Genomic DNA, 57,671 nt, shown 5'->3' on the forward strand with positions numbered 1-57,671 from the left:
CTGCCGTATTCCTGATGGGGACCGGTCTGGCGTCCGCGCAGAGCAACGTCGTGATCATGCAGGACCCTGGCGGCGGCTACGGCGACGCGCTGCGCAAGTTGATGTACGATCCGTTCGAAAAGGCGACCGGCATCAAGGTCGTGACGGTCCAGGAAGCGCGCAGCGGCCCGCGCATCAAAGCGCAGGGCGAGGCCGGAAAGGCGCAGTGGGACCTGACCTTTATCTTCGATCAGGAGACCAAGCTGCTCGGCGACTGCTGCCTGGCCGACATCGACTACACCAAGCTATCCGAGCCGGCGCAGAAGACGCTCGCTGCCATGCCTGACAATCTGAAGCGGAAAAAGGGTGTTGCGCTTCAGGTGATCGGCGTCGGCATCGTTTATAATAAGGACAAATTCAAAGGCGCCAACGTACCGACGAGCTGGGCCGATTTCTGGGATGTGAAGAAATTTCCCGGCCGCCGCTGCATGCCGGCCTGGCCACGCTTCGTGTTCGAGGCGGCGCTGATGGCAGACGGCGTCGACAAGAGCCAGATCTATCCGATCGACATGGAGCGAGCGCTCAAGAAGATCAAGGAAATCAAACCTCACATTGCCAAGTGGTGGACGACATCTGCACAGCCGCCGCAGCTGCTGCTTGATGGCGAGGCGGACATGTGCATGGCCTACACCGGATCGATGAGCAAGCTAGCGCTCGAAGGCGCTCCGATCGATCTGACCTTCAATCAAGGCTTCGTCTATTACGATTTCTTCTCCATTCCGAAGGGCGCTCCGAACTACGACAATGCGCTCAAGCTGCTGTCCTGGCGTCTCGACCCGACGCGCGCCGCACAGCTCACGTCGACCTTCCCGGTCGCACTTCCGTCTTCCGTTGTGTTCGAAGCGGCAACAGATAAAAAGGTATCTCGCTATTGGGCAAACAATCCGGATAACGTAAGCAAGGCGATCGAGTGGAGCCCGACCTACTGGGGCGCGCCGTCGCCGGCGGGCAACTCGACCAACGAGGAATATGGGCAGGAGAAGTTGAACGCGCTTCTCGCCCAATAGGCGACCCGGTGACGTCGGCGCCCAGCACGGAGCTGGGCGCCGAGGTCCTGCGCTGAAAACCGATCAGGCGAGGCGGAGATCAATCATGCAGCAGTGGTCATTGGATGGATAAGGCCTTTATCAAGGGACTTCGTCTTCTCGAAACCCTCGCGTTGAGCGACGGACCTCGCGGCATTACCGAACTCGCGAACGAGCTAAAGTTCACCAAGAGCAACGTTCATCGGTTGCTCATGACGCTGCAGTCTCAAGGCTACGTACGTCAGAACCCCCCGCACAGCACGTACGAGTTGACGACGAAGATCTGGGCTCTCGGCAGCCATGTCATTCATCGGATGGATTTGATCAAGATTGCTCGTCCGATGATGGCGAAACTGATGCAGGTGACGGGTGAAACGATACACCTTTCGATACTGGAAGATACCGACGTGGTGTATGTCGACAAGATCGAAAGTGAACATCACATCCGGGCTCACACGAGCGTCGGCATGCGGGCGCCCGCATTCACGATGGCAACCGGCAAGGCCATGCTCGCTCAATTACCCGACAATTACCTTGAGCGGTTCAAGCCACATTTCAAACGCTACACGGCGTCGACGCGCATGACGATCGAGGAGCTTCGCGAGGATATCGAGGTGGCGAGGTCGCAGGGCTATTCCTATGTGCTGCACGGCGAATGGCGAGAGGGTATCGCTGCCTGCGCATGTGCGATCATCGGTCGATCCGGTGAACTGGTCGGCGCCATTGGAATGTCCGGGCCCGACACGCGCGTCAAGCGCAAGCAGATCAAGGAGTATTCCGTTCACGTGATGGAAGCGGCGCGCGCCATCGGCGCCGCGCTTGGCAATTCCCGGTGAGCGTCGCGTGCAACAGGCAGAAAAGGACGATCCTTATCCGAAAAGCGACCAATGTCTTACGGTGCGGGCGGACTGTTTGCGCCGCTTCGTTGTACCGCTGGACATGCCATACAGGTTCATAACCGGCACGCGACCAATCAAAAGCCGACACGGTTCGAAGTTTGCAACTGGCCGCTCGTGGCGCGGAGCGGGCATTTGGTGAAGGGCAAGTGCCATTTCGGACATTGCGGCTGATGCGGAGTACGGGAGTTAGGCGCCATTTCTAATGCGAATTCCTTATTGGCGGCGAATTCCAGCGGCCATCAGTAATCTGAGGCATCGGGATAAATAGCCGACGGTCGGGTCTCATCCCGTTACTCCCATTCCAATCCGTCAGGCCAAAATGGATTTCACCAACTCGCGTTCTGCAAGAATGAAATCGAAGAACGCCGCAATACGCGGGACCTGTCGGAGGTCAGGATGCGCCAGCAGGCGCCAGCTTCGCGACAGCTCCGGAATTGGGCCGAGCACGCGTACGAGATCGGGTTCGGCGTCGCCCAGGGACGCGGGGAGGGGCCCAAGGCCCAATCCCGACTTCACGGCATAGATAAGACCCAACACGCTGTTCGTGCGTGCCGACATCTTGACGTCCGGCGCCACGTTTCGCAGCCATACCGATGCGCGGTGCATGCTGAGCGTTTCATCGAAGCCGACAAGCTGATGATTTGGCAGGTCATTCACCGTCGCAGGCTGGCCGTGCTGTTCGACGTAACCCCGGCTCGCATAGACCGCCCAGATCGAATCCGCGACCTTGCGGCCGACAAGTTCGTCGTCGGTATCGCCGGACCGGAAGGCGACATCGGCCTCGCCCTTCGACAGATCAAGGTATCGGTCGCTCGTTACAAATTCAATCCGAAGCTTGGGATGTCGGGTCTGGAAGCGCTCGATTAGGGCGGATTTAGTCATGCGGCCGATGATCGGTTCTGGGCAAGTCACCCGGATCACACCGGTCAGGTCGTTGGCCTCATCGTTGACCCGCCGTTCGAAGTCGGTTACCGCGGCTTCGATGCGCTCGGCGTGGGGTAACAACTCCTCGCCGAATTTTGTCAGGCGATAGCCTGACGGGTGACGCTTCACCAGTGGCTGCCCGATCGCGCGCTCCAGTTCGGCTAAGCGCCGCTGTACCGTCGATTGACTAAGCCCCAACGATTTCCCGGCGGCGATCGTGCTGTGGTGTCGGGCCACGGCGAGAAAATACTTCAAATCGTTCCAATCGAACATGGTGCGATTATGCACTTCTGCGGCGGGGTACCGCAATCCTGCGGCTTACGACCGTGGCATTGGGCGTCTAGGCTTTTTATGAGGACGCCAACAGGCGTTCCCTGGCGGCCGAGACATCCGGGAGATCGCGATGAAGAGCCTTGTACACCCGCTGATATTGGGGGTGGTGACGACCGCCCTCGTATCGTCGGCCCTCGCGCAGCCAGCAAGGGCTGAATGCTCGCAGCCCGTCAAAATGATCGTGTCGTACCCGCCGGGGTCGCCGGACGATGTGATCGCGCGAATCCTGGCGCAGAAGCTCTCCGAGGCGGGCGGGCGGTTCTATGTCGAGAATCTCCCCGGCGCCGGCGGGATGATCGGCACCGCGACGGCCGCCAAGGCGTTGCCGGACGGCTGCACCATGGTCATCGTCAATCAGAATTTCGTCGTTCAGCCCGCGATCGGCGAAAAGCTTGCCTACAAGGTTCCCGACAGTTTTACGCCGATCACACTATTGGTCGCGGCGCCCGAAACGATTTCGGTCAACCCGTCCGTGCCCGCTACCACCATCCTGGAACTTGTTGCGCTGGTGCATGCGAGCCCCGCCAAGTACAATTACGCTTCGCCCGGTTATGGTTCTTCGCCGCATCTCGCAAGCGAGCGGCTATTCAAACACACGCTCGGGCTCGACGTCGTGCACGTCCCGTTCCAGGGCGGGCATCCGGCCGTGACCTCAACGGTTGCCGGTCACACCCAGATTCTGCACCTCACCCTTCCGATCGTTGCTCCGCTGGTGCGCGACGGCAAACTTCGGTTGCTCGCAATTGCCGACAAGACGCGTGCTCCGGAATTTCCCAGCATTTCCACGCTGGAGGAGGCAGGCATACCGAACCACGAGGTCGGATTCTGGGACGGGATATTGCTGCCGAAGGGAACGCCTGACGACATCGTCGAACTCAGGCATCGGCAAATTGGTGAGATCATGGCGTTGCCGGACGTGCGGGATCGCTTGGCAGGGCTTGGATATACGCCGATCAATGGCTCGCCGAACGCGTTCGCGGCGCATCTGCAGACCGAGCTAAGCAAATGGGAAGCTATCGTCCGCGACGGCAACATCAAACCTGAATAATCCGACCTGAAACGAGTTCGAAAGCGCGTGCCATGAACAAAGAGTTTTCCGTCGACCCTGATGTTGCCACGGCGGCGATGCGCGCGCAGTGGGACCAGGCGGCCCGGGGCTGGCGCGAGTCCGGCGCCGTCATTCGGCCGTGGCTGCAGCAGGCGACGCAGGCCATGCTTGGAATGGCCGGCGTTAAACCCGGCGCCCATGTCCTCGATGTGGCCGCTGGCGCCGGCGACCAGACCCTTGATATCGCCAAGCGGGTTGGCCCCGACGGCTACGTGCTGGCCACGGATTTGTCGCCCGAGATTCTTCAATTCGCAGCGCAGCAGGCTGCCGCCGCGGGTCATCGCAACGTCGAGACGCGCGCGTCGGACGGACAGAACTTGCAGGTCGAGGACACCCGGTTCGACGCGGTGGTCTGTCGGCTCGGCCTGATGTTTTTCGGCGACCCGTTACAGGGATTGCGTGAAATGGCGCGGGTGCTCAAACCCGGTGGCGGCATCTGTACCATGGTGTTCGGGTCGCCCCAGGCCAATCCCTGTGTGACGACGCTGATGTCGACGGCGCTCGGGCACGCCGGCCTGCCGCCGCGCGATCCGTTTCAGCCCGGCGGGCTGCTCAGTCTCGGCAAGCTCGGCCTGATCGATGACCTGTTCAAGGGGGCGGGATTCCGCGAGATCGCGACCACCAGCGTTGCAGCGCCGTTTCACCTCCCGACCGTCAAGGACTACATGAAATTCATACGAACATCGGCGGGGCCGATCGTCGAGATATTGAAGAGCCTTGACGGCGTTAAAGCTGAAGCCGCATGGGCGGATATGGAGCAAGTTCTCAGTCGATATGAAACGGCCACCGGGTGGGAAGGTCCAAATCAACTGTTATTGACGGCCGCAAGAAAATCGTAGACCCCTCCATGAGGGCCAACGGTCGGTCGTTTCATACGGCCGCCTCGGGCGCGAAGCGGCCGTTTGACGCTCTCAGATTGCTCGACATCGGCACAATAGGTCGGTACAAAGGCGACAGTAGCAGGTCCGCTAAGTCATTGAATCTGCTGGCTCTATAGCTCTGGACCAACAATCCTTTCGTGGCATCATCCCCCTTTTAAACCATTGGTTTAAAAGGGACTAAGCAAGATCAGAGGCTTGGCACTACCCGCCTCGTACAAAAGGCTGGTACAATGCCTCTTGCACTGGCACGTCCCTGGAAGCATCCCAACATCGGTTTCTACTGCTCCGGAAAGGTGTCCCGGAAGACCTGCGTGTGCTCATTGGCAGGAAATGCAGCCTGCTTTCCGGCAGCACTCGATTGCGTGAAAGCGAGCGGCTTCTGGGTGGGCGCGTTCGCTTGCGAGCGGGCATATCTCTGGCCGGTGAAATCTCCCCGTAAGTTGTCCAATTCCCGAAAGTCTCTGGCTAACACCGGAGAAATTTCCGTTTTTGGGAGACGGCGGGCGGAGACTTGGTTCGATCTCCTATGAGTGGCCCGGCCGGAGTGGGTCTCTCGGCGGTCTCCGGAACGGCGGTTCTGGCTGTCGGGTTCGAGTTGAGATATCGCCGATCCTCGTTGGCCTACCTGACATTCAGGAATGCGCGCTCGATGCGAATGTCGGTTCGGTAAGGACCAGTGAATAAAGGTCGATATCAACCGAAAATATCAACGTTTGAAAACGATAATAATTGCGGCGTATGGCCTCGGTCGGACATACTCGCGTAAAGGGCGATATCGAATGGCCGCCCGTGGCGCAATGCGGAATCCATTGGGATCTGTCAAGATGCCTTTATCCCATCAATATCGGCACGTCCCCCGCATGGATCTACCTGGCGCCTCGCTAGGCACTGTCATCAAATTCGGCACGCTCTCATAGGCAAGGTCGCGGCAATCTCTTGAACTGTTGCGCCGGCCGCGCGAGTTAACAACGGCTTCGGAATCCGTTTTGACCGCCTCCCGTTCGATGCGGAAGCGCACGCATCTGTCCGATTTGGACAGGAGTGTGCAATTTGGCATCAACTGCACACTCGGCTGCCATGATTCAGCTCGCCAATTGCGCTCTCACTGCATCGCCGTGCGGGCCATCATATACATTTCGTTGAATTTCTTCAGAAGCGCCTCCGCGCTCTGGCGCTCCTTCACGCCCCAATCAAAAGCTTCTTTGGATTCGCTATCCATCTTGTTCATGACGCTGCGCGCATCGCTCGGGAATGCCATCCAGCCGCTGCTTTCGCCGAGCTGCTTGAGCGCTGCGCGGGTGCCATAAGCGGCCTCAGTGACCTTCCTTGCGTAGTCGATCGTGCGTTGAGCTTCGCTAGTTGCCTGCTCCAGCGTTTCGAATTTGAAACTGTTGCCGCTCTTCTGTCCTTGTGCGATCTTGTCATATCCCTCTTCGGCTGCGCCGCGTGCATCACGCACCAAAGACTCGTATGCGGGCAGTTTCGATTGGAGCTCACTGAGCTGTTGCTTCAGTGAGGTCATATAAACCTTAGCTGCCGCAAACTTCTTTTCGGCATTGGCCATGCCCATCTTTTGCGCCCTTGCCTCCAGTTTTGCGGCCTCTTCCAGCCAGGGATTGCTGCCGAAGACATCGAAGACCTTCTGGATGTTTGCGACCGCGGAATTGACCTTGCTCCCGGGATCGGTGACCGGCATGACGACGATCGCGGTGTCGGCTGCAGTGTTGATGAGGTTGAAAATAACGTTGAAGCCGGTCTGGGCCTTGTCGGCGTCGGCGCGCAGTTCGCGGGCCCTCTCCATATCGCGCGCGCCCCGGAGGTCATCCTCGGTGATCTTGAGATTCGACGCGGCATATGACGCGTTCGTTCCCGCCAATTTGAGCGTCGATTTAAAGTGGCTCAGCTGCAATTCGGCGCCCTGTGCGATGTGGGCCTGGTCCTTAACTCTGCCGCCGTCCTTGTTTCTCAGCATGGCAATCTCGCGTTCGATATCCTTGACAGTGCCAAGTTTGTCGGACAACTCGTGCATCTTATCGGCGTGACGTTGGCCGTCGAGGTAGTTGTCATCGACGGTCTTGAAAAAGTCGGTCGCCTTTTTCAGCAAGGGCTGCGCGACGTCTTTTTTCGCGGCGAGATACACCACCTTTCCGCGTGGAGTATCGAACGCGATCGCTGAAGCGCCTGCGTTACCGGCGCCAGACGACGCGCTTTGGGCCGGAAATTCCGCGGTGACGACATCGACCGCATGGATTTGGGGAGGCTTGGTGCCCTTGAACGGGACATCCCGGGTGATCGTTTCGCGCGGTGCGAGCGTCGCCTCGAATCCGTTGCAGTGATAATCGACATTGACGCAAAATTTGAGCTTCACGGGGTTGGAGGCGTCCTTGTTCGTCACGGTAGCCCTGACCCGCTTGTCGGGGGCGCTGTAATTCGAGGTGCTCGAAAGCGCTTGGCAGCCGGTGCCGTTGCACCCGGCCCATGCGACATGCGGGATAAAGACAATAGCGGCTGCGGATATCAGAAGGGACAGGTTGCGGGTCATCGGACGGCCTCCTCTGTTAGGTTGTGATGATCCGTTGGTCGCAATGGCTTTGCGGCGCGTTCAATTGAAGCAGTCGATCGCCTGTAGATTTACCCGGGTTTCGCGACGTCAATCCCTGAATGCGACCGTGCAGGGATCGTTCGGTGCTTTGGCGAGACATGAGCTACAGGTGCCGGGCTTGGAGCCGGGGACGCAGGTCCCGCTCTGCGTGACCTGCCTATTCGAAACAGTAATGACAGGTGTGCATCTCTTCTCGTCCGCCGAGAGCGAGCCCGATGCAGGCGCCGTGCAGCGGAATGTCTGCGAACATGATTTCTTGTCGGTCGCCGCCTTGATCGACGCCGCATCGGCTGTCCAGGCGCCACTGACCGATTTCAAGGTTGAACACATAGGATCCGGCATTTTTGGCGATCGAGTTGCGATTCCCTTGCTGTCGCGCGGCGCCACCAGCGCGCTTTCGCATCCTCCCCATCCGGAATCCCCGAGCCTAATGCAACACTCCACCTTGTCGCCTTGGCAGCGCAGCACGTGGATGTTCTTGTAACCCTTGAGGAGGTCGCTATCGAGCTTCCGCATGCAGGCATCCGCTCGCGCCGCCTGGATCTGCGTGGCGGTGCAGCCATACACCCTCTGCGGCGACTGCGCGTCGGCTGGTGTCGCTGCCAAGATCCAGGAAAAAATAGATGCAAGTGACGCGTATCGAATGCCAGGTTTCGAAGATAACGTCATGATCGATCACCTTTTTGCCAACAAAGATGTCAAACGTTCTGCGAGGTCCACCAGCAAGTGTCAGCGCTTCGTGGCGTCCGATGTACCGGCTGCGCCGCCCATCGCAGCGCCACTGCAGATTTTGGTCTTCTCGCTGCAGTCGTAGATGCAGGTACTCTTCTTGTCGGCGCAGGGTTTGGTGCAGCCAAAATGGCCTGGGCTCGACTTGAGATCCTTTCCGCAGACGTTGCGGACCTGGCTTTCGGTCAGGTTGCTGATGGCTGACGCAGAAGAAATCGCTAGGCCCAGAGCCAGACACATCGCCAGAAGTCCGGTAACAAGACGTGAACCTGAGGCGGTCGGTGGCCTGTTGCGAGGAAAGGGCCGTGACATCTTTGACCTCACTTCGGTTGCCGTTGCTTCTTTTCGTGCGGTGCCATCATTTTCGTTCGACATGAATATTTCTCGCGATTGAAGAGGGAGTGCGTGAGCGTTCCTTGGCAGTGGCGAACGGCTCTGTCAGCTTTCGACCCGAAAAAGGGAGGATTGCCATGAGCGGATTGAAATATGTGCTGGCGATGTCGTTGCTGCTGTCCACGACTGTCGTCGGGCGCGCAGAACCCGCCTGCGTGCCGTCGAAGCAGGGCATCTCGAAAGTTATCGGCGGGAAGAATTTCGTCTGCGAGGAATGTATCAAGAGTAGCTGCGATACCTCCGGCAAAGAGATCAAGGGCTGCAAGAAAGAGACCGTTTCGACCTGCACTGAAGTCCTGCCGTCGAAGAAGCCTGCGCCCGACAAGCCGGCGTCGGATAAAGCTGCAGGGGACAAGGGCGCTGCCAAGAACCCGGACGACAAGAAGCCGGCAGAGAAGAAAAAGTAGGTCTGGCCGGGATCGGCGTGGCCCGATGTGTCTTGCGGGGATATTGCCTGATGCGTATTCGCGTTCCGTCGCCCGAACGATCCGGTATACGTGCTCCGTCGTACAACGGCGACAGACGACATGCCTCGATCCGATCTGGTCACCTGCCGCATGGAAGAGCCCTCGCCGCCTTCATGGTTCCGTCTGGGCTTCCGATACTGTTTTGTGACGTCGACCGGCCAATCGGTTCACGGTGCTTGGTCACGAATCCCAGAAATCTTGCCATGCGATTGAACCAGCGGCGCGGGGGCGGCGACACATGAGGTATTTCCAGTGCAGAGATGGGGCTCGTGACCAACGGCTCTGTCTATTCAAGAGCGGTTAACATGGCTGACATGTTTCTGATGCTGGACGGGATCAAGGGTGAATCGATCGATGCCCTCTATCGTGATCATATCGAGATCCACGGATGGGAATGGCACATCGAAAACAATGCGTCGATATCGCTCACCCCCGGCGACGCCGTGAAGCATACATCGTTCAGAAGCATCAAGCTTGACAAGTTATATGATGTTTCGTCCGTGACATTGATGAACTTTTGCGCACTTGGAAAGCACATCCCAAAGGGGACACTGGCTTGCCGCAAGAATATCGGAAGCCGCAGTGTGGATAATCAAAGCGGCGAAGTCGCAAAAATGGAGTATCTCATCCTCGAGTTGAAAAACATCAAGGTCGATAAGATCGAATGGCCGGGAAGGTGCGAGCCTCAGATCGTTGCGGAGAGCGTTACCCTGACTTTCAATGAGTTCGCGATGACGTATCAACTTCAGAACGAACGGGGAGACCCCGTGGGGGCGGTCGAGTTTGGGTTCAACGTGTCCTCGCACACAGAGGTCCAAAGGTAGAAATGAGTGAGGCCCACGGTGCGGTTACATTCGTGCCGGTAGCGCGCGGCTGGACCGGGTCTCGTCGCAGTAGGAACATGTGTCATGGCTGAGCTGTTCGACAAGAGGCACGTCAGTCCGCCGTTGATGCACGTGTTTCGCGCCGCGCATGAGATGGCAGATGCCAAAAAGCCCATCGATATTCGCAATGAAGCCGGCGAACGGATGCTGGCCGACCGGCGAATGCGCCCACGCCAGGTAATCACGGAAACCGTATTGCGGCGCGAAGTCGCCCGCGATCTCGATGCGCTCTTGAATGCTATCTCGATGGAGGCCTCTGTCGATATGTCGGAGGTGCCGCATGTGCGTCGCTCCATTTTGAATTTTGGTCTTGCGGATGTGTCGAGCCGCACGATCGACGGCGCCGAGATCAAGAAAATTCCGGATGAAATCAGGACGGCGGTAATAAATTATGAACCGCGGCTCGCGCCGGGGTCGCTTCATATAGAGCGCGACAAGAGCGTCGATCCCGAGGAGTTGAAAATCCGCTTTATCGTGCGGGGAGATCTGACCTGCCATCCAGTGCATGTCCCGGTTGAGTTCGTGGCGGATATTGTCGAAAGCGGCAAGATCCTTGTGAACCGGCTATCGTTACGATGAACCGCGAATTCCTCGACATCTATAATCAGGAGCTGCAACTACTTAACGAGCAGGCGAGGGAATTCGCCGAGGAATATCCCGGCATTGCGGAGAGGCTTGGCGGCATACTGGAAGACCGGGTCGATCCGCTCGTCGGCGGTCTACTCGAAGGTGCTGCGTTTCTCGCAGCGCGGGTCCAGTTGAAGCTCAAGCATGAATTTCCGGAATTTACCAATAACCTGCTCGAACAACTGGTACCGCATTATCTGGCGCCGACGCCGTCAGCGATGCTGGTCAAGGTCACGCCACGCTACGGTGACCGCGCGCTCAATGAAGGGAATGTGGTTGCGCGCGGGTCGTATCTCGACGCAACATTCCGCGAGCAGGACAAGCAAATCGCCTGCCGCTACCGGTTGAGCAGCAATATTACGGTTTGGCCGTTCGAGCTCGTTGGTGCCGAGTATTTTTCGTCGCCCGCGCCGCTCGAATCGCATGGCCTTCGGGTCGATGGCGACGTTCTGGCCGGGTTGCGCTTGACGTTGACCGTGCGAACCACGGCGCGGTTCGAGGACGAGCCGCCGGATGCGGAATCCTTAGCAAAGCCGGAAATGCTATTCTCATCGTCGCGCCTCGCTAATCTGCCGATACATCTGGTTGGGCCGGAGGCGGATGCGATCGCCATCTATGAACAGATGTTCGCCCGCTGCCAAAGCGTCCATGTCCGCTATCTCAATGAATTCGGCGACCCCGTGGTTCTTGCAATGCCGGTCGGCTGCCTGCAGCAGATTGGAATCGACCGCGACGATGCGCTGTTTCCAAACGACCACAGGGTTTTCGAGGGCTTCGATCTGCTGCGGGAATTCTTCGTGTTCCCGCGCAAGTTTCTCGGCTTCGAACTGACCGGACTGGATCAGGTCACGCCATCGCTCAGGGCCAAGACAATCGACGTGCTGTTCACCTTTGACGAAGTCAATATGCGTCTGGCCTCTGCCGTTCAGCCGTCGATGTTTGCGCTTTTCGCAGCGCCGGCGGTCAATCTTTTCGAGAAAACGGCCGATCGCGTGCCGCTGAAATCGAACCAGCATGAGTATCACGTCGTGCCCGATCGCAGTCATTATCTGGACTACGAACCGCACCGGCTGCTTGATGTCTTCGCGCACTATCCAGGTGGCGGCGCCAAGGTTCCGGTCCGGCCGCTTTATGCAGCATCGCTCGAAGCGCCACAGAATTCGTCGGGTCCGCTCTACACGGTGCGCCGTCAGCAGCGCCGACGCGCTGTTGAGGAGAAACGCGGCGGCATGCCGTCGAGCTATATCGGGACCGACATGTTCATCTCCCTCAGCGAGTTCGGCGGTCATGGCAGCGATAAGGGTATCGCTGAGCTGAGCGTGCGCACGCTCTGCTCGAACCGGCATCTGACCGAACTGTTGCCCGTCGGCATGGGCGGTGCCGACTTCCGCATGATCGATGATGTCGCGCTCGAACTGCAATGTGTGGCGGGGCCGACGCCGCCGCGCGAGCCCGTCGTCAGCCAGCTGCGTAGCCGTAGTGAGGTCGCCCATACTGGTACGGTGAGTTGGCGCCTGATCAATATGCTCAGCACCAATCACCTCGGTCTTGTCGACCGCGGCGCTGGCCGCAGCGCGCAAGCATTGCGCGAGACGCTGTCCATGTTCGCCGATCTTTCGGATGGAGCTGTCGAGCGCCGCATTCGCGGCATCCGCAGCGTCGATAGCCGGCCCATCGTGCGCCGTATCCGCCAGCGCTACGGCATCGGCACCGCCCGCGGTATCGAAGTGACTGTGACCATCGACGAGAAGACGTTCGAGGGATCGGGGATGTTCCTGCTCGGGGCGATACTCGACCGGTTCTTTGCTGAATATTCCGCGCTCAATCATTTCACCCAGACGGTGATCCGCTCCGCCGATCGCGGTGAGGTCATGCGATGGCCGCCGCGGATGGGCACACGCAAGCCGTTGTAATCAAGCGATTGGGGCCGCTATGACGCTTCTCGAGAATCTCGAAGCCGAGCCTTGGCGTTTCGACTATTTTGCCCTGCTGCGTGAGCTCGAGCGGACCTTCAAGGATCATCCGCGGATCGGCGAAGGCGTCTCATTGCGGGAAGAACTGGTCCGATTCGGTCAGGACCCGTTCGTGGACTTTCCAGCATCGACTATCGCTCGCGCGGCGTATGGCGACGGTAAGGTGCTGAAGGTGTTCGTGAAGCATCTGGGAATGCTCGGGCCGCAGGGCGCGCTTCCGCTGGCGACCACGGAGGAGGCTTATCATTACACTTTGGCCGGCGACGACGCCTTTCCGCGCTTCCTCGACTTATTCAATCATCGTTTCATTGAACTGTTCTTCCGTGCCTGGGCCGATGCACGGCCGATCGCACAGCATGACCGGCCGGACGCCGATCGCTTCATTGCCTATCTCGGCTCGGCCATCGGTGTCGGTTCGGCGCCCTATCGCAATCTCGACAGCGTGCCCGACACCGCGAAGCTGGGTTTCGCCGGGCTTCTCGGACCTCAAGCCAAATCGGCGTCGCGCCTCGCTGCGGCGATCAGCGGCCTGTTCAACGTGAAAGCCGAGATCGACGAATTCGTCGGCGTGCGGCTGGTCATTGAGGAGGTCGAGTGGACGACGCTCGGCCGCGCGTATAACGGGCTAGGCAAGGACGCCTTGCTCGGGCGCAGCGTATACAGCGTTCAGGACAAGGTCAGAGTCCGCATCTACACACGCGATCTGGCGCAATATCTCCGCTTCCTGCCGTCTGGCGATCTTTGCGAACCGCTGACGGATATGTTGTTTTTCTACAATGGCGAACAAGTTGATTGCGACGCCGAACTCGCCATCCCCTCAGGCGCGGCGGAACCGGTCCGACTTGGCCGCTTCGGCGCACTGGGCTGGACTACGTGGATGGCACCGAATTGGACCAGTGCCGAGGCTTATCGTTGCGATGCGCGATTCCATCCAGCCGAACGGGCCAATCATCGACGCCAAAGCACGTTCGCAGCTGCCGTGAAGGAGGGGTAGATCATGACTGAGATCAGTCTTGAAACGGTGGCCGGGAAGCTCAACCGCATCGGTTACGAGGCGTTCTTCAAGGCGCTCCGCCAGGCCAAAGGGGCCGGCAATCGACACGTCGAGCTGGCGCATTGGTTCGCCCAGATACTCCAAAGCGAGAACACCGACATCGGCGCAACCGCCGATTATTTCAAACTCGATCGCAATGCGCTGACCACGGATATCAATGCCGTCATCGGCCGTTTGCGTACCAATGAGACGGAGATGCCGGCGGTATCGAACACGGTCATCGATCTGTTCGATCGTGGCTGGCACTATGCGACGCTGTTCTTCGGAGAGACGCAGATCCGTACCGGGCATCTGCTGGTCGGCGCGTTGCAGTCGCGCGAACTCGCGCGTGCGTTGCATGCGACGTCGAGGGAGTTTGCGAAAATCCCGATCGACGTGTTGACCGGCGAATATAGGAAGATATGGGCCGGATCCGAAGAAGAGCGGTTGCGTCCGATGGACGGTGCGGGCGCTGTCGCTGCGGATACGCCGGCCGCGCAAACGGCGAGAGGGACGTCTGCGCTCGATCGGTTCTCGCAGGATCTCACCGCGAAGGCAAAAGCCGGGGACATGGACCCGGTGCTCGGCCGCGACGACGAGATCCGCCAGCTCATCGACGTGCTGATGCGAAGGCGGCAGAACAATCCGATCCTCACTGGCGAAGCCGGTGTCGGCAAGACCGCGGTGGTCGAAGGATTCGCGCAACGAATCGTGGCCGCCGACGTACCGCCGCCTTTGCGCGGCGTCAGGCTCTGCATGCTCGATGTCGGCCTGATGCAGGCGGGCGCATCGATGAAAGGCGAATTCGAGCAGCGACTGCGATCAGTGATCGACGAGGTGCAGAGTTCACCGGTACCAGTCATCCTCTTTATTGACGAAGCCCATACGCTGATCGGCGCAGGCGGTTCGGCCGGGACAGGTGATGCCGCCAATCTGTTGAAGCCGGCGCTGGCGCGAGGAACGCTGCGCACCATCGCGGCGACGACATGGTCCGAATACCGCCAGTATATCGAAAAGGATCCGGCTCTGACGCGCCGCTTCCAACCCATCCAGGTAGGGGAGCCCAGCGTCGCACAGTGCTGCAACATGCTGCGCGGTATTCTCGGCCCGATGGAAAGGCACCACAAGGTGACGATCTCCGATGCCGCGATCGTAGCGGCGGTGAATCTGTCGCATCGCTATATTCCCGCGCGGCAATTGCCGGACAAGGCTGTAAGCCTGCTGGATACCGCGGCGGCGCGCGTGGCCATCAGCCAGAGTACCACACCAGCGATGATCCAGGACATGATGGCATCGATCGCCGCCCGTAAAGCAGAAGTGGCGGTCCTGACCGACGATGGCGAGCTGGGCCCTGATTTCACCGAGCGGCTTGCAGCTCTGGCGTCGGAGATCGCCCAGCTACAGACCGGTCTTGCCGCGATGGAAGCCGAATGGGCCGCCGAGCAGAAGCTGGTCGGTGAAATCCGCACATTGCGCGATATCGTTCATCCACCGGATGTATCGCTGGAACGGGCCGAAGCACCGTCTACCCCAGAGCAGGCGGCAGGCGATATCGATACCCGGCATGTGCGCGATCGGTTGCGGCAGGCCTTTGCAACACTTGAGGATCGCGACCCCGGGAAGCGCATGGTCTATGCCTATGTCGATGAGCAGGTCGTGGCCTCGGTGGTATCGGACTGGACCGGTATTCCTGTCGGGCGCATGGTGAAGGACGATATCGAAAATGTGCTGAGGCTTCCGGAGGTTTTGAACCGGCGTGTCGTCGGCCAGCCCCATGGCCTGTCGATGATCGCCAGGCGGATCGAGACCAGCCGCGCCAAGCTGGACAACCCCGACAAGCCGGTCGGTGTGTTCATGCTGTGCGGTCCGTCCGGCGTCGGCAAGACCGAAACAGCGCTGGCTCTCGCCGAAGCGCTCTATGGCGGCGAGCAGAACATGATCACGATCAATATGTCCGAGTTTCAGGAGGCGCATTCCGTCTCGTCGCTGAAGGGCGCGCCCCCCGGCTATGTCGGCTACTCCGAAGGCGGCAGGTTGACCGAAGCCGTGCGTCGCAAGCCTTACAGCGTGATTTTGCTCGACGAGGTCGAGAAGGCGCATCCCGACGTGCACGAGATTTTCTTTCAGGTGTTCGACAAGGGCTTTATGGACGACGGCAACGGACGCCGCATCGACTTCAAGAACACGCTGATCATCCTGACCACCAATGTCGGCGCCGACGTGATCATGGAACTCGCCTCAGATGCTGCCTACCGTGAGCATCCCGAGGATTTTGCGCTGGCCCTGCGTCCGGAGTTGCTGAAAGTGTTTCCGGCGGCACTGCTGGGACGTATCGTCTCCATTCCGTATTTCCCGCTGTCGCCGACCATGCTGGAAGGTATCGTTAGACTGCAGCTCGATCGGATCGGACGGCGCATTCGCGACAACCACGACGCGTTATTTGCCTATGATCAGGCTGTCGTCGATCACATCGTGGCCAAATGCGACGATCCCGATTCCGGCGGGCGCATGATCGATAACATTATCACCAACACGCTGCTGCCGTCGCTGTCGCGTGAATTCCTGAAACGCTCGCTGGCAAAGCAACCGACGACGCAGGCGAGCGTCGCTATAGGCGACGGCGATTTCGTGCTCGCATGCAACTGAAATCGCCGCCTCGCTGCCGTGCGGTAGCGATGAGCGACCTTCCGCGCTCAGGTTTGCTTGCGTACCTTGCAGGACGCCTTGGTCATATCCGGGTTCTTTAGCGGGGATCCGGTGACCGACGACTCGCCGGCAAACCAGTATTTCTGCTTGTTTGATCCGACCGTGCGGGCAGGGCTGTTGTAGTCCCACTCTTTGCTGCTTCCGTCCGCCTTGATAAGCTTACAGCTCGCCGTGCAGTCCATGCTGGTGGCATTTTTGTTGGTGGCGACGATGTTGAAGCCGCTGTCGTTGCTGCCGGAAAGCTCGCATGTGAAATCGACGCCGTTGTCCGATTTGGTCGAAGCGGCAGTGGCGGGCACGGTCAGCAGGAGAAGGGGAAGGATCGCGTAGCCTGTCTTCATGGTGGCCTCCTGAATGTTAAACGGATCGCAGCTGTTGCTAGTTTTTCGACGCACGATCGGAAGTTCTGGTTCAAGCGGTAAGTGGTAACCACCTGGCGCTGAAAGCGTGTTTGGCCATCGTGAACCGAACCGCACCGATGGGCGACTGATAGAAGCCATATCGAAGTGCGGGAACGTCGATGCGCAGTGATAGATGCAGGGCTAACGGCGCGTCATGGGGGGCGATATGGGCGCTGTCTGCGGTGCTTGCGCTGGTTGGCTCCCACGGCGGAGCGCGGGCCGAAGACACCGTCATCAAGCGCTTCACCAGCGGCGCCGGCCGCGATTCCGTCGGCATAATCGAGGCGCGCGAAGACGCGCCGATGGATAGCCCGCAGGCGATCTATGCCGGGGACGATGGCGGCCTCTATCTGCTCGATCAGGTCAACGGCCGCGTGCTGCGTTTCGACCCCAAGGCGGCCAATGCGCAGATGCAGTCGCTCGAATTGCCCCAGGAGGTGCGCCCGACCGATGTGGTGGTCCGGCGCGGCAATGTCTATGTCTGGGATGGCACACCGCAGGCGCTGCAAGCGGGCGGGCGGGCGGATGATCCCGTACGTGAATTGACGCGCACACGCGCCGCCGAGCAGCCCGATGATGCCACCCTGTCGGCCTTCGCGCAAATGGGTTCGCAGACGCTCGGGAGTTCCGAACAGCTTCTCGGCGAACAGACGCGCGGTGTGCCGGTTGAGGTTAAACCCGCCCGTCAGGTGGTCTCCTCGCGTGGCCGCGGTAGCGTGTTTGCCGATGTCTCTACGGCCAACAAGCCGGACTCCGCCACGATCGAAGTGCGTGAACAGACCACTAACGATCTCGTTGCGCGGTTGAAGATCAGGGTGCGGGATCGCCTCGGTCTCGTGGAGTTTCTCGAGATCGACAATGCCGGCCGCATGTTCGTTTTGACCGAGAACATTCCCACTAATTCGCAGCGCCCGGCCTCCGCTTTCGTCGTGCGTTTCTCGGCACGGGGCGTTCAGGAAAGCGTCTATGACATTCCGCTGGAGGAAAGCGTCGCGCTTTCGCGCCGCTTTATCGCGATCTCCGCCGAAGGCGATGTCTATTTTTTGCGAACGCGCAATGCCGGAGTCGATTTGATCGGTGTCGGCGTCCGGCCGATCCGCGCCAGCGACCTGATCGACAATCCTAACCGGCCGCGCCGCAAGGACGCGGTGGTGGGCAAGGCCCCGATCGCAGCCGTGCGGCCGCTGACACGCCGGCAGGTGATCGAGACAGCCGTGGCTTTCGAGAGCCTGCAGTGGCGGGTGACGCCGTTGGCCTATGGCCTCGATCCCGACAACGCCTGTTCGGGTCTGAACCGCACGCGTCGCCCCTGGTATCTGGCGGGCAAGGTCAACGCGGATGTGCGCGGCGTGCCCTATTGCTGGGGATGCCATGGCTCGCTGAACCAGTTCCGCGCCAACATCGCAAACGGCACGATGGCCGGCAATGTCTGCACGCACAATAGTCCACGACCGGACGTGACGGGCGTCGATTGTTCAGCTTTTGTCAGCGCGACATGGGGGTTGGCCACGCATTTCACTACCATGGCGATCCCGTCGATCACCAAGGAACTCGGCAACGCATGGGAACTGCAGCCTGGGGATGCGCTGAACAAGCCAGGATCGCATGTGATGCTGTTCATGCGCTTTACACCTGACCGGAAGGTGGAAGTGATGGAATCCTCCACCGGTGGCTGCAACGGCCGAGTGTGCCGGAACGTCTATCCGCTGTCATCGCTGTTGGCGCGCGGCTATCGACCGGTCCGTTTTCGCATGCTTGATAATCCGCAGGTCGCCGATATCAGCCCGGCCGAAGTGACATCGGTGCAAGACAAGGCGAAGGTCTCCGAGAGCAATGCATCGCGTGGCCGCCGCACAGAGCGCGCATCGACGCGACAGAACCGGCATCGGGATCAGGATTGAGCGATGTGATGAGGCGCTTGTGGACAAAATTCATGGTGCAACCGATCGCCGTTGTTGCGATGGCGATCGGTCTGGTCGGGGCATCATGCCCGGCGTTTTCTGAGCAGGCCGAGTCCATTCGCGCGGCGACTGGCGGCGAGGTTCGCGCGCTGGTCATCGGCATCGACAACTACAGGTCCGCGCCGCAGTTAAAAGGTGCTGTGGCCGATGCGGTAGACTTAGAAGCCACTTTGCGGCGCAGCGGCGCAAAGGACGTGACGCTGCTCGTCAATGCCGCATCGGATAGACAATCCGTCATGTCTGCGTTCGATGAACTCCTGGCCCGAACGCGACCCGATGATCTCGTGGTCCTGTCCATCGCCGGGCACGGTGTCCAGGAGCCCGAACATTTCAAGGGCTCGCAGCCCGACGGCATGGACGATGTCTTCATTCTCGCCGGCTTCGATCCAGGCACCGCGGCCGGCAGCGAGCAGCGTATCCTTGGCTCCGAATTCAATCACCTCATTCGTCAGTTCGAGGCTAAGGGCGCGCGCGTGCTGTTCATCGCGGACGCCTGTCATGGCGGGGGCCTTACGCGGGAGATCGATCCGCGTGCCGCCGGGATGAGTTATCGGCGGGCACCGCCGTATAAGCTGACGGATGACCGCCTCACGCCGCTATCGACGGCTAAGGATGCCTATTCCGGCGACGCCAATTTCCAGCAAGCTGCCGTGCTCGCGGCGGTGGACCGCCAGTCCAAATCGCCTGAGGTGCAGGTGCCAGGCATTCCCGGGCTGCGCGGTGCACTCAGCTATGCCGTGGCGCGGGCGTTCGAGGGCGCGGCTGACGAGAACAATGACGGTCGGGTCACGCTCGGTGAATTGTTCAGCTATGTCCGCCAGGTTGCCTATCAGCTCTCCGATCAGCGACAGCATGTGATCGCTGCAGCGCCGGCAAGGCCGGACGCGGCCGATACTGTTGTCTACGCGCGGACCCGTGCTGTCATCATGCTCGACGGTCCATCTGATCCGCGGCCGGCGGCACAGGTCAGTCAGGCACCTGCCACACCGGCGAGGCCTGCCGCAGTGACTCCGCTCGACACGGTCAAGGTCGCTGTACTCGGCAATCAGAAGGACGCACTTAAAGATGTTGAGCCCCGTGAGGCGCGATTCGATGCGGTCGCAACGGCCGACAATCCAGATCTGGTCTGGGATCCAATTTCGCTCGAGGTCATTGCAAGCGGCGACGTAGTCGCCCGCGAGATCAACCGCACCGATCTGCCCAGCGTGATCGACCGCCTGGCCGCCGTAAAAGGTTTCAAGCGGTTGGCGACCAAGGCGCCGCAAGCCGTCAGCGTACTCCCGAACGACAAACTTCACCGTCGAGACGCGCATGTCGATATCCAGGTGTCCGGCGTGGCGTTCCGATCCCTGCTGCTGTTCAACATCGCCGGTGACGGCACGGTGCAGTCGCTCTATCCGATCGGCTCAGATGCGCCTGTCATTGCGACACCCGACTACAAGTTTTCGGTGATGGTCAAGGAGCCATTTGGCGCTGATCTGGTGGTTGCGATCACCTCTGCGCAGCGGCTGAGCGATCTTGAGCAGATCATCAAGAAGATGAGCCAGAAGCGGAACGCTGTCGAAGTCTACAAGCTGATCGAGCGTTATGCGCCGTCCGATGCGCGCATCGGCGCAACAAGTCTCTATACTGCGCCATAGCAGGGAAGTGCCTGGTGATCAAGCCGTACGCAGCGTCCTTACTTTTCGCAGCATTGATAACTGTCCCCTGCGTCGCCGACGCATTGGCGCAGAGCCCGGCTGCATCATCCACCGACGATGTCCCGCGAGAGCGGTCGGTCAGGATCGTTCCGGATGCGCCGGATAATGTCACTGCTGCGGCGGATCCACCCGTGTCACTCGCGCGGCTCGACACGATGAATGCCGGCCTCAAGATTGACAATACTGCCGGCCTGTCCTTGGATCTTGTTCCAAGCGGCGAAGTCGTCGCCGGTTCGCGGATCGGCTTTCGCATCACGACAAAACAACAAGGCTATCTAATCCTTCTGGATATTGACCCCGCTGGTCGCCTGAAGCAGATATTCCCGGTCATCGCGACCGAGACGGCGCCTGCCACGTCAGGCGAGGCCTCAAGCCTGATCAAGCCAGGCAAGCCGATGGTGATACCGCAACTCGGCGGTCCCTATGCGGCGTTTGAATTCGTTGCGGAGCCGCCGTCCGGCGTCGCCATGGTGGTGGCGCTGCTCAGCGACCGGCCGGTACAGGTGGTCGATCTGCCCGATACGCCGCCGCCGGCCTTCGCGCCGAACGATACCCTAAAGTACGTGCGCGACCAGACGCTCACGCTGATCGTGCCCGGCAAGAAAGATAATCAGTGGGAAAAGCCGCGTTGGTCGTTCGATGGCAAGGCCTATTTGATCAGATGAAGTGAACGATCCTTTGGATCGTCGCTCACTTGTCCGTGAGCGATTTCAATGCAGACTTAGGCAAGACATTTTCGAGCACGCTCATGAAGTCCTTCTCGGCGAGCGCCCGTCCACGCTCGCACAGCATGGGCACCGGGCTGGAAGGTTCCGATTGCCGGAAATAGCGTTGCACGGCGTCCAGCAGCGACAGGGCCTCGGCACGTCTCGTGATCCGAAAGCGCGTCTCCGGTGTGGCAGATGCTGCTCCATCCGATATGTGCGCGAACTCCTGCACGGACGAGATAATCGGTGGAGCCGTTGCGAGCCTGCTCAGCGGCAGATCGAAAAAATGATCGGTGCCGATCCGGAACGCGGCTTTGTCTACCTCCGACGGCACCAGAACGGTTACGATTTCGGCGAAGGATTTTCCGATGAGTGCATAGGCCTGCCGAACCAGCGGCAGGGTGGGACTCGATGGCTCCGAAGTCGCGTAATATTCTGCGATCTCAATCAGCGCCTGCTTGGCGGTGAAGAGCGACGTGATCGATGCGGACCCCTGTTGTGGCGGGCCGTCATAGGCCTCTGGCGCATCAGTTGCGTCGATCTCCGGTAATATTGACGCCGGTGCGCTTGCAGCATGGGGATCGATGAACGATCGTATGTTGCCGACGAGCACGCGAAGCAAGTCGAGATCGACGGACTGGCCGTGACCAGCAAATGCAGCCTTGATGCGATCTAGCGAATCCGCGAGCAGCGAAAGCGTCTGACGCAATGGGTCGATACTGTCAGCGTCGGCGGTAGCCACCGCTTCCCCCAACGCGGTGGCGGATGTGGCCGTTTCGCCGTCGCGGGCCTTGATCTCGCCGGTCGCAATCATCCAGGCACGATAGCTGATCGTGCCTGCGCGCCGGCCTTCGAGTAGCGGTGTATACTGCAGCGGGAAAATGACGGTCGATAGCGTGAGCGATGCGACGGTGGTCGATCGCGCGGTATCGCCGTGATGCAGCGGACGTGGATGAACGTTATCCCAGAAATCGTTCAGCCAATACGCCATGGCTGCGATCGTGTTCGCAAAACCTGCCAGTCCCCTGTTGAGGATGAAGATGCGCGCGCGGATGGCAAACAGCCGGATATCGCGGCTGCGCGCCAGCAGTGCGTCCACGGCAGCCAGTTGGCTGGCGAAGTCGATCGATGACGGATCGAATGGCCGTCCGTCTTCGGGCGAGAAGAAGGACGTCGGCAAGATGCCTTCGACCTCCGCGAGGAAATTGAGGTAGTCGGTGTCACCCGTCACGTCGAGATCAGGTCCGCAGGGATCGCTATCCGATATCGGCGCGCATAGAATCGCAAGTGCGGGATCGATCGCCGGCTGCGGCGGTTCCTGGGGGAAGTCTGCGGCGTCTGATCGGTCGGACTGCATAGCAGGATATTACATTGTCGCTCGTGACAAGAACAGGCGTTGCACGTCGAAACCGTGTGAGGTCGTCGTCAGGCGCTGCTGACTCGTAGAGAGAGTTAAAGCTTTACGACAGCACCGCGCTTGATACGTTGATGTCCGAACATATTCTGGAATCGCGGTGATAGAATGAGTGCGCGAATGTTCATTGCGGCAGCGGCTGCGTCACCGCTTGTCCTCTGTTGGGGAGGCTCTGACGCAGCGACGTTGGGTCTTGCGCGGTCCTATATCGTGACAGGAACGAGCGGCTATCTCTCCGAATGGGAATTGAACGGTAGGCTGTCCGCTACCCCAGACGGAAGTGGACAGGTACTGACCGGGCCGCTGGCCATGAAGCATAGGGGCCTGTGCAGTGCGAACGGACCGGAAGAGAAAGCCGCACAGATGCGCTTGAAGATCATCGCATCGCGCGCGCCATCCCGCGTCGATGGCGAGATCGCGATGAATGGCGCGACCTGCACCTTTAGCGGCTCAGTCTCCGGAGCGTTCACGGGATCGATGAATTGTCCCGATGCCAAAGGCGTGCCACTCACCTTTTCCATGCAATAGTGTCGCTCGGACACCCCCGGCATCGCCGCGCGACACGGTGTTTGGTGCGGCTTTCAGTTGGCGACGCTCTCACGCAGTCGCGTTACCTGCGTGCGCAGCCGCTGACAGCGAAGTTCCTGTTCGAATTTTACGATATCTGCGAGCACTGGACCCGAGCGCAAACGCGCGAGCCGCTCCTCGTCACGTTTGCATGACTCGTTGACAGAGGCTGACGACGGGGCAGCGGCTTGAGAAGGCGGCGGCGTGGGCGAGGACTGTTGGCTAACATCTGAACTCACCGGCGCGGTGGTCACGACCGGCTGCGGGATCCCTGCCGGACCGTTCTCCGCTTTCACGGTTTCAACAGCTATGCTCTCCCGCAATCGCATCACCTGCGGCCGCAGTCTTTCGCAGGCGAGTTCACGCTCGAATCGGACGACGTCGTCACGGATCTGGCCGGCGCGCAATCGTGCCAGGCGCTCTTCGTCGCGTTTGCAGATCTGATCCTGAGAGACGACGGAGGGGGACGGCGCGGCGACGGCCGGAGCAGGACCAGCGTTGAGACTGGCCTGCTTCTGTCCTGGCGTCGGAGCCTTTGTCTTGAGATCCTGAATCAGAACACGTTCGGATTTCTGCTGATCCTGCGCAGCAAGCCGTGCGCGCTCGTCCTCTGCGAGACGCGCTTGGGCGGAAGTCATTTCTGCGGATTTATCCGCAACTGCCGTATCAGGTTGTTTCCCCAGTTGTTCGATGATTTGAATTCGGTACTGCGCGTCTGACGCGCGTGGCGACAGTGGGAACTGGGCGATGAAGTTGCGGAACGCCGTCGGGTCCAGCGAATCCTTGATCTGGTCCCAAGCCGGTTTGTCCTTTTGGTTCATGTAGTACTCGCCGATCAACGAGACATAGGTCTCCGGGCGCTGCCGGCCGTTTGTCTTCTCGTTCACGTCAGCGGCGACGCGGCGGAACATGCTGCCGATTTCGAGGCCAGGCTCCTTCAGCCGTCGCAGCAGCGCGCTGGTGAACGGGCTGTTGCGGCCGGAGCCGTCGGCCGCAACATCGTCAGCTGCGGTTGAATAGGCCACCACCATGCCCAGCGCCTTGTCGATGCGAGCAAGACCACGCGTTGAGTCGATGCTGCGCGACATGCCTGCCATCTTGCGCCGGAGATTATCGACCACGGGATTGTTGCGGCACGCATCGAGAATGATGATCTTGACGCCGTCGGCACGTTCCAGCGCGGCGCGAACATCATCGAGCATCACCATCTGGTAGCGCAGGCTGACTTCGTCTTCGATTTCTCCGTCGATCGGCATCAGGTAATTGCGTCCCTGATATTGAAGCGCGTGACCTGCATAATAGAACAAAGCGGCGTCGGCGCCGGTCGCCGTGCGCGCAAATTGGGTCATGGCGATGTCGAAAGACCTCTTGTCGGCCTCCACCGTCAGTGTCACATCGAAATCCAGCGAGCGCAGCAACGTGGCAACGTCTTCGGCATCATTTTTGGGGTTGGATAGAATGAGGCTCGGGTTCTTGTAATGCGCATTGCCGACGACAAGTGCGACCTTCCGCTCCGCCTGGGCCGGAGCGGGTGCTATCGTCACGCAGATGATGCTGCACAGGGCAATGACCCATGTCAGCAGAGAGTCACTCATAATATCTCCAGCGACGGCGTTGCTTCGGGCGAGGGGGCGTCGGCCGGCGCCCGCTCGCCGTCACAGTGATCTTGATGGGCTTGGAATAGATCGGCGGTTCATGCGGAATATGGTTCTCGTCGCCGAGCAGGAGCTGCAACGTATGTTCTCCCGGCGGCAGCGTTAACTGCGCTTCGGTCTGCCCCGCGCCGAAATGCAGATGGTTAAAGTCCGTCGGAATTGGCTGGTCCAGCGGCGGAAGCGACGCGTCGATCAGCAGGTGATGATGGCCGGTATTCGCCTTTTCGATGCCCGCAGGCGCAATTCCCATATTTATCAGTCCGAACCGTACCACAGGCGTACGGGACACGTAGGAACCGTCTGTCGGATAGACGAAATACACTTTGGCGTTCGGCGCCGATGTATGGCGGCGTGTGCCACCCGAACTCGTGCTCGCCGCTGGTGCGGTGGGCTGCGATGCGGTCGTCGCGCCTGTCTCGCTGACGGTGATGCGAATGCGATCCGACATGACCGGCGGCGAATGCGGCACGTGGCTGTGGTCGCCCATGATGAGCTGCAACGTGTGCGCGCCCGGAGGCAGGGTCACTTCGGCTTCGGTTTGGCCGTTGCCGAAGTGAAGATGATTGAAGTCGCTGGGAATCGGTTCGTTCAGCGGTGGCAGGTCGGTATCGATCAACAGATGATGATGGCCGGAGTTCTGCCGTTCCATCCCCGAAGGAGCGAGCCCCATGCCACGTAGTCCGAAGTGAATGATCGTTTTCGGCGAGATCGTCGCGCCATCTTTGATATCGATGAAGTAGACGGAGGCGCCTGCGGGCGAGGCTGTCGGGCCACCGGCTGGCCTTGTCTGCGCGATGGACATAGCGGGGTGAGCGAGGCTGACGACAAAACCAATTACTGCAAGCCTGAATGTTGTCGATAGCACGACATCTCTCCTTGCGAGCCGCATTCCGAAGGCGATCCAAAGCACATTCCAGGGTGTTGCCTTGTTGTGACCCTGTGCATGCACCGGCAGTTCACCAGGCCGCACGCTGCCGTATCATCTGTCGGTTCCTGTGCCGATCAAGGTTCAAATATATAAGGTGCTGTCTGATCTTAGCAATGAGACGCCGCGTTGCGTCCCGGTGCACATCAGAGCACAATGGATAAGTCATGCGATGTTGTAGATCGTATGCGAAGTGCTTCGTTGTGCGACGCAGCGAATATGCACTTTCGCGCATATGCACATCGGTGACGCTGTGGTAAACGCGTGTTTGGAATCCTATTGATGCGGACAGAGACAAGATGAATTGGCGTCGGACGCTTGTCGGTGTTTGTGCTGGTACCATGGCTGCCTTCTGGTCCGTCGCCTCTCAGAGTCAGTCGAGTTTGACGCCGTCGTCTCCGCAGCGACCATCGGCACCTGCCACGGCGCCTGTAATCCCAGCGCCCGCTGCGTCCGCAACGCCCGAGCCCGGCGAGATTTTTCGAGATTGCGCCGATTGCGCCGAGATGGTGGTGGTACCGGCCGGCGAATTCAAAATGGGTTCCGATGAGACAATTTATGAAAAGCCTTCGCATCGGGTGGTAATTGCAGAGGACTTCGCCATTGGCCGGCGCGAAGTGACGTTCGAGGAATGGGATCTCTGTGTCACGGCCGGCGGCTGCAGATACCGGCCGGACGACCGAGGCTGGGGACGCGGCACTCGCCCGGTGATAGATGTTAGCTGGGACGATGCGCAAAGCTTCGTCGCTTGGTTGTCGCAGAAGACCGGGAAAAAGTATCGGCTGCCGAGCGAGGCGGAATGGGAATATGCCGCGCGCGCTGGAACCGAGACAGCGTTCTGGTGGGGACGGGCGCTCGTTAAGGGCACCGCAAATTGCGAGGATTGCGGCGATGCGCCGTTGCGCAGGTCGACGCCGGCGCAATCGTTCAGGCCGAACGGCTTCGGTCTGTTCGACGTGGCCGGCAATGCGGCCGAGTGGGTGCAGGATTGTTGGAACGACACCTACAAGGGTGCGCCGAGCAACGGGGCCGCCTGGTCGACCGGCCAGTGTCAGCAGCGCGGGCTCCGCGGCGGTTCGTTTGCCGCCAAGGCGGCGTACGCCCGCTCGGCCGCGCGATTTCGCTACGATCAAGACGTGCGCTACTACACCAATGGATTCAGGATCGCGCGCGATCTCCGCTAACGCTGCAGCGTTGGAATTTCGCGTTTTTGAAGATGAACTATCGCGCATTGCGTGATCGCACCCAATCAATTTGAGTGCGCGATGAACCTGCTGCGATTTCGCGACACTTATACCGGAGAGAGGGCATGTGCGGAGCGTTGCACCGCATGGCGCCTGGACCGGCCACCGCGTCATGCGAGCAGGCCGACAATCTCGTTGGTGATCGCTGGAAAGTGAAATCGTATGGCCGCCAATCTCAGCCAGTCGGAACGCGTGGCGGAACTAAAAACGCCCCTCGGCAAAGACGTGCTGGTGTTGACGCGGGTGGAGGGCCACGAAGCTCTTGGCGAGATGTTTCAGTTCACCATCGAGGCGTTAAGCGAGCAGGAGAACATCGACTTCGACAAGGCTCTTGGGCAGGTTTGCTCGCTGAAGCTGAAAGTTTATGACAAAAAGGATCGCTTTTATAGCGGCGTCCTCACTGAGGCCCATTGGATTGGCAAGGTCGAGGATCAATTCTTCTATCGCTTGACGGTGCGTCCTTGGCTGTGGTTGCTGGGGCACAGGGCCGACTGCCGGATTTTTCTGGACAAGGACGTCCGCGACATCATCCGCGAGGTCTTCACCAAGAGCGGCTTTAACGATTTCGAGTTTAGGACCAACGGGGAATACGAGAAGATCCCCTATTGCGTGCAGTATCGCGAGACCGATCTCGCTTTTGTCTGCCGGCTGATGGAACTCTACGGCATCTATTATTTCTTCGAGCATTCCGACCAGAAACACCTGATGGTACTCGCGGACTCCCATTCGTCGCACAAGGCGGTGGCCGATCTGCCGAAAGTGCCGTTCCTGCCGATGACGGAGGCAGAGCTGCGGACCGAACAGCACGTCAATGGCTGGGTATCGGCACGCCGCTTTCAGACCGGCAAGATCCAGTTCAACGACTACGATTATCTCAAGCCGCCAAAAAATCTCCTCGCGCCGCAGGAGGCGTCGGAAAACTACCAGCACAGCAAATTCGAGGTCTATGACTTCCCCGGCGGCTATACCGAGGTAGAGCAGGGCAAGAAGCTTGCCCGGTTTCGTCTCGAGGCTGAACAGGCCGCCGATCATCGCCGCGTGGTCCAGGGCGATGCAGCCTCGCTTCATCCCGGCGGTCTCGTGACCGTGGAGAAGCATCCGACCAAGGCGGAGAACCGAGAATATCTGATCGTTCGAGCTCGCCACGTGTTCACTGCGCATCATTACCGCTCGGTTGACCCGAAGGTGGCCGATACCGCCCCCGGTGCCGAGAAGCGCAGGAAGGAACAGATCTATCATGGCGAATACGAATTCCAGCCGAGCGACCGGCCGTTCCGCATGCTGCCGATAACGCCGAAGCCGCGCATCCACGGCATCCAGACGGCGAAAGTGGTCGGCAAGAAGGGCGAGGAGAACGAGGAGATCAGCACTGACGAACATGGGCGGATCTGGGTGAAGTTCTTCTGGGACCGCGAGCCACAGCTCACCTGTCCGATCCGCATCGCGCAGGTCTGGGCCAGCAAGAAGTGGGGCGGCATCTTCATCCCGCGCGTTGGTATGGAAGTCGTCGTCGAGTTTCTGGACGGCGATCCGGATCGGCCGCTTGTGGTCGGCAGCGTCTATAACGGCGACAACAAGGTTCCCTACGATCTTCCGGACAACAAAACCGTTGCAGGCTGGAAATCGGACTCCACGAAGGGCGGTAACGGCTACAACGAGTTCGCCTTCGAAGACAAGAAGAACGCGGAAGACATCCGGCTGCATGCGCAGCGCGACAATACGATCACGATCTGCCATGCGCAAAAGCAGACCATCGGTGAGGCGTTCACGCCGCCCAAGGGCAAGCCATCCCGCGACACCACGCTGAAGAACGGCGACGATCAGCTCAGGATCAGTTTCGGCGACCAGAAGGTGACGATTCCGATGGGCAGCCAGAAGACCAACGCGATGATCACGATCTCCCATACGGTCGGCCTGACGTCGGTAACATTGACCCCGGCTGCAAAGCAGGTCGAGGCGCCGGTCATCAATCACGTGTCCCAGACCATCAGCAATTATACAGCCGGCGCGACAATCACGCTGACGGCGCCGATGATCAATTTAAACGGTATGGTGTTGATAAACGGGATGGTGCCCGTTGTCATTCCGGTTTGATCCCGGTGCTGCGCGTGTACGGTCAAACGGCGACGGATCAATTAGCAGAGGATCAGAGACTTCAGTCCGAGGCATTCATGCCGCATCTCCGTTTCGCCACTGCCCAGTCCCTGTTCGAAGCGTTCCCCGAGCTGGCGAACAAAGCAACGGTCGCGCCGGGCAATGAATTGCCGATCCCGTATCTCGTCAGGCTGTCAGCGCAGGGCAAGTTCGACGAGGCCGTTGCGTTCTGTGCCCACTTGTTGCCCCGCCGCGAGGCGGTGTGGTGGGCCTGCGGGAGTGTTCGAGCATTTCTTGGCGCCGGGCTGCGCGCCGCGTCGCCGGCTCTCACTGCGGCGGAGATATGGGCTCACGAGCCGACGACGGATCATCGCGCGAGCGCGCTCCGCATAGGCCAGCAGAGCGACGATGCGGACCCTTTGACCTGGCTCGCATTGAGCGCAGGATGGTCAGGCGGCGCACTTGGACCGAACCCGCACAACACCGTGCCGGTGCCGGTCTATCTGACGGCGCGCGCTGCGCGCATCGCAATCTTTCTGAGCGCGCGATATCTCGCGACGGCCGATCAGGCCGAACGGCAGGGCGCCTGCATAGCTGAAGGGATTAGGCTCGCGGATCCCGATGACGACACTCGTCAGGGCGGACGGGTGGTCGGGCTCCATCAAGGCGGCAGGATGGGTCTGCGAGACCGCTAGGGATCCGGTTGCGTGTTGGCGATTTGCTGAACTGGTGATGGGAACGTGTCTATCGTGCTGGCGCTGAAGATACAGAATGAGACGACGTTACCGGACGGAGGTCCATTGGGGATCACCATTGACGGAACGCGCGGCATCGATATCGGGCGCGATCAGCATCTCGACTGGACGCTGCCAGACCCAAGCAGATTCATCTCCGGACGGCATTGCGAGATCCGCTGGCACGACAACGCTTACTGGCTGCACGATGTATCGACCAACGGCACCTTCCTCGACGGCGACGATCGGCGCCTGAAGGCACCCCACAAGTTACGGGATGGCGATCGCTTCTCGATCGGCCACTACATCATACTGGCCAATGTCAGCGAGACGACTGCGCGGGTGCAGTCACCGGAGGCATCGATGGTGGGGGCATCGGCAGCTTATAGTAATCTTTGGGATCCCGTCGGTGATGTCGCGCCGCCGATCGATCCGCGGCGCCTCAAGGCGGCGCGCGATCTACAGCCGGTGAAGCCGGATTTCCTCGACTGGGCCATCGACTTGCCATCGTCAGCGCAGTATCCGACGGCTGTGCGCGCCGATACGCTGACGCGAGAAAGCGTGCGGGCCGACGATCCGGCCGATGCCTGGACCAAAGGGTTGGCGAAGGCAGCCGCGCCGGTACCTGTCGGCGAGCCTCCGCCTGCGCCGACGCCGCGACGGCCGTTATGGGTGACAGGAGAGCCGGAAGGGCCGTGGGCCGCGCCCACCACGCCGTCTCAGACCACGTCGCACGTGCAGCAGGACGACCGCGGCGGCGGCAAGAGCGCCGATGGCGGCAACGCGCGCACGGTTCTTGGCTTGATCGCGCAGGGCGCGGGTCTCTCAAGCGACGCATTTGCAATGCGCGATCCGGCCGAGTGTGCGCAGGAGCTCGGAGTGCTCATCCGGCTCATGCTCGAGAACACACGCGCGCTGCTCGAAGGACGGCTGCAGGCCAAACGGTTCGCACGCAGTTCGAACCAAACATCGGTACAGGCGCTGGACAACAACCCGCTGAAATTCGCGCCGACGGTCGATGAAGCGATGCGCATCATGTTTGGGCCGCCGACGCGCAGCTATCTCGACGCCCGCAACGCGGTGACGCGCAGTTTCGATGATCTAAAGTCGCACCAGATCAAGACGTTCTCCGCCATGCAACACGCGCTCAAGCGATTGCTGCAGGAGTTCGACCCGGAGGTGATCGCGCAGGAGGCGGCCCCTGGCGGCCGGCTGGCGGGCGTTCTCGGCTCCGCAAAAGCCAAGGCGTGGGACGTCTATGCCGCGCGCTGGCAGGCGCACACCCATAGCGACGAGGACGGCATGCTGAATGCGTATATGCGCTACTTCGCCGAATATTACGATCGAGACGACAATGCAAACTAGTTCAAAGCGTTGTACGCGCGGCCCGTCCGGGTGCCGGCAGCGATGGCTTCCAACGGACGTGGCGCCCTGATGTCGTGGTACACCAAAGTAGCCTGGACCGAGGGCCTGTTTCTCCGGCCGCATCATTTCCAGCAGAATGACCGCTATCACGAGCATCTGCTCGAGTCCCGCGTGCACTATGCGACTCCTTATCCGTGGGGCTTCACGGTGCTGGAGATCGATCGCGACCTGGCGCAGCAGAACAAGTTCGCGTTGCGCCGCGCAGTCGGGGTCATGCCCGACGGAACGCCGTTCGATATTCCTGCCGACGGTCCGCTGCCGGTGCCGATCGTGGTACCCGACAGCGCGGCGCAGTTGACGGTCTGGCTATCGCTGCCGATGGCGTCGCCCAATATGCGCGAGGCAGACGATCGCGAATCGGAGAGCGCCACGCGCTATGTGACCGATACCGAGGCGTTCATCGACTCCACATCCGCGCTGCGGGTTGAAGAGGAAGTGGATATCGCGTTTCCGCGCCTAACGCTCGAACTCCGCAAGACGGCCAAGCCCGGCTATGTCAGTCTCGGTATCGCGCGCGTTCTGGAAGTGCGCGATCGCCAGATCGTGTTTGATGAGAAATTCGTGCCGCCCGTACTTCTCTGCAGTGCGCATCCCACGGTCAATGGCTGGATCGATCGTGTCGTCGGTTGGATCGACAACAAGCTCGAAGAGCTGGCGCGCTATGCAGCCGATCCGACGGCGGGCGGCGGCTTGCAGAGTGTCGACTACTTCGTTCTGCAACTCCTGAATCGGCATATTGCGGTTCTGAAGCATTTCCGCTCTTCGGGCTATATGCATCCGGAGCGGCTGTTCGAGGAGTTTTTGCGGCTAGTCGGTGAACTGGCCACCTTCGCGACACCCGAACGTCGGGCGCGCGATTATCCGATTTATAACCAGGACGACCTTGAAAATGTTTTCGGGCCGGTGATGCGTGACCTGCAGGACTTCCTCAGCGTGCGCCTCGGTCGGCGCGCGATCCGCCTGGAGATCATCGAGCGCGCGCAGAATGCTTTCATCTCCACGATTCGTGATCGCACCCTGTTCCGGGATGCGACACTGGTGCTGGAAGTCGCGGCGCGCCGGCCGCTCAGCGAGATCCAGAACCAGTTCCCGCAACTGTTCAAGGTTGGCCCCAACACCAAGATGAACGAGATCGTCCACACGCATCTGCCAGGCGTGCAGCTCATTCATCTGCCGACGCCGCCGCCGCAGATTCGCGCCATTACCGACCACGTCTATTTCTTTCTCGATCGGAAGTCGCCGCTGTGGCCAGAATTCTCGGTGGCCAGTTCGATCGGAATGCATTTCTCGGGTGACTGGCCCGAGCTCGAGCTTGAACTCTGGGCGGTATTGGAAGATCGCCGATGACCGACAAGCTGCCACCGCGGGCGCCACTTGGCGCCCCAGGAGAACGGACGGTCATTCGTCCGAACCCTGGCGGGCGGCGTCCTGTCGAGCCCGCTGGCGGATCGTCTCCAACGCCGATCGACCCGTTCGGGTCGCGCCTGGCGCCGCAACCAGCCGCGCCGCCATCGACGCCCTATGCGCCGCCATCGACACCCGGCAATGCCAATCAGGACGAATGGATCGTCAGTCATGACCAGGCGCCTCAGCCTACGGCGCAGGCAGGCGCGCCGGAGATCTCCGTCGATGACCTCGTTGCACCCAACGAAAATCCGATCCTGCGCTCGGCCGGACCGCTGCTATTGCTGCTGGGACGCTTGCGCGTCGCACTCGCACGCGCCTCGTTTGCAAATCTGATGGAACTGGTCGCAGACGCGATCAAGTTCTTCGAAAAGGACATTCGCTCCGCCGGCATCACGGACGCACAGGCCAACACGGCGAAATATATCATCTGCGCCACGGCCGACGATATCGTTCAGAACATCCCAACCGACGATCGCCATGTCTGGACGCAATACAGCATGCTCAGTCGTTTCTTCGGTGAGCGAACCGGCGGCGTGCGCTTCTTCGACGAACTCAATCGCCTGAAGCAGGACCCGCTGCTGAATTACGATGTGCTTGAGCTGCAGCACACCTGCCTCGCGCTTGGCTTCCAAGGGGTGCATCGCACCTCGGCGGGCGGTGTTGCAACGCTGCAGCAGGTCCAGCGCGATCTCTATGAGACCCTGCGGCGGGTGCGGCCGAAAGCCTATCGCGAATTGTCGCCGCGTTGGCGAGGGCAGAATCTCGGGATGCGGGCGCGGCGTGCCATGCTGCCTTGGTGGGGCGTTACCGGTATCCTCGGCCTTGCGCTGTTCGGAATCTATTTCGTGTTGCTCTATTGGCTGAGCGGCACGGTCGATGTCGCAGCCAACGACATGGCCTCGCTGCTCGGGCGTGACAAGCTTTCGCTGGAGCGCAAGGCTGCGACCGTCGAGCTGCCGCCTGTCATTCCGCCCGCCGAGCCGGACAAGATCACCCAGATGCGGCGTATTTGTACGGCGCTCGCGCCCGAAGTCAGCTCCGACAAGATTGCTGTGGAGCAAACCGCAAACCAGATCGCGATCCGCATCGCGAACATCCTGCTGTTCGATTCCGGCTCGGCTACGGTGGTCGATCAGTTCAAGCCGATCGGTGCGCGCGTCGCGGAGACGCTCGACAAGGAGACCGGCTACATCAAGATCGTCGGCCACACGGACAATACGCCGATCAGCAGCAGTAACGTCCGCTTCCCCTCGAATTTCCAGCTTTCCGTCGAGCGAGCCAAAAGCGTCGCTGCGGTGTTGAGGCCGGCGCTGGCCAATGCCGACCGCCTCCAGACCGACGGCAAGGGCGAGACGGCGCCCATCGCCGACAACAGGACGCCGGATGGACGCGCCAGAAACCGCCGCGTCGAAGTGGTGATCGAACGCACGGACAGCGGCCCGGTGAGTGAACGCACATGCAACAGATAGTGCGACCGCAGCAAGCTGAGTTTCGAGGGCCGGTGGGATGATCAACGTCTCGGGCAAGGAAATCTTCCGCATCGTGCTGTTCGGTGTCGGCCTCGGGTCGATCGCCGCGCTCATCTATCTGGTCGGGCCGCTGATCTCGATTGGCGGTCATCGCCCGCTTGAGACCTATATCGGGCGCCAGATCGCTATCGTGGTCGTCACCGCACTCGTTGCAGCTGTGATGACCCTGCAATGGCGTCGGAAAAAGAAGGCAACGGCCAGGATTGCGGAAGGCATGGCGGCTGCGGATCAGCCGGAGGACGATACGCCGGTCCTCAAGGACAAGATGAAGGACGCGCTGGCCACGCTGAGGACGGCGAGCGGTGGCAAGCGCGATTACCTTTATGAGCTGCCATGGTATGTGCTGATCGGGCCGCCCGGATCCGGCAAGACCACGGCGCTGGTGAATTCGGGCCTGAAGTTTCCGCTGTCCGGGGGCGCAACGCCCGCAGCCATCGCCGGCGTCGGCGGCACACGCTATTGCGACTGGTGGTTCACCGAGGATGCGGTGCTGATCGACACAGCCGGCCGCTACACCACGCAGGATTCCAACGCCAAGGCCGACAAGCAGAGCTGGATCGGATTTCTCGATCTGCTGAAGAAGAACCGCCCGCGCCAGCCGATCAACGGCGTCATGGTGGCTGTCAGCCTGGAAGACCTGATGACGCTGCCGCCTGCGGAGATCGCGGCGCACGCCGATGCCATCCGTAGTCGCTTGCTGGAACTGCATGATCGGTTGAAGGTCGATTTCCCCGTCTATGCCGTGTTCACCAAGTCCGACCTGGTCGCCGGCTTCATGGAATATTTCGCCGGCCTCAACGATCAGGGTCGGCGTCAGGTCTGGGGCGCCACGTTCCAGACCGACGACAAGACGCGCAACCTCGTTGGCGAGGTGCCCGCGGAGTTCGACGCGCTGGTCGAGCGCCTCAATTACGATCTGACAGACCGATTGCAGGACGAACCGATCCCGAGCAGCCGCGTGCTGTTGTATGGCTTCCCGCCGCAGGTGGCGGGTCTCAAGCGGCAGGTGTTCGATTTCCTGAACCAGATCTTTGAGCCGACGCGCTACCATGCCAACGCGACGCTGCGTGGTTTCTATTTCACGTCCGGCACCCAGCAGGGCACGCCATTCGACCGGCTGATCGGCGCGTTGGCCAAGAGTTTCGGGGCCGAACAGGTTGGCGCGCAGGCCTATTCCGGACGTGGCAAAAGCTACTTCCTGGCCGACCTGATTCTCAGGGTCATCATCGGGGAAGCCGCCTGGGTTTCGACCGATCGCGCCGCCGTACGGCGCATGCGGATCATGAAGACGTTGGTCTATGGCGCTATCGCGCTGGTCACGATTGCAGCGGCAGGTGGCTGGTGGGAGAGTTACCGGCGTAACCGCGATCTGATTGCGAGCGCACAGACGGCGGTGGTGCAGTATGCCCAGCAGGCCGGCCCGTTCGCCACTGAGAAGACGATTGGCGATCGCGACTTTCACCGCGTGATGCCGCTGCTCCACAAGCTGCGGACGCTGCCCGCGGGCTTCTCCACGCATGATACGCCGACGCCGATAATGGCCACGCTCGGTCTGAGTCAACGCGAGCGGTTGCAGGCCTCGGCTGTGCAAATCTATCACGTAGGGCTGGAGCGACTGTTCCGCCCGCGGCTGATGTTCCGGCTCGAAGAGGTGCTCGACGCGAACAAGGCCAATCCCGGCTTCACCTACGAAGCGCTGAAGGTCTATCTCATGGTCGCCGGCGTCGAGCGCGCCGACCGCGAACTGGTGGTCAGCTGGATGCGCAATGACTGGAGCGAGAACCTGTATCAGGGCGCTTCCAATGCCGAAGGACGCAAAGCACTCGAAGGCGAGCTGGTTTCGATGTTCGATCTCGAAGATGGCGAAGCGCCGCTCGTCGAGCCCAACTGGGCGCTGGTGGAAGAATGCCGTCGCATTCTGGCGCGATTGAATATCGCCGACCGCGCCTATCAATTGCTCAAGTCGCAGGCGCGACAGGCGATTGCTCCGGACTGGATCGCGGCCCGTCACGGCGGCCCGGATTTTGCGACGGTCTTTGAATCGGCCAATGGCGACAATGTCGAGGGTATTCTGGTGCCCGGCTTCTTCACCTATGCCGGCTTCCAACGCGCTTTCATCGACAAGCTGCCGACCATCGTCGATCAGTTGCAGCGCGACAACTGGGTGCTCGGCGATGCCGGCAAGATCGTCGCGATCACCTCACAGTTCGATCGCCTGACCGTGGATCTGCTGGCGCTGTACGGCAAGGAGTTCTCTGCCGCGTGGAAGCAGAGCCTCGAGAAATTGCGGATGCGTCCGCTCAATGTCGGGAAACCGCGCTACGACGCGCTCAATGCAGCTGCAGCATCGACATCGCCGATCCGTTTGCTGCTGGAATCGATTCGCGACGAGACCGCACTGACGCGTGAGCGCAAGGACACAAAGGCGGCCACGGACAAGGCTGGCGATGCAAAGGCGCCGGCGCCCGCACTCCTCGGCATGCAGGCTGGGTCGGGCGTACCCGGCGCGACCATCGAGGCGGAGTTCAAGCCCTATCACCAAGTTGTCGAAGGCGAGGGGGGACGTCGCCAGATCGACACCATTATCGGCGATCTCACGCAGATCAACACCACGCTGCAGACCGTGGCGATGAACAGCTCGCAGGAGCAGCAGACCACCGGCGCTATCCGCGCCCAGATCGCGCAGTTCAAGACCGACGCATTGCGGATGCCGCCGCCCTTCAACACGATGCTGCTACAGGCGGCCAACGCGTTCGAGAACACCGTAGCGGACGACACCTACCGGCAGATCCGAGACGAGTTCCAGAAGTCGATCTTTGGCCCGTGTCAGGGCTTGGCAGCGGGTCGTTACCCGATGGACAGGGCTGCACGCAGTGAGATCGGTCTGGCGGATTTCGGCCGGCTGTTCGGCGGCAACGGATATTTCGATACGTTCTTCAAGAAATATCTCGAAGCCTATGCGGATACGTCACAGCGCGACTGGAAGTGGCGGCAGGATAATCCAGTCGCCAAGCTGATGTCGGTGGAAGCGATCCGCCAGTTCCAGCGCGCTGCGCGGATCAAGGATGCGTTCTTCCCTACCAACGGCAATGTGCCGATGGTCAGCCTCAACGTGACGCCGCCGGTGCTGCCGGATATGGGCCTCGTTGCCAAGCTTGAAGTCAACGGTATCGCGGTCGCCTCATCCAGTCAGCCCAATCCGCCGCCGGTGGCGGTGCAGTGGCCCGGTGCCGGCGGCAGAACTGCCGTATCGCTGGTGCAGGATCCGCCATTGCCCGGCGCCCAGCCGTCGGAGATTCCGGGCGGCACCGGGCAGTGGGCATTCTTCCGTCTGCTCGACAAGGCGTCGAAGACGCCGAAAGCCAACGGCATCACCGCAAGCTGGATCGTCGGCGGCCGCGAAGTGCCGTTCCAGATCGGCACCGGCACCGTCTTCAATCCGCTCCAACTCCCTGCTCTGGCCGAATTCAAGTGCCCAACGTCGCTGTGAGGGTCTGATGCAGTGCAGTCTGTACGGCAAGCTGCCGACGAAGCGGGACTTCATCGCCGCCGGCGTGCCGCGTGAATTTCTCGCCGTCTGGGAGCCTTGGCTGCAGGGAAGCGTCTCGGCGTCCCGCGTAACTCTGGGAGACCGGTGGCAAGCCGCGTTTCTGACCGCGCCGATCTGGCGCTTTTGGCTCGGCAGCGATCTCTGCGGTGTCGATGTGATTGGCGCCTTCATGCCGTCGCTCGATGGCGTCGGGCGCTATTTCCCACTCACGCTCATAGCCTGTGCCGATCCCGGCTTCGGCATCGCTCCGCCGGAAAGCGATGCGCAGGAAGCGTGGTTCACCGCGGCAGAAGCGCTGCTGATGTCGGCGCTCGATCACGACCGCACATTCGATGCCGTCATGGCGGATCTCGCCGACCTACCGGCTCCGATGCAGATCGCGCAGGACGAGACTTCGGGCGACTTCATCGGGGATGGCGATTCGCGGACAGGCGAGCCGGACTTCGCCGCGATTTTCGAAGCGCTTCGCAAGGGCGACCATGAAAGTATTTACGGCAGCGCCACATTCTGGTGGACGCTCGGCGGCGAAGGCTTCGCGCCTATGGCATTGTGCCGGCGGCGTATGCCCGACCCTTATCTGTTCCCTAGCATGTTGACTGGCAAACATCCTCAGTACGATCCAGTGGCAGGATGACGATGTCGAATGATTCATTATCCAGATTTGAATCGGGGGCCGCGACTCATGTCGGCCGGGTTCGCAAGCAGAACGAGGACAGTTACCTGATCTCGACGCGGTCGGGTGTCTGGGCCGTGGCCGACGGCATGGGCGGCCATGCGGCGGGCGATCTCGCCAGTCATATTGTCGTCGAGGAATTGGAGCGTATCACTGCGCCGGCTACCGCCGCGCAGTTGCTCGCCGATTGCGAGGAGCGGCTGGTCGCGGCCAACAGCAAGCTCAGGATGTTGGCCGATGCACGCGGCGGCGATCTGGTTGGGACCACGGTCGCCGTCCTGCTCGCATTCGACAGCGTGTTCGCCTGCGTCTGGTCGGGCGATAGCCGGATCTACCGGGTCCAAGCCGGTGGTATCGAACAACTTTCGGTCGATCACACCGAAGTGCAAGAATTGATGAACGAGGGGAAGCTGACAGCGGACGAAGCAAAGTCATGGCCGCGGCGGAACGTTATCACCCGCGCGATCGGCACCTACGAACAGCCGGAACTGGAGATGACGAACGGCACGCTGGCATCGGGCGATGTTTTTCTGATCTGCAGCGATGGTCTCACCAATCACGTCGCGGATCATGAGATGCTTGCGTTAGCCCAGTTGCACGCGCCGCAGGCCGCCTGCGACCATCTGATTGAGCTGACATTATTGCGCGGCGCGACCGACAACGTCACAGTGGTGGTAACCCGCTTTGGTCCGACCGCGGCCAATGCGCCGCAGTCCGCGCGCAGCAAGGTCTGGGGATCTGGGGGTGAGTGACATGTACGCACCAGCCCTGATGGCGCGGCTGCCGGCGGGCACGCAACTCAATGGCGTATTCGAAGTCGAGGCGCATATCGCCTCCGGCGGCATGGGCGAGATCTATCGTGGACGCGCCATCGAGACCGGCGACGTGGTGGCAATCAAGGTGATGCGTACCGACCTCGCTGACAATGCCATGGCGCTGGCGCTGTTCCGCAAGGAAGCATCGGCGCTTCACTACATTCATCACGATGCGATCGTTCGCTATTATATCTTCTCGCTGGATCCCGGGATCGGACGGCATTATCTCGCGATGGAGTTCGTCGATGGCCGTCCGCTGTCGGAAGTGATAAAATCCGGCGCGCTGTCGTTCAAGGACGTCTGCCTTCTGCAAGAGCGGCTCGCCAGCGGGCTCGATGCGGCGCATCGGCATGGCATAATCCATCGCGACCTGTCGCCCGACAATATTCTGATCGCCGATGATGACATCAGTCGCGCCAAGATCATTGATTTCGGAATCGCACGATCGACCCGCCCGGACAGCAGTACGATCATCGGTTCGGGCTTTGCAGGCAAGTACAACTACGTCTCGCCCGAGCAGCTCGGGCTATTCGGTGGTGAAGTGACCGCCAAGTCGGACATCTACAGCCTTGGTCTGCTGCTGTTCGAATGCCTGAATGGCAAGCCCCTCGATATGGGTGGCAGCCAGCTCGACGTGATCGAGAAGCGTCGCGTGGTGCCCGACCTGACGCCGATCGATGCTCGCTTCAGCCCGCTTATCGCGCAGATGCTGCAGCCGGATCCGAACGATCGGCCGGAGTCAATGGCTGCCGTTGCCGCATGGCGGCCGACGGCCGCGGCAGACAGGATCATGTCGCAGGTGCAAAACCGGCTGCGGCGCGGCGGCGAATCCAAACGGCGGCAATTGCGGATGGTTGCTGCAGCGGCCGGCCTTGTCGCGATCGGGGGGGCGGCCTTGGGCTATTACCTATCCTATGAGCCCTTTGGTGATGCGCCGGCCGAGGTCGCGTCGCCTGCGCCGGTACTCAATCCGGATAACGGTTCCGATGCACGGCTCGCCGAGGAGGCGCGTCGCGTTGCCGCCGACAATCAGGCACGGCAACGCGCGGAATTGGCGAGCCAGCCGGCTGTATCGGCAAAGCCTGCCGATCCGCAGCTCGCAGCGCCGGACCGGCCCTCCAGCGATCCGACTGATCGGATCAGACAATATGTGAATTCCTACGACGGCGGCGAGTGTTTCTTCGTGGCGCCGGTCGCGGTTGCCGACGGCAATACGATGCTCGAAGGGTACGGCGCGTCGGCCGCCCCGTTCTCGGTGCTTGATTACGATTTCAAGCGGATCCACAGATTCGAGGCGACAGTGGGATTCCATGCCGTGGCAGCTCCGCAATGCGCTGCCCTCAATTTTACGGCACGGCTGCGCAATCAACGCGGCACGCCGCCCAATCTCGACATCAGCGCCGGCAACTTGAAGAGCAGCGGTTACGTTACCGGTTCCGTCTCTGGCTTCGGAAGCGGGAACATCGACTTGCTGATGATCGATCATGAAGGAATCGTGCAGTCCCTGACGTCGCTGCTGCGCGGAAGTGGCGATACGCGCACTTTCACGCTCAACCTGCGACGCGCAGATGCCGGGCCGCCGAAACTCCAGCTCGTAATGGCGGTGACGACGGCGAGTACGCTGGCGGCGCTGCAGCCGGCGTCCTCTGCCACCACCGAGGTCGGGCCTGCCGATCGTGTGTTCCCGGCTGCACTGACCGAAGGTGTCCGCACCGGCCAACCGGTAAATGTCAGGATCAGGTCGTTCAACCTGGAGAAGTGACGGCCACGGAAACAAGCCACTGGAAATCGTGCGGGGCCGCTTGAACCTATCTGGTGCGTCTCGCGACACACGATGGGACGCTCATACCTCTAGCCCCAAGCCGACTGCCCCTGCAGTCCACCTTGAGACCAGCAAGTGATGCGCTCCGCAAGAGTATCGTCATCACTGGCAGAGATGCCGCGCGGTTCGGGAGAGTGGCAATGGCGAAGCAGAGCGGTCAGAAGTTCATCAAGCGAAACCGCCCACCGCGCGTCCACATCACCTACGAGGATCCGGGCAACGCCGAAGAGAAGATCGAGCTGCCCTTCGTAATGGGCGTGATGTCTGACCTCTCCGGTAACAATCCCGGCGCCGAGAAGGCCGATATCGACCAACGAAAATTCCTCGATATCGACATGGACAATATAGACAACCGCATGGCAGCGATCCAACCCGGTGTGAGTTTCCGCGTCGACAACAAGCTGACGGAAAATTCAAAAGAGAAACTAGGTGTCAATCTCCAATTCAATAAGATGGCGGATTTCGAGCCGGCGGCGCTTGCCCGGCAGGTGCCGGCTCTGGCCAAGCTGCTCGAAGCGCGCACGCATCTTTCAAACCTGCTGCGTTACATGGACGGCAAGGCGGCGGCGGAGGAATCCCTCCGCAAACTGCTGGCCGACCCCCAGCTCATGTTGGCTCTGAAGAACCGTGCCGCGCCCAGCGACGACGAAGTGAAATCTTGAGATTGCTCAAAGTCGGAGACCATCGTGATGGCGACTGAAACGTCCCGCTCCACCGAAGATATTTCGCTCCAGACACGCGAAGTCGATGAATTTTCGGTGCTGCTGAAGCAAAGCTTCAAGCCGCGTACCGAGCGTGCCGCGACCGAGGTTGAAAACGCTGTCCAAACCCTTGTGTCTCAGGCGCTGGTCGATAGCAGCGTTATCAAGGAAGACGTTCTCGACACGATCGAGGAAATGATCGCTCAGCTCGACAAAAAGCTCTCCGCACAGATCAATGAAATACTTCATGCAACTGAATTCCAGCAGATCGAAGGCGCCTGGCGGGGTTTGGCCTATCTGGTTTTCCAGTCTGAAACCGACGCGATGCTCAAGATCCGCGTGATGGACGTCTCTAAGAGCGAGCTCTACCGGCATCTGCGGCAATATCCCAATGCGGCGTGGGACCAGAGCGCGCTGTTCAAGAAGGTCTATGAAGAAGAGTTCGGCCAGCTCGGCGGCCAACCCTATGGCTGCCTGATCGGCGACTACGCGTTCAGCCATCTGCCGACGGACGTTCAACTGCTGCGCGATATGAGCCGTATCGCCAGCGCAGCGCATGCGCCGTTCTTCGCGGCGGCGGATTCGACGCTGATGGGCATGGATTCGTGGAACGAGTTGATGAATCCACGCGATCTGAGCAAGCTGTTCGACACGCCTGAGTACGCTGCATGGAAATCGCTCCGCGATTCCGAAGACGCCCGGTATGTCGGCCTGTGCATGCCGCGTGTGCTGGCGCGCCTGCCTTATGGCGCCAAGTCAGAGCCAGTGGCCGAATTTGCTTTCGAGGAAGACACCGACGGGCACCGGGGCGAGAAATATGCCTGGATGAACGCCGCCTATGCGATGGCGGCGAACATAAACCGTGCCTTCAAGGAATATGGCTGGTGCGCCCGTATCCGTGGCGTGCAGTCCGGCGGCGAGGTCGAGGACTTGCCGACGCACACCTTCCCGACCGACGACGGCGGCGTTGACCTGAAGTGTCCGACCGAGATCGCGATTACCGATCGCCGCGAGGCCGAACTGGCAAAAGCCGGGTTGATCCCGCTGATTCATCGCAAGAACACCGACCGCGCGGCATTCATCGGCGCACAGTCGCTGTTCAAGCCGAAGGCCTATCAGAACAATCCGGCCGCAACCGCATCCAGCAATCTGTCTTCGCGGCTACCCTACATGTTCGCGGTTTGCCGATTTGCCCACTATCTCAAATGCATCGTGCGCGACAAGGTTGGCTCCTATTACGAAAAGGAGCAGTTGCAAAAATGGCTGACCAACTGGATCAGCGAATATGTCGATGGCGATCCTATCAATTCGACAGAGGCCACGAAGTGCCGCCGTCCGCTGGCGGGCGCCGCAATCAGGATCGTCGAGAACGAGGAAAATCCGGGCTATTACGCCGCAACATTCGACCTACGCCCACACTTCCAGTTGGAAGGCATGGACATTGGTCTGCGGCTGGTGTCGCGATTGCCCGTCGCAAAATAGTCCGTATCGCACCGAACCAGCTCTCGCCAGGCCGCGACCAATCCATGGACCCCCTGACCCGATCAGGCAATCGCGGGGGAGGCGATCGAACCATCTATCTGAGAGGGAAATTGAAATGGCCGAAATGTTCTTGAAGCTCGATGGCGTTGAAGGTGAATCCTTGGACCACGCCCATCAGAATGAAATCGAACTGCAGACCTGGACATGGAATACCACCAATCCGGTCCGCTGGGATCTCAATCAGGGCGGTCAGTCGACCAAGGTTCACGTGCATGAAATCACCCTAAAGAAGGCATGCGACAAGTCATCCGTTACGCTGTACCAGAATTTGGTGACCGGCAAGCACATCAAGAACGCAAAGATCACGTGTCGTAAGAACGATGGTGAGAATAAGTTCGAGTATCTCGTCGTTGAGCTGACGGATGTCATGATTGCAAAGGTGGAATGGACTGGTGCGGGCGAGAGCCAGACTCTCGAGGAGAATGTCGAACTGTCGTTCGCCGAGTTCAGGCTGGACTACAAAGTTCAGGGCGACTCGGGCAATGCGAATGGCCAGAAGACTTTCGGGTTTAACGTGCAGCGGCAGCAGGCCGCCTGATCCTGCAAGTATCGCGCGAGCGCTTCCTGCCGCGCGCGTGATCGCCGGATTTTGTTGACAGAGGTCCGACGTATGCGAACGACAGGTCTCAAAGGCGCTTGCCTCGTCTTCGCCAGCCTTGCTTTGTCAGGCGTGACGCCGGTTCATGCCGTTGACTATCCATGGTGTGCGTTGGGCAGCAGCATCGGCCGGCAGTGCAGCTACACCACTCCGCAACAATGCCAGGCCGCCATCAGCGGCGTCGGCGGCTCCTGCATGCAGAACCCAGCCATGACGCAGCAGGCGAGCCAGAGGCCGTCGCCGTCCGATCGCTCCGAACGCAGCAAATCCCGTCCGCCTCCAGGCGTGAAAATCCATCGCGCGCCGGGGAAGCATGGATGGTATTATGAATAGATGGGCGACTGTCGAGCGTGCATGCATGCCGGATCACGCCGGGCGGGCGATAGCGCCTCTCCAGGCTGCGCCCGCTAAGATTGCAGAGAAGAAGCAAATTCGAAGGGGCTCGCGGCTCGAGCGTCAAAGGGCTACCGCGAGGCCCGCCGACCGCTGCTGGCGGCACGAAGCGGACGCGTTGGTCAGCGATGCATGATCTGTTTGAGGAATGCGCGAGTTCGATCCTGTTTTGGATTTGAGAAAAACTCGGCTGGCGCGCCTTCCTCGACGATCCGGCCGGCATCCATGAACACCACGCGGTCAGCAACGGTGCGGGCAAAACCCATCTCATGGGTGACACAAACCATGGTCATGCCCTCGCGGGCAAGGCCGACCATGACGTCGAGCACCTCCTGGATCATCTCCGGATCCAGCGCCGAGGTAGGTTCATCGAACAACATGATCTGCGGCTTCATGCACAGCGCCCGCGCGATGGCGACGCGCTGCTGCTGACCGCCGGACAATTGGTTCGGATATTTGTCGGCTTGTTCGGAGATCCTGACACGCTCGAGAAAATAGCGCGCGGTTTCGTCGGCCTCCTGCTTGGTCGCGCCCCGAATTTTTCGCGGCGCGATGGTGAGGTTCTGCAGCACGGTCAGATGCGGGAAGAGATTGAACTGCTGAAAAACCATGCCGACATCGCGGCGGACCACGTCGACATTGCGCGTCGAATGGTCGAGTTCGACGCCATTGACGATGATACGGCCGTCGCGGTGCTCTTCCAGCCGATTGATGCAGCGGATCATGGTCGATTTGCCGGAGCCGGACGGTCCGCAGATCACTACGCGTTCGCCGCGCGCCACCGTGAAGTCGATATCCTTGAGCACCTGGACGTCGCCGAACCATTTGGTGACGCCGGACATCCGGATGATCGGCTGTGAGGTCTCTGCTGACGTTTGCACCATGGTGCTCTCCGAAACATTGCTCATGACGCCATCCAGCCGCCATCGACTAGGATGTTCTCGCCGGTCACGAAAGTAGCCTCGTCGGAAGCCAGAAACAGCGCCGCATTGGCGACATCGTCAGGCCGGCCCAGCCGCGGCATGGGCGTGCGGCTGGTGGAGTAGTCCATCCAACGCTGCTCTGCCGCGCGGCCCGGCTTTCCGGTAACGATCTTGCCGGGCGCGACGGCGTTGCAAATGATGTGATCCTTGGCATAGTCCGCGGCGATCTGCCGCGTCATGTAGACGACGCCGGATTTCGAGGTACCATAGGCGATGTCTTCCGGGCAGGCGATCATGCCGTGTTGCGAGGAGATGTTGACGATGCGGCCGCGGGCCTCGTTGCGGATTTCCTGTGTCAGCATTTGTCTGACGGCGGCGCGCGACATCAGGAACACGCCGGTGAGATTGACCGCCAGTGCCCTGTCCCATTCGGCGAGGCTGGTGTCGGTCAGGCGCTTGCCGGTGCCGATGGCCGCATCGTTGACCAGCACGTCGAGGCGGCCGAAGCGAGCCACGGTCGCTTGGACGGCGCGGACGGTGTCGTCCTCCGAGGCGACATCGATCTGGATGAAGTCAACCTCATGGCCGTCCGCCCGCAGCAGCTCGAGTGTCGGAATGCCGCCCTCGCGCACGTCCGTGGTGAGATCCGCGAGCATGAGCCTCGCGCCCTCGGCGGCGAAGCGGCGGGCGATGGCGCGGCCGATGCCCGACGAGGCGCCGGTGATCAGGACGGATTTTGCAGCGAGGCGTTCGGTCATACGGGTTCCCCCGTCAGCGACAACCAGCCGAGATAGTCGCGTGCGGCAGCGTCCAGATCAAATTGCGGGCAACAGCCGGTGTCGCCCGCCAGTCGCGCGATGCTCAGCGGGGCGCGGTCCTTCGGCAGGCGATAGATGATATTGCCGTCATCTTGCGACGCCGCAAGCTTCCAAATAAAATCCGGAAAGTGTTGCGCCACGATCACGCACCATTCAACGAGATTGCTGATGATGCCGCCGCTGACATGATAGATGCGGTGGTTCAGCGTGTCGGCTTGGCTGACTGCCGCGATACCGCGTGCCGCGTCGCGCGAATAGATCCAGTCGCCAGCCATGGTCCGCGGCAGCGCCACCTCGCGGCCCGCGCGCGCCAGCGCGATGATCTGATGATGCGGGCTCAACGCGTCGCGGACAGCGGTCTGCAATTCCCAGGGGCCAAAGGCCGGCCCGAGCCGGACGACGCGCACATCCAGCTTGTGCAGCTGGGCGATCCGCAGCGCGGCCTGTTCCGATGCAAGTTTGGTGATGCCGTAGAGCGCGGCAGGCGCCGGCGGCGATAGCTCTTCTTCGAACAGGCCTGACGCGGCCGGTTGCGAGAAGCCGTAGACGGCGACGGAGCTCAGCACGGTGACGCGCTTGATGGCGGGCCGCAACGCCACGCATTCGAGCAGGTTGACCGTGCCACCGATATTGACGTCCACGATCTGGCGCGCGGCGTCACGCTCGCGCTGCTCATTCGGCGTCATCGCGGCGGTGTGGATCACGCGGTCGATGCCAGCCTCGTTCAACGCGCCATCGACATCGTCGGCGCTTGTGACATCGCCCGTGATCAGCGTCGCGCCGGCGAGTTCGGGACGCGCCAGCATACCGTACGCGGGGGCCGAAAGATCGAACAGGAAGACGGTCTCGCCGTCTGCGATCAGGCGCTCGGCGAGTGCGAGGCCGATGAAACCGCTGCCGCCGGTGATCAGGGTGGCCATGTCAGCGGGCTTTCAATGCTTGCTGCTCCAGCCGCGCCACCCAGCGCGCGAACGGATACAGGATGACGAAGAAGATCACGGCGGCCGCCATCAGCGGCGTCGAGTTATAGGTCTGCTCCTGGGCAACGCGGGCCGAGCGCAGCAGCTCGGGCAGTGCGACCAGGGCGGCGATCGGCGTCGCCTTGACGAGTTCGAGTGAATTGCTGGCGAGCGGCGCCAGTACGTTCCGAATCGCCTGCGGCAGCACGATGAAAAACACCACATGCAGTGGCTTGAACCCGAGCGCCCGCGCAGCTTCGGTCTGGCCAGGCGGTACCGACAGGATGCCTGCGCGGAAGATCTCGCCGTAATAGCCGGAATTGTTGAGCACGATGGCCAGCACCGCCGCGGTGAAGCCGCCCAGCGTCAGGCCCAGAAACGGCATGCCGTAGAAAATCAAAATCAGCAACACCACCACGGGGAACGACCTGAACAGGTCGATATAGACCAGCAGCGCGATGTTCACCCAGCGGTTCTTGAAACTGTACAGCACGGCGATGGCGAGCCCAGCGAGAATGCCGAGCGGCAGCGCCACCGCCGACAGCCACACCGTATAGATCAGCCCCTGCAGCAGCAGCGGATAGACCCGCAGCAGCGACTCCCAGTTGGCGAAATTGTCGATGAAGTCCTGCATGCGACCCGCTCACCGCCCCGTGCTGTAGCGATATTCGATCCACCGGCTGGCGATCACCAGCGGCAGGAAGAAGGTGAGGTAGAACGCCGCGGCCAACGTCAGCGGCGAGGGATTGGCGACCAGCGCCATCACGCTCTGCGCCTGTCCGAGCGTCTCCGGCAACGACACGGCGGTGCCGAGCGCCGTGCCCTTGCTGATCGAGATGGCGCGGTTGGTCAGGAGCGGGATCGCGAGGCGAATGGCCTGCGGCAGGATGATAGTGACCAGCGTCCGCAGCCGACTGAAGCCGAGCGCACTGGCGGCGTCCCATTGCCCGCGCGGCAGCGCCATGATCGCGGACCAGAAGATCTCGGTGGCGAAGGCCGACAGCACCATGCCGAGCGCCAGCACTGTGGTCGCGAACGGCGACAGCGCCGGGCCCAGATAAGGCAGGCCGAAATAGATGAAGACGATCACGACAAGCTGCGGCAGCGTGCGCAGCACATCGACATAAGCGGTGATGATGAAATTGACCGGGCGCAGGTTGGCGCAGCGCAGCAGTGCCAGCGACAGGCCGAACACCGTACCGCACAGAATGATCAGCAGCGAGACGAGGACCGTCGTGCGGAAGCCCGCAAGCACCTGGGGGAAGGCGGCCGCGATGACCTCTGCATTGAAGTAATATTCGACGATCCGGTCCATCGGGTCTCCGCCAACCGCAACCGCAACCGGACCAGCTTGCTGCCGGTCCGGCTCGGGCAGCTATCTTGTCAGAGCAAGTGCCTCACTTGCACGCTGGAACGTGCGAGGTGGGCTCGAATCCCTTGAAGCCGGGAGGGCCGTAACCGAAATATACGGTGTCGATCGCCGAGCCGGCATCGGGCGCAGCGCCATACCACTTCTCGTGCAGTTTACGCAGGCGGCCGTCCATCTTCATGCACTCGATGACCGCCTCGACCTTGTTGCGATACTCAGCATCTTCGAGACGGAATGCATAGGCGAAGTTGCGGCCGTTGAAGTCCTTGAAGCCGACCTTGATCGCCTTGTTCTGGCTGGCGGCATAGACCGTAGTTGGGATCTCATTGAGCGCGGTAAATGCGCGGCGCGTCAGCACCGCCTGTACCGTATCGGGGAACACGTCATAGCGCTGTACTTCGAAGCCGTATTTCTCGGCATTGGCGGTGGCCCACGTATCCGAGATGGTGCCACGATTGACGGCGACGGCCTTTCCCTTGAGATCCTCGAAGCTCTTCATCTCGTCGACGGCGCGGACGATGAAGCCGTTGCCGGTGGAGAACAGTGGCTCGGTGTAGAGCATGCGCTCGGAACGTTCAGCGGTGAGATTGAGCGGGTTGACGAGAAATTCGGCGCGCTTGGCGAACAGTGCCGCGAACAGGCCGGAGAAATTGATATCGACGATCTCGACCTTCGGGCGGCCGAGATCCTTGCCGATCTCGTTGATCAGATCTGCACCGAAGCCCTCGGGACCGTTAGGACCGCGTACCATCCACGGCGCAACGCCGAAGTCTGACGCGACCACCAGCGGCTTGTCGGATGGATGATCGGCTTCCTGGGCGCTGGCGCTGCCGTTGGCGAAGGCGGCAGTCGATAGCATTAACGCCAACAGCCAATGCGTGGGTTTCAGTCTCATGATGACGTCCTTTCGGGTACGGATGTGGCGGAGATCAGGGCGTGGGCGGATGGGTGGCCTGCCAGTGACGGGCGATGTCGCCACGCTGGCAGACCCAGGCGTCGCTGTGCCTGGCAACGTGATCGAGGAAGCGCTGCAGGCCGGCTGCGCGTCCGGGATGACCGATGAGACGCGTGTGCAATCCAACCGACATCATCTTCGGCGCGGTGGCGCCTTCCGCATAGAGCATGTCGAAGGCGTCACGCAGATAGACGAAAAAATCATCCGCCGTTGCCATCGCGCCGCGACTGAACTTGGCATCGTTGTTGGCGAGACCGTAGGGCACCACGAGATGCGGCTTGCCGAGCACACGGGTCCAGTATGGCAGCTCATCGTTATAAGCGTCGGAGTCGTAGAGGAAGCCGCCTTCCTCGACCACGAGGCGGCGGGTATTGACGCTCGGCCCATAGCGGCAATACCAGCCGAGCGGACGCTCACCGGTGGTGCGTTTGAGGCTCTCGACGGTCTTGCGGATGCGCTCGCGCTCGTCGGGCTCAGACAGCAGTGGATGTCGCTCCCAGCGCCAGCCATGCGCGCAGACGTCATAGCTGTATTCGCGAATGGCTGCGCAGGCCTCGTCATTGCGCTCCAGCGCCAGCGCGCAGCCCATCACCGTCGCGGTCATGTCGCGCTCGGACAGAAGGCGGAGCACTCGCCAGAAGCCGATGCGGCTGCCATATTCGAACATCGACTCGGCGGCGAGGTCGCGGCCTTCGAAGCCACCGCCGCCGCCCTCGGTCAGCGCGGCTTCGGTGACGCCGTCGCCATCTGCGAAGGACGGCTCGGAGCCTTCCTCGTAATTGATGCAGAAATTGAGCGCGATCCTGGCGGCATTCGGCCATTGCGGATGCGGCGGGGTGCGGCCGTAGCCGACGAAATCGCGCCTGAGATGATCGTCATGCGGCATGGTTGCGATCCCTAGGTGCTCTGCGGCATCACGGCGCGGACTTCGCCGGCGATCTCGACGAAGACGTCGTCGTCCTGCCGGCCGGTCATGCCCATGGCGACGGCAAATTCCATGTCCGCGCCCAGAACCGTCATCGGATGATGCCAGACATTGCGTGCGAAGGTGATGCTCTGATGCGGCCCGGCGACGAAGCAGCGCAGGGTTGCGACGTCAGGCAGGCCGTCGGGGCCTGTATCGCACGCGATCGCCAGGTACTGGCTGCTGCCCAGCGGTATGAAGGTCTGGGCCGAATATGGATGCCGCTCCAGCGTGGTAATCTGAAGCGGCAGCGTCCCGAGCCGGGCGGCGCTGCTGATCCAGTGCGAGAAGGTGATGGCGCTCTCAGCGCAGTCGGTCGCGGTCGGCAGATAGCGCCGGCGAACGTCGATGGGCCGCTCGGCGACGTCGCCAAACGGCATGAAGGCAGCAGGAGACAGCGGTTCGGCCGCAATGGCGAGGGGAGTCGTTTCGTTCGGTGTCATTCGGCGGCACTTCTGGTTAGTCGGGCTGCTTGATATTCCAATGGTATACCAGTGAACTGCGCCGGCCGATTGCAGTCAAGCAGTGAAGGTCAGGAACCTGCGTCAAATTTGGACGGTGTCCGACAGAATTTCAGGCAACAGCAGAATTTTCAGACATGCAGCCGCAAAGGCGCGCATAACCGCTTCTAGCCGTGAGGCTCAGGCAGGAAGATCCCAAATCGTTCGAGTAATCCCTGCCGCACGTTAGTGAGATGCAGAATCATCGCCTGTCGAGCCGCGGCGGCATCACGATCGATGATGGCATCGATAATCGCAACATGCTCGCGAGTGGCGGGCAGCAGCCGACCAGGGTGGCGCTCCACATTGCACATCCGGATCTTCTGCCGGATTTCTCCAATCAGCCTTTCGAGTGAACGATTGCCGCAATGCCCCGCGATCTGATCATGAATTTCGTCGTCGAGAGTCCAGTGAACCGTCTTGGAGACCGTCGATGCGGCAATGATCTTCTCCAGCCTTGCCCTGATCGGTGTCAGGATATCCAGCGCTATCCGCGTTGCCGCAATGAACGTCGCTTCGCTTTCCAGCACCATGCGCAAATGAACCAATTCGAGTAGTTCCGCCATCTCGATGGTGCGGACCACCACGGTGCCATTGGACAATTGCTCGAGTTTGCCTTCGCCCAGCAGCCGGCTGATGCCGGCCCGTAACGGCGTCCGCGAGACCTTCAGCCGCAGCGCAAGCCGGCGCTCTTCGATCACCTCGCCGGGGTGCAGTTGCCGGGACTCGATCAACTCTTGCAACTTCAAATAGGTTACGTCCGTTACGTTGCTATTGCTCCGTGCCGGGCGTTTGTTGACTGATTTCGTTGCTTTATTGACAGAGGCCACGGACGTTGCTTTCAATGATTGGACAGATATGCCGCATCGACAACCGTGCATGACGTTTTCGCTGCCGGCCAAGCCTAAGCTCTCGATGAGCCATCCATTCTCAATTGGTGCCCACTTTTATGCAAGGCTTTGAGATTTGCCGCTTACCGCTCTTGGCGCGAAGCGGCCGATCGGGAGCATGTCTGGTCGGAAGAGGGTTACGTGCTCATTCGAAGCGATATGCGAGAATCTTTGATAACTCGCGCTTCGCGGTCTCGATCCAGGCATCGCCGTAGTTCGATGAGTTCTTCTCTCCGGCATGACCCTGGATGATGTTCTGGACGTCGGTGTTCATGTCGACCGCGCGGGCAAGAGTGGAAAAGCGGTGGCACCATCCGTGGTGGGGGGCGACGTTTGGGTCGTTGACGCCGAGTTTGCGGATCCAGGACGCGAGCCGTTCTGCCGCCTTTTGGTATTGCGGGTTAGCGCTCTTGCCGCCCCGCGACCGGTTGGGATCGTAGAACCGCGGCATTTCTCCGCGCGATTTCGCGTAATCCAGAAGTCCCTCTTGAACGTGTAGGGATTCGGGACCGGCGCCGCCGAAGTCGCGATCAAGAACGTGCCGCATTACGAGCCTGCATTGTCGGGGTTAAACCGGCGGCTCGCTGCGATCAGTCAATGATCTAATCAGCGAGGCTTTCACGCCGGACACATGTTCGCGCATCAACATTTCGGCGCGATGCGGCTCGCGCGCCATCACTGCTTCGAAGATGCGATGATGGTCGTCGTGGCGGCGGCGCACGTCTCGATGCTCGAAGGCCACGATATTGCGACTCGACGACATCGGCACGTGGTGACAGATCCGGATCATCTCGGCGAGCATGCGGTTGCGCGCGGCCGACAGCAGCGTCTCGTGGAAGTCGCCATTGATGCTACGGTAGGCGGCGAGGTCGCCGGGTCCGAACGAGCCGCGCTCCAGCAATTTGTCGCCAGCTACCAGGCTCTGCTCGATGATGGCCCGTTCCTCCGGGCCGAGGCCGCGCTCTGCGGCGAATCGCGCGGCCACGCCTTCCAGCGAAGCACGGATTTCATAGGCATCGACGATGGCGTCGAGCGGGAACTCGCGCACCGTGAAGCCGCGGTTCGGCGCGTAGTCGAGCAGGCCTTCGCCGGCCAGCGCCTGCAGTGCCGCGCGCACCGGGGTGCGCGACACTGTCAGCGTCCGGCTGAATTTGACCTCGTTGATACGTTCGCCGGCGCTGACCGAGCCGTCGAGGATGGCCTCGCGAATCTGGTCCATGACCGACAGCGAGCGATTGCCGGCGCGTGCGACCGCGACGGAATCGATACCGGTGGGAGGATCCTGATCGTCCATCGCGGCGCCTTCTAAGTGAATACACTTATTAAATGTGCGGTCATGCGCCGCAGTTCGCAACAGAAAAATGATGGATTTTACTGCATTATTTGGCGCGCGCTAAACAGGCAAGATGCAAAAATGATAAGCATCGGAAAAAGTGTATGTAATTATCGTTGACTTGTTGCTTGGTTCGACGAACGATGGGGCATCAGTGATCATCAGGGCGTGACCCATGGCGGCAGCAAACCCCATCAGCGAAAACGCCATCGAGGAGATCACGGCCAACCGAGGGCCGCATTACGAGCCTTTCGGCTGGCATCACTGGCCCGAGCATCCTTGGCTCGCCTATCAGTTTCGGCGCGGCCTCGGCGAAAGCCAGGAAGGCGGCGGCAGTGTCAGCGAGATCATGCTCGCAGGGTCGCGCATGATCCCTGGCGATCTGGAAAGCTGGCACAAGGAATGGATGGTGGTCGCCGACCGCAACTGGCGGCGCGGCCTGGCTGAGGAAAAGCTAGGCCATATCCGCACGGCCATGAACTGCTTTTTGCGCGCGGCGGATTATTACCGCCAGGCCGAATTCCATCTCGATCCGACTGATCCGCGCCGGCTGCCCACCTTCGAGAAGATGGAGGCCTGTTCGCACAAATTTATCGCCTACCTCAATCCGCCCGGCGAAGTGGTCGAGATTCCCTATGAGGACGGCAAGCCGATCTGCGGCTATTTCATCCGCGCTCCGTTTGCGGCCGCCAGGCTGCCGGTGCTGATCTGCATGGGCGGCCTGGATTCCATCAAGGACGAGATGTGGTTCATGCAGGCCCATGGCTGCCTGCAACGCGGCATCTCGGTGCTCATGATCGACGGCCCGGGCCAGGGCGGTACCTTGCGCCGCCACGGCCTTGCCACCCGCGTCGACTATGAAGTGCCGGTCGGAAAGTGCATCGACTGGCTGGAAAAGCGAGCCGATGTCGATGCCGCGCGCATCGCGGTGTGCGGGTCCAGCATGGGTGGCTATTACGCTGCGCGGGCCGGCTGCTACGAGCACCGCTTGGCGGCCGTGATCTCGCACGGCGCGGTCTGGTCGGTGCACGACATGTGGGGCCAGAAGGGCGACGACTTCGGCCTGGCGATGCACATTCGCTGGGTGTTCGGCGCCAGGACCATGAATGAAGCCCATGAGATCATGAAGCCGTTCACCCTGAAGGGTCATCTCGAACATATGAAATGCCCCTACCTGGTACTGCATGGCGGCCACGACGTGCTGACCGTTACCGCGGCGCGCTCGACCTACGACCACGCCGTTGCCAACGGCGTCGATGCCACGTTGCGGGTGCTGGAGCCCGACGAGACTGGCGCCGAACATTGCCAGCACGACAATCCGACCATCGGCCAGGAAGTGCTGGCCGACTGGCTCGCCGACAAGTTCAGCATCGATCAGCGCGCGCTGCTGAAAACCTCGTTCAACCCGCTGGTGTGATGGCCATGAATCTAGGCGTCGATACCATCAAGGCTGCCGTCGTCGCGATCGACCTGCATCGCGGCCATCTCGACATGGGGGTGGCTACGATGCCGACCACGCCGGACGTAGCGGTGCGGATCATTGCCGCGAACAAGCGGCTGTTCGACTGGTGCCGCAGCGCCAACATTCCGGTGATCCATCAGGTCACCTCCTACCGCGACGAGGCGGAAATCCGCGCCAACCCGTTCTGGCGCACCCGCGCCGAAGATCCTAACGCCACCCGCAAGAACGTCATGCGTCACAATATCATCGGCGGGCCCGGTTGCGCGGTGATGCCGGATCTGCTGGACCCCCGTGACTTTATCGTCAACACCAAGAAGCGCTACGACTGCTTCCTCGGCACCGATCTTGATTTCCTGTTGAAATCGCACGCCATCAACACACTGCTGATCACCGGCGTGAATACCAATTCCTGCGTGCTGGCGACCACCACTGCCGCCAATGTTCGCGATTACTCGGTGATCGTGGTGGAAGACTGCGTCGACAGCATGGACGGCTCGGCGCTGCATCAAGCGGGACTCGCCTGCATCCGTACCGCCTTCGGCTTCGTGATGGACACCGATGCGGTGATGAAGCTCGACGGGCTCGGTACACAGCAAAGCAGCGCCGCGTGACAAGTTATAACAGCAACCCGAAGGGCATCCAGCCATGACCGGACCCATGCTGCCGCGCGAGCGCAGCGCCTATTCCGCCATCGTCGATCGTCCGAAGCTCCAGCTACCGGGCGGCGCCAAAACCATCATCTGGACTATCGTCAATCTCGAGGTCTGGGATATAGCCAAGCCGATGGCGCGGCAGGTGATCCCGGCGCCGACCGGCGCAGTGTTGCTGCCCGATGTCGCGAACTGGGGCTGGCACGAATACGGCATGCGTGTCGGCGTGTGGCGCTTCTTCGATCTGTACAAGAAGCTTGGCATCGCGCCGACGCTATCGATCAACGCCCGCGTCTGCGAAGATTATCCGCGGGTCGCTCAGCAGGCGAAAGACGCCGGCTGGGAATTCATGGGCCACGCCTATGAGCAGGGACCGATCCACAAGGAGCCCGACCAGCGGGCGATGATCAAGCATTCGATGGACGTGATCGAGAATTTCACCGGCAAGCGCCCGGTCGGCTGGCTCGGGCCGGGCCTGACGCAGACCCTGGATACGCCGGAATATCTCGCCGAAGCCGGCGTGAAGTATATCGGCGACTGGGTCTATGACGACGAACCGACCGTGATCGACACCGCCAACGGACCACTGACCACGCTGCCCTATACCGTCGAGCTCAACGACATCCCGATGATGATGGTGCAGCACCACGAGTCCGATCACTTCATGAAGCGGGCCATGGACCAGTTCGACCGGCTGTATCAGGAAAGCGAAGACCGGCCGAAAATCGTGTCGCTGGCGATCCATCCCTATATTTCCGGCCAGCCGTTCCGCATCAAGTATCTCGAGCAACTCTACGACTACTTCAACAGGCACGAGGGCGTGGTGCACTGGAACGGCGAGCAGATCCTCGACTGGTACAACGGTCAGACGGGCAAGGGACCTACGTCGTGACCTATATGGGCCATCTCGTGCTGCCGGCCGTCGAGCCGACCGAACTGCCGGTGTCGGGCGGCGGCAGCTTTCCGGTACGCCGCGTCTATTGCGTCGGCCGCAACTATCTCGACCACATCCGCGAGATGGGCGAGGCCGACGAGCGCGATCCGCCGTTCTTCTTCCAGAAGCCGCGCGATGCGGTGGTGCCGGATGGCGCCCACGTGCCGTATCCGCCGTTCACCTCGGACTTCCAGTTCGAGGTCGAGCTAGTGCTGGCGATTGGCCTGCAGGGTTCGGACATTGCCGTGGAAGATGCCTTCGACCACATCTGGGGCTATGCGGTCGGCATCGACCTCACCCGTCGCGATCGCCAGCGCGACGCCCGTGATATGAAGCTGCCCTGGGAAGCCGGCAAGAGTTTTGATGCCTCGGCGCCGTGCGGCACCATTTCCCCGGCGCGAGACGCCCGCCATTTTAACGGCTGCGCCATTACCCTGTCGGTCAACGGGGTGGAGAAGCAACGTGGCGACATCGGCCAGATGATCTGGAGCGTGCCCGAGATTGTCGCCGAACTGTCCAAGCAGATGGAGCTGTTTCCCGGCGACCTGATCTACACCGGCACCCCAGCCGGTGTCGGCGCGGTCGGGCCGGGCGATCTGATCTCCGCCCACATCGACGGCCTGCCGTCGCTGACCATCACCATCACCCCGCGCGAGGCGTGAGATGAAGCCTACCGACCGCATCGCCTATTCGCCGATCTCCACCCGTCCGCCGCTCAAGCTGCCGGACGGCAAGCGGATGGCGGTCTGGGTGATCGTCAATGTCGAGGAGTGGGACATCAACCAGACGATGCCGCGCACCGTGCTGACGCCGCCCGCCGGCGGCTCGCCGATGCCCGACATCCCGAACTGGGCGTGGCACGAATACGGCAACCGCGTGGGCTTCTGGCGCATGCTGAAAGTGTTCGACGACTTCAAAATCCCGGCGGCGCTGGCGATCAACGGTTCGGCACTGGCTGCCTATCCCCCCATCGTCGAGGCGGCAAAGACGCGCAACTGGGAATTCATGGGGCACGGCTTCACCCAGCGCAACATGCAGAAGGTAGAGAACGAGCGCGAGGACATCCGCAAGACCGCCGATGTGATCGAGGCCGCCACCGGCAAGCGGCCGCGCGGCTGGCTCGGGCCAGGCCTCACCGAGAGCTGGGACACCCCGGACCTCTTGAAGCTGGAAGGCTACGACTACGTCGCCGACTGGGTGCTCGACGACCAGCCGGTGTGGCTGAAGACCACCAGCACGCCGATCGTCAACGTGCCCTATACTCAGGAATGCAACGATGTGGCGATGATGCTGATCCAGCATCACAAGGCGTCCGAGTATTACGACCGGGCCATCGACCAGTTCGATCAGATTTATGAGGATTCCGCCGACTCCGCCCGGATCATGGCCCTGGTCGTGCATCCCTACATCATGGGCGCGCCGCATCGCCTGAAA

General features: G+C 61.0%; 52 protein-coding genes (1 of these 52 running past the window's edge). 35 read left to right on the top strand and 17 right to left on the bottom strand.

The features are described from left to right. Together JWR89_RS19495 and JWR89_RS19500 are read left to right on the top strand one after the other, a co-directional pair. Positions 1-1,046, top strand: a 1,046-nt coding sequence (locus JWR89_RS19495; RefSeq protein ID WP_366143002.1) for an extracellular solute-binding protein, incomplete at its 5' end; no start/stop codon positions are given. Positions 1,047-1,150: 104 nt separating this feature from the next. Continuing rightward, positions 1,151-1,900, top strand: coding sequence for an IclR family transcriptional regulator (locus JWR89_RS19500; protein WP_299719111.1), 750 nt, complete (start codon positions 1,151-1,153; stop codon positions 1,898-1,900). Between the two features lie 372 nt (positions 1,901-2,272). On the opposite strand, the gene JWR89_RS19505 is transcribed toward JWR89_RS19500, so the two are convergent. After that, complete coding sequence (locus JWR89_RS19505) at positions 2,273-3,160, bottom strand: LysR family transcriptional regulator (protein WP_299719113.1); 888 nt, start codon at positions 3,158-3,160, stop codon at positions 2,273-2,275. Positions 3,161-3,290: 130 nt separating this feature from the next. Here JWR89_RS19505 and JWR89_RS19510 point away from each other — a divergent pair, with 130 nt between their 5' ends. After that, positions 3,291-4,268 (top strand): tripartite tricarboxylate transporter substrate-binding protein, encoded by a 978-nt coding sequence (locus JWR89_RS19510; protein WP_299719115.1) that lies wholly within the window; start codon positions 3,291-3,293, stop codon positions 4,266-4,268. A gap of 32 nt (positions 4,269-4,300) precedes the next feature. After that, positions 4,301-5,167: a class I SAM-dependent methyltransferase gene (locus JWR89_RS19515; protein WP_299719117.1), complete on the top strand. Its 867-nt coding sequence runs from the start codon at positions 4,301-4,303 to the stop codon at positions 5,165-5,167. A 1,144-nt stretch (positions 5,168-6,311) separates the two neighbouring features. Here the strand turns inward: JWR89_RS19515 and JWR89_RS19520 are convergent. Next, entirely contained in the window at positions 6,312-7,751 is a 1,440-nt protein-coding gene (locus JWR89_RS19520) for a hypothetical protein (protein WP_299719119.1), read from the bottom strand. Between the two features lie 232 nt (positions 7,752-7,983). On the opposite strand from JWR89_RS19520, the gene JWR89_RS19525 reads away from it, so the two are divergent. The 8 genes from JWR89_RS19525 to tssH all read left to right on the top strand — a co-directional run bounded on the left by JWR89_RS19525 (position 7,984) and on the right by tssH (position 16,563). Beyond that, on the top strand, positions 7,984-8,295 hold the full coding sequence (locus JWR89_RS19525) for a hypothetical protein (protein WP_299719121.1): 312 nt from the start codon (positions 7,984-7,986) through the stop codon (positions 8,293-8,295). A 30-nt stretch (positions 8,296-8,325) separates the two neighbouring features. Beyond that, positions 8,326-8,625, top strand: coding sequence for a hypothetical protein (locus JWR89_RS19530; protein ID WP_299719123.1), 300 nt, complete (start codon positions 8,326-8,328; stop codon positions 8,623-8,625). 316 nt (positions 8,626-8,941) lie between these two features. Then, the gene (locus tag JWR89_RS19535) at positions 8,942-9,340 is read left to right on the top strand and encodes a hypothetical protein (protein ID WP_299719125.1); all 399 of its coding nucleotides are present in this window, start codon (positions 8,942-8,944) and stop codon (positions 9,338-9,340) included. A gap of 365 nt (positions 9,341-9,705) precedes the next feature. Continuing rightward, complete coding sequence (locus JWR89_RS19540) at positions 9,706-10,224, top strand: type VI secretion system tube protein Hcp (protein WP_299719127.1); 519 nt, start codon at positions 9,706-9,708, stop codon at positions 10,222-10,224. An 84-nt stretch (positions 10,225-10,308) separates the two neighbouring features. Continuing rightward, positions 10,309-10,863 carry a type VI secretion system baseplate subunit TssE gene (tssE, locus tag JWR89_RS19545; protein WP_299719129.1) on the top strand — a complete coding sequence of 185 codons (555 nt, stop codon included), beginning with the start codon at positions 10,309-10,311 and terminating at the stop codon, positions 10,861-10,863. Beyond that, a complete protein-coding gene (gene tssF / locus JWR89_RS19550; RefSeq protein WP_299719131.1) occupies positions 10,860-12,824 on the top strand; it encodes a type VI secretion system baseplate subunit TssF in 1,965 nt (654 codons plus the stop codon). Before tssE ends, tssF begins: the two co-directional genes overlap by 4 nt. Positions 12,825-12,843: 19 nt before the next feature. Continuing rightward, entirely contained in the window at positions 12,844-13,878 is a 1,035-nt protein-coding gene (gene tssG / locus JWR89_RS19555) for a type VI secretion system baseplate subunit TssG (protein WP_299719133.1), read from the top strand. Between the two features lie 3 nt (positions 13,879-13,881). Continuing rightward, entirely contained in the window at positions 13,882-16,563 is a 2,682-nt protein-coding gene (gene tssH / locus JWR89_RS19560) for a type VI secretion system ATPase TssH (protein WP_299719135.1), read from the top strand. A 47-nt stretch (positions 16,564-16,610) separates the two neighbouring features. Here the strand turns inward: tssH and JWR89_RS19565 are convergent, their stop codons facing one another. Continuing rightward, on the bottom strand, positions 16,611-16,964 hold the full coding sequence (locus tag JWR89_RS19565) for a hypothetical protein (protein WP_299719137.1): 354 nt from the start codon (positions 16,962-16,964) through the stop codon (positions 16,611-16,613). Positions 16,965-17,398: 434 nt separating this feature from the next. Here JWR89_RS19565 and JWR89_RS19570 point away from each other — a divergent pair, with 434 nt between their 5' ends. Genes JWR89_RS19570 through JWR89_RS19580 form a run of 3 tightly spaced genes read left to right on the top strand, consistent with a single transcriptional unit; the run spans position 17,399 to position 21,350 of the window. Then, complete coding sequence (locus JWR89_RS19570; protein WP_299719139.1) at positions 17,399-18,925, top strand: hypothetical protein; 1,527 nt, start codon at positions 17,399-17,401, stop codon at positions 18,923-18,925. 32 nt (positions 18,926-18,957) lie between these two features. Next, entirely contained in the window at positions 18,958-20,625 is a 1,668-nt protein-coding gene (locus JWR89_RS19575; protein ID WP_299719141.1) for a caspase family protein, read from the top strand. Positions 20,626-20,639: 14 nt separating this feature from the next. Further along, positions 20,640-21,350, top strand: a complete 711-nt coding sequence (locus tag JWR89_RS19580) for a DUF4384 domain-containing protein (protein WP_299719143.1) — start codon at positions 20,640-20,642, stop codon at positions 21,348-21,350. A gap of 25 nt (positions 21,351-21,375) precedes the next feature. On the opposite strand, the gene JWR89_RS19585 is transcribed toward JWR89_RS19580, so the two are convergent. Then, positions 21,376-22,749, bottom strand: coding sequence for a type VI secretion system ImpA family N-terminal domain-containing protein (locus JWR89_RS19585; RefSeq protein ID WP_299719145.1), 1,374 nt, complete (start codon positions 22,747-22,749; stop codon positions 21,376-21,378). A gap of 177 nt (positions 22,750-22,926) precedes the next feature. Between JWR89_RS19585 and JWR89_RS19590 the strand changes: the two genes are divergently transcribed. Continuing rightward, positions 22,927-23,334: a hypothetical protein gene (locus tag JWR89_RS19590; protein ID WP_299719147.1), complete on the top strand. Its 408-nt coding sequence runs from the start codon at positions 22,927-22,929 to the stop codon at positions 23,332-23,334. A gap of 53 nt (positions 23,335-23,387) precedes the next feature. On the opposite strand, the gene JWR89_RS19595 is transcribed toward JWR89_RS19590, so the two are convergent. Beyond that, positions 23,388-24,968: a caspase family protein gene (locus JWR89_RS19595; protein WP_299719148.1), complete on the bottom strand. Its 1,581-nt coding sequence runs from the start codon at positions 24,966-24,968 to the stop codon at positions 23,388-23,390. Further along, a complete protein-coding gene (locus JWR89_RS19600; protein WP_299719149.1) occupies positions 24,961-25,893 on the bottom strand; it encodes a DUF4399 domain-containing protein in 933 nt (310 codons plus the stop codon). Before JWR89_RS19600 ends, JWR89_RS19595 begins: the two co-directional genes overlap by 8 nt. Positions 25,894-26,459: 566 nt before the next feature. On the opposite strand from JWR89_RS19600, the gene JWR89_RS19605 reads away from it, so the two are divergent. From JWR89_RS19605 to JWR89_RS19670, 14 genes are all read left to right on the top strand, one after another. Further along, the gene (locus JWR89_RS19605; RefSeq protein WP_299719151.1) at positions 26,460-27,137 is read left to right on the top strand and encodes a formylglycine-generating enzyme family protein; all 678 of its coding nucleotides are present in this window, start codon (positions 26,460-26,462) and stop codon (positions 27,135-27,137) included. 222 nt (positions 27,138-27,359) lie between these two features. Beyond that, complete coding sequence (tssI, locus tag JWR89_RS19610; RefSeq protein WP_299719153.1) at positions 27,360-29,291, top strand: type VI secretion system tip protein TssI/VgrG; 1,932 nt, start codon at positions 27,360-27,362, stop codon at positions 29,289-29,291. 77 nt (positions 29,292-29,368) lie between these two features. Further along, on the top strand, positions 29,369-29,986 hold the full coding sequence (locus JWR89_RS19615; RefSeq protein ID WP_299719155.1) for a hypothetical protein: 618 nt from the start codon (positions 29,369-29,371) through the stop codon (positions 29,984-29,986). Positions 29,987-30,031: 45 nt separating this feature from the next. Then, a complete protein-coding gene (gene tagH, locus JWR89_RS19620) occupies positions 30,032-31,390 on the top strand; it encodes a type VI secretion system-associated FHA domain protein TagH (RefSeq protein ID WP_299719157.1) in 1,359 nt (452 codons plus the stop codon). Between the two features lie 69 nt (positions 31,391-31,459). Beyond that, positions 31,460-32,797, top strand: coding sequence for a type VI secretion system baseplate subunit TssK (gene tssK / locus JWR89_RS19625; RefSeq protein WP_299719287.1), 1,338 nt, complete (start codon positions 31,460-31,462; stop codon positions 32,795-32,797). After that, the gene (tssL, locus tag JWR89_RS19630; RefSeq protein WP_299719160.1) at positions 32,794-34,326 is read left to right on the top strand and encodes a type VI secretion system protein TssL, long form; all 1,533 of its coding nucleotides are present in this window, start codon (positions 32,794-32,796) and stop codon (positions 34,324-34,326) included. Before tssK ends, tssL begins: the two co-directional genes overlap by 4 nt. Positions 34,327-34,363: 37 nt before the next feature. After that, a complete protein-coding gene (gene tssM / locus JWR89_RS19635) occupies positions 34,364-37,876 on the top strand; it encodes a type VI secretion system membrane subunit TssM (RefSeq protein ID WP_299719162.1) in 3,513 nt (1,170 codons plus the stop codon). A gap of 7 nt (positions 37,877-37,883) precedes the next feature. Continuing rightward, positions 37,884-38,570: a type VI secretion system-associated protein TagF gene (tagF, locus tag JWR89_RS19640; RefSeq protein ID WP_299719164.1), complete on the top strand. Its 687-nt coding sequence runs from the start codon at positions 37,884-37,886 to the stop codon at positions 38,568-38,570. 2 nt (positions 38,571-38,572) lie between these two features. Next, on the top strand, positions 38,573-39,361 hold the full coding sequence (locus JWR89_RS19645; protein WP_299719166.1) for a protein phosphatase 2C domain-containing protein: 789 nt from the start codon (positions 38,573-38,575) through the stop codon (positions 39,359-39,361). Between the two features lie 19 nt (positions 39,362-39,380). Beyond that, positions 39,381-41,186 carry a serine/threonine-protein kinase gene (locus JWR89_RS19650; RefSeq protein ID WP_299719168.1) on the top strand — a complete coding sequence of 602 codons (1,806 nt, stop codon included), beginning with the start codon at positions 39,381-39,383 and terminating at the stop codon, positions 41,184-41,186. A gap of 200 nt (positions 41,187-41,386) precedes the next feature. Next, positions 41,387-41,908, top strand: coding sequence for a type VI secretion system contractile sheath small subunit (gene tssB / locus JWR89_RS19655; RefSeq protein WP_299719170.1), 522 nt, complete (start codon positions 41,387-41,389; stop codon positions 41,906-41,908). Positions 41,909-41,935: 27 nt separating this feature from the next. Beyond that, positions 41,936-43,429 (top strand): type VI secretion system contractile sheath large subunit, encoded by a 1,494-nt coding sequence (tssC, locus tag JWR89_RS19660; RefSeq protein WP_299719290.1) that lies wholly within the window; start codon positions 41,936-41,938, stop codon positions 43,427-43,429. A gap of 115 nt (positions 43,430-43,544) precedes the next feature. Next, entirely contained in the window at positions 43,545-44,027 is a 483-nt protein-coding gene (locus JWR89_RS19665) for a type VI secretion system tube protein Hcp (protein WP_299719172.1), read from the top strand. Between the two features lie 72 nt (positions 44,028-44,099). Then, positions 44,100-44,420, top strand: a complete 321-nt coding sequence (locus JWR89_RS19670) for a DUF3551 domain-containing protein (protein WP_299719175.1) — start codon at positions 44,100-44,102, stop codon at positions 44,418-44,420. Between the two features lie 182 nt (positions 44,421-44,602). Here JWR89_RS19670 and JWR89_RS19675 read toward each other — a convergent pair whose 3' ends face one another. The 11 genes from JWR89_RS19675 to JWR89_RS19725 all read right to left on the bottom strand — a co-directional run bounded on the left by JWR89_RS19675 (position 44,603) and on the right by JWR89_RS19725 (position 53,152). After that, on the bottom strand, positions 44,603-45,388 hold the full coding sequence (locus JWR89_RS19675; protein WP_299719177.1) for an amino acid ABC transporter ATP-binding protein: 786 nt from the start codon (positions 45,386-45,388) through the stop codon (positions 44,603-44,605). Then, positions 45,385-46,161, bottom strand: coding sequence for a glucose 1-dehydrogenase (locus JWR89_RS19680; protein WP_299719179.1), 777 nt, complete (start codon positions 46,159-46,161; stop codon positions 45,385-45,387). Before JWR89_RS19680 ends, JWR89_RS19675 begins: the two co-directional genes overlap by 4 nt. Continuing rightward, entirely contained in the window at positions 46,158-47,141 is a 984-nt protein-coding gene (locus tag JWR89_RS19685; RefSeq protein ID WP_299719181.1) for an NAD(P)-dependent oxidoreductase, read from the bottom strand. Before JWR89_RS19685 ends, JWR89_RS19680 begins: the two co-directional genes overlap by 4 nt. Position 47,142: 1 nt before the next feature. Next, positions 47,143-47,814 (bottom strand): amino acid ABC transporter permease, encoded by a 672-nt coding sequence (locus JWR89_RS19690; protein ID WP_299719183.1) that lies wholly within the window; start codon positions 47,812-47,814, stop codon positions 47,143-47,145. Between the two features lie 9 nt (positions 47,815-47,823). Then, the gene (locus tag JWR89_RS19695) at positions 47,824-48,495 is read right to left on the bottom strand and encodes an amino acid ABC transporter permease (RefSeq protein WP_299719185.1); all 672 of its coding nucleotides are present in this window, start codon (positions 48,493-48,495) and stop codon (positions 47,824-47,826) included. A gap of 82 nt (positions 48,496-48,577) precedes the next feature. After that, positions 48,578-49,444: an ABC transporter substrate-binding protein gene (locus JWR89_RS19700; RefSeq protein WP_299719187.1), complete on the bottom strand. Its 867-nt coding sequence runs from the start codon at positions 49,442-49,444 to the stop codon at positions 48,578-48,580. A gap of 34 nt (positions 49,445-49,478) precedes the next feature. Then, positions 49,479-50,390, bottom strand: coding sequence for an allantoinase PuuE (locus tag JWR89_RS19705; protein WP_299719189.1), 912 nt, complete (start codon positions 50,388-50,390; stop codon positions 49,479-49,481). A gap of 11 nt (positions 50,391-50,401) precedes the next feature. Then, positions 50,402-50,911: an ureidoglycolate lyase gene (locus JWR89_RS19710; RefSeq protein ID WP_299719191.1), complete on the bottom strand. Its 510-nt coding sequence runs from the start codon at positions 50,909-50,911 to the stop codon at positions 50,402-50,404. A 185-nt stretch (positions 50,912-51,096) separates the two neighbouring features. Next, positions 51,097-51,870, bottom strand: coding sequence for a GntR family transcriptional regulator (locus JWR89_RS19715; RefSeq protein WP_299719194.1), 774 nt, complete (start codon positions 51,868-51,870; stop codon positions 51,097-51,099). Between the two features lie 133 nt (positions 51,871-52,003). After that, a complete protein-coding gene (locus tag JWR89_RS19720) occupies positions 52,004-52,405 on the bottom strand; it encodes a hypothetical protein (RefSeq protein WP_299719196.1) in 402 nt (133 codons plus the stop codon). Positions 52,406-52,426: 21 nt separating this feature from the next. Further along, positions 52,427-53,152: a GntR family transcriptional regulator gene (locus JWR89_RS19725; protein ID WP_299719198.1), complete on the bottom strand. Its 726-nt coding sequence runs from the start codon at positions 53,150-53,152 to the stop codon at positions 52,427-52,429. 214 nt (positions 53,153-53,366) lie between these two features. Between JWR89_RS19725 and JWR89_RS19730 the strand changes: the two genes are divergently transcribed. The 5 genes in view from JWR89_RS19730 to JWR89_RS19750 are tightly spaced (at most 34 nt apart) and all read left to right on the top strand, a layout consistent with a single transcriptional unit that may run on beyond the window. Beyond that, on the top strand, positions 53,367-54,608 hold the full coding sequence (locus JWR89_RS19730; protein WP_299719200.1) for a YqiA/YcfP family alpha/beta fold hydrolase: 1,242 nt from the start codon (positions 53,367-53,369) through the stop codon (positions 54,606-54,608). Then, positions 54,608-55,264, top strand: a complete 657-nt coding sequence (locus JWR89_RS19735; RefSeq protein ID WP_299719202.1) for a cysteine hydrolase — start codon at positions 54,608-54,610, stop codon at positions 55,262-55,264. Before JWR89_RS19730 ends, JWR89_RS19735 begins: the two co-directional genes overlap by 1 nt. A 34-nt stretch (positions 55,265-55,298) precedes the next feature. Beyond that, a complete protein-coding gene (locus tag JWR89_RS19740) occupies positions 55,299-56,195 on the top strand; it encodes a polysaccharide deacetylase family protein (RefSeq protein WP_299719204.1) in 897 nt (298 codons plus the stop codon). A gap of 5 nt (positions 56,196-56,200) precedes the next feature. After that, positions 56,201-56,899 carry a fumarylacetoacetate hydrolase family protein gene (locus JWR89_RS19745; RefSeq protein ID WP_299719293.1) on the top strand — a complete coding sequence of 233 codons (699 nt, stop codon included), beginning with the start codon at positions 56,201-56,203 and terminating at the stop codon, positions 56,897-56,899. A gap of 1 nt (position 56,900) precedes the next feature. Next, on the top strand, positions 56,901-57,671 hold the 5' portion of the coding sequence (locus JWR89_RS19750; protein ID WP_299719206.1) for a polysaccharide deacetylase family protein. It continues 120 nt past the right edge of the window; 771 of the gene's 891 nt are visible here — the first part of the coding sequence; the start codon lies at positions 56,901-56,903; its stop codon lies beyond the right edge, outside the window.

The sequence above is a fragment of the Tardiphaga sp. genome (assembly GCF_028290785.1).
Taxonomy (GTDB): Bacteria; Pseudomonadota; Alphaproteobacteria; order Rhizobiales; family Xanthobacteraceae; genus Tardiphaga.

Coding starts and splice junctions, on each gene's coding strand:
- JWR89_RS19590 (WP_299719147.1), top strand. CDS start 22,927: ATGTTCATTGCGGCAGCGGCTGCGTCACCGCTTGTCCTCTGTTGGGGA.
- JWR89_RS19665 (WP_299719172.1), top strand. CDS start 43,545: ATGGCCGAAATGTTCTTGAAGCTCGATGGCGTTGAAGGTGAATCCTTG.
- JWR89_RS19505 (WP_299719113.1), bottom strand. CDS start 3,160: ATGTTCGATTGGAACGATTTGAAGTATTTTCTCGCCGTGGCCCGACAC.
- JWR89_RS19705 (WP_299719189.1), bottom strand. CDS start 50,390: ATGCCGCATGACGATCATCTCAGGCGCGATTTCGTCGGCTACGGCCGC.
- JWR89_RS19730 (WP_299719200.1), top strand. CDS start 53,367: ATGGCGGCAGCAAACCCCATCAGCGAAAACGCCATCGAGGAGATCACG.
- tssB (WP_299719170.1), top strand. CDS start 41,387: ATGGCGAAGCAGAGCGGTCAGAAGTTCATCAAGCGAAACCGCCCACCG.
- tssF (WP_299719131.1), top strand. CDS start 10,860: ATGAACCGCGAATTCCTCGACATCTATAATCAGGAGCTGCAACTACTT.
- JWR89_RS19710 (WP_299719191.1), bottom strand. CDS start 50,911: ATGACACCGAACGAAACGACTCCCCTCGCCATTGCGGCCGAACCGCTG.
- JWR89_RS19515 (WP_299719117.1), top strand. CDS start 4,301: ATGAACAAAGAGTTTTCCGTCGACCCTGATGTTGCCACGGCGGCGATG.
- JWR89_RS19670 (WP_299719175.1), top strand. CDS start 44,100: ATGCGAACGACAGGTCTCAAAGGCGCTTGCCTCGTCTTCGCCAGCCTT.
- JWR89_RS19645 (WP_299719166.1), top strand. CDS start 38,573: ATGTCGAATGATTCATTATCCAGATTTGAATCGGGGGCCGCGACTCAT.
- tssG (WP_299719133.1), top strand. CDS start 12,844: ATGACGCTTCTCGAGAATCTCGAAGCCGAGCCTTGGCGTTTCGACTAT.
- JWR89_RS19690 (WP_299719183.1), bottom strand. CDS start 47,814: ATGCAGGACTTCATCGACAATTTCGCCAACTGGGAGTCGCTGCTGCGG.
- tssH (WP_299719135.1), top strand. CDS start 13,882: ATGACTGAGATCAGTCTTGAAACGGTGGCCGGGAAGCTCAACCGCATC.
- JWR89_RS19540 (WP_299719127.1), top strand. CDS start 9,706: ATGGCTGACATGTTTCTGATGCTGGACGGGATCAAGGGTGAATCGATC.
- JWR89_RS19565 (WP_299719137.1), bottom strand. CDS start 16,964: ATGAAGACAGGCTACGCGATCCTTCCCCTTCTCCTGCTGACCGTGCCC.
- tssL (WP_299719160.1), top strand. CDS start 32,794: ATGACCGACAAGCTGCCACCGCGGGCGCCACTTGGCGCCCCAGGAGAA.
- JWR89_RS19745 (WP_299719293.1), top strand. CDS start 56,201: ATGGGCCATCTCGTGCTGCCGGCCGTCGAGCCGACCGAACTGCCGGTG.
- JWR89_RS19720 (WP_299719196.1), bottom strand. CDS start 52,405: ATGCGGCACGTTCTTGATCGCGACTTCGGCGGCGCCGGTCCCGAATCC.
- JWR89_RS19735 (WP_299719202.1), top strand. CDS start 54,608: ATGGCCATGAATCTAGGCGTCGATACCATCAAGGCTGCCGTCGTCGCG.
- tssM (WP_299719162.1), top strand. CDS start 34,364: ATGATCAACGTCTCGGGCAAGGAAATCTTCCGCATCGTGCTGTTCGGT.
- JWR89_RS19510 (WP_299719115.1), top strand. CDS start 3,291: ATGAAGAGCCTTGTACACCCGCTGATATTGGGGGTGGTGACGACCGCC.
- JWR89_RS19530 (WP_299719123.1), top strand. CDS start 8,326: ATGCAGGCATCCGCTCGCGCCGCCTGGATCTGCGTGGCGGTGCAGCCA.
- tagF (WP_299719164.1), top strand. CDS start 37,884: ATGCAGTGCAGTCTGTACGGCAAGCTGCCGACGAAGCGGGACTTCATC.
- tssI (WP_299719153.1), top strand. CDS start 27,360: ATGGCCGCCAATCTCAGCCAGTCGGAACGCGTGGCGGAACTAAAAACG.
- JWR89_RS19525 (WP_299719121.1), top strand. CDS start 7,984: ATGACAGGTGTGCATCTCTTCTCGTCCGCCGAGAGCGAGCCCGATGCA.
- tssK (WP_299719287.1), top strand. CDS start 31,460: ATGTCGTGGTACACCAAAGTAGCCTGGACCGAGGGCCTGTTTCTCCGG.
- JWR89_RS19700 (WP_299719187.1), bottom strand. CDS start 49,444: ATGAGACTGAAACCCACGCATTGGCTGTTGGCGTTAATGCTATCGACT.
- JWR89_RS19520 (WP_299719119.1), bottom strand. CDS start 7,751: ATGACCCGCAACCTGTCCCTTCTGATATCCGCAGCCGCTATTGTCTTT.
- JWR89_RS19605 (WP_299719151.1), top strand. CDS start 26,460: ATGGTGGTGGTACCGGCCGGCGAATTCAAAATGGGTTCCGATGAGACA.
- tssE (WP_299719129.1), top strand. CDS start 10,309: ATGGCTGAGCTGTTCGACAAGAGGCACGTCAGTCCGCCGTTGATGCAC.
- JWR89_RS19740 (WP_299719204.1), top strand. CDS start 55,299: ATGACCGGACCCATGCTGCCGCGCGAGCGCAGCGCCTATTCCGCCATC.
- JWR89_RS19685 (WP_299719181.1), bottom strand. CDS start 47,141: ATGGCCACCCTGATCACCGGCGGCAGCGGTTTCATCGGCCTCGCACTC.
- JWR89_RS19615 (WP_299719155.1), top strand. CDS start 29,369: ATGCCGCATCTCCGTTTCGCCACTGCCCAGTCCCTGTTCGAAGCGTTC.
- JWR89_RS19695 (WP_299719185.1), bottom strand. CDS start 48,495: ATGGACCGGATCGTCGAATATTACTTCAATGCAGAGGTCATCGCGGCC.
- JWR89_RS19500 (WP_299719111.1), top strand. CDS start 1,151: ATGGATAAGGCCTTTATCAAGGGACTTCGTCTTCTCGAAACCCTCGCG.
- tssC (WP_299719290.1), top strand. CDS start 41,936: ATGGCGACTGAAACGTCCCGCTCCACCGAAGATATTTCGCTCCAGACA.
- JWR89_RS19680 (WP_299719179.1), bottom strand. CDS start 46,161: ATGACCGAACGCCTCGCTGCAAAATCCGTCCTGATCACCGGCGCCTCG.
- JWR89_RS19595 (WP_299719148.1), bottom strand. CDS start 24,968: ATGAGTGACTCTCTGCTGACATGGGTCATTGCCCTGTGCAGCATCATC.
- JWR89_RS19585 (WP_299719145.1), bottom strand. CDS start 22,749: ATGCAGTCCGACCGATCAGACGCCGCAGACTTCCCCCAGGAACCGCCG.
- JWR89_RS19575 (WP_299719141.1), top strand. CDS start 18,958: ATGGTGCAACCGATCGCCGTTGTTGCGATGGCGATCGGTCTGGTCGGG.
- JWR89_RS19675 (WP_299719177.1), bottom strand. CDS start 45,388: ATGAGCAATGTTTCGGAGAGCACCATGGTGCAAACGTCAGCAGAGACC.
- JWR89_RS19650 (WP_299719168.1), top strand. CDS start 39,381: ATGGCGCGGCTGCCGGCGGGCACGCAACTCAATGGCGTATTCGAAGTC.
- JWR89_RS19725 (WP_299719198.1), bottom strand. CDS start 53,152: ATGGACGATCAGGATCCTCCCACCGGTATCGATTCCGTCGCGGTCGCA.